Below are 57671 nucleotides of genomic sequence, written 5' to 3'. Positions count from 1 at the left end.
GCCGGTGGCGGAAAGTGGAGTAGGTCGCCCATAGCGGTGTCAGCCGCTCGGCCGAGACATTCCAGGCGTCACGCAGAGCCCCCTCCGCGGTGAGCCAGCGGTAGGCCGCCGAGTCGACTCCGGCATTGAAGTCGCCGGTCACCACGATCGCCGCGTCGGGTTCGGCAGCCCGCGCCGCGTGCACCAGGTTCATGACGAACTTCGCCGACTCGATCCTGGAGCGCCAGGACAGGTGGTCGAAGTGGGTGTTGAAGGCGCGCAGCCGTGCCCTCGTCGCCAGATCGGTGAAGTCGGCCGTGACGACAACCCGGTGAGCGAGGTTGCCCCACGACCGGGACCCCGGCTCGTGCGGCGTCGCCGACAACGCCCACTGCTTCCAGTCGGTCAGTTCCAGCCTTCGCGTGTCGTAGAAGACAGCGCACCGCTCGTCCTCTCCAGACGGATTGCGGCCGTTGCCCACCCACAGGTAGTCGGGGCCGAGCGCGTCTGCGACGAAGTCGACCTGATCCGCCAGGGCCTCCTGCACGCCGAGCAGGGTCGGTTGCTCGGCGGTGAGAAGCCGGCGGACGAGACTGCTGCGTGCGTCCGAATGGTCGGCGCCCCATGGCCGGTGGTGTGGGAAACGACGGCGGATGTTGTAGGTCATGACGTGCAGATCCGGGGTGGTTACCGGACCAATCAGCGCGTCATCGGCCATCCTTGAACCGTACGCTCGCCACGTGCCAGCCGTTAGGGGTGGCGCTGGGCGGGAAACAACCGCATGGCGCACGCCGCGAGCGGCAGCGATGGTGCAGGATGGGTCGCATGTGTGGTCGTTTCGTTGTCGCGGGGGAGCACCGTGACCTGCTCGGACTGTTCGAGATCGAGATCGAGGGCGACAACCTGCCCGGCCCGTCCTGGAACATCCGCCCCACTGACGCCGTGTCGGTCGTGATCGACTCGGTCAGGGGCGACGAGCTTCCCGTGCGCAGGCTCGCCGCGGCGCGCTGGTCGCTCACCCCGTCGTTCTCGCCGACTCTCGCGACCAAGTTCCCCACGTTCAACGCCCGGTCGGAGACCGCCGCAGAGAAGCCGTTCTTCGCCGCCTCTGTGCGCTCCAAGCGCGCGATCATCCCCGCGAGCGGCTACTACGAGTGGAAGACCGTCGGCGACGTGAAGACGCCGTACTACATCCATGCGCCGGAGGGCATGCTCGCCCTCGCCGGACTTTACTCGTGGTGGAAGGATCCCTCCCTCGCGAACGACGACCCGGCGCGCTGGGTGCTGACGACCACGATCCTCACGCGCGAGGCGGTCGGCGGCCTGCGCGACATTCACGAACGCACCCCCGTCGCGCTGCCTCAGGACTGGTGGGACGACTGGCTCGACCCGACCATCGAGGCCGACCAGTCGTTCGTCGACGCGGCGGTCGAGGCGTCCGTGGCCGTCGGCGAGGCACTCGAGGTGCACGAGGTTGCGCCGATCCGGGGCGAGGACAGGGCCGAGCTGATCAACCCCGTTTAGTCTGGGGAGGCGTGACACGAGACGCTGACGACATGTGAGGACGGTGCAGGATGGCACGAAAGAAGAAGTCGGACAAGCTGAGCCTCGGGGGCCTGATCTCGGCGATCATGAAGAACCGGTCGCAGCACAAGGCGATGGCCAAGGCCCGCGAGGTCAAGGGAATCGACCCCGAGCCCGAGCCGAAGAAGCCCCGCGACATCCGCACCCCCGAGCAGATCAGGGACGACGTGGATGTGACGAGGGCCCGCCTCGTCGAGACCGTCGCAGCCCTGCGCTATGACCTCGACGTGCCCGCCCGGGCACGGGACCTGCGCGACCGTGTCGCGGCAAAGCTGCCCGAGGAGCTCAAGGCGCAGCCCGTCGCGATCGCTGTCACGGCGTCCGTACTCGTCGCGGGCGTCAGCGCGATCCTGCTCGCCGCGCGTCACCGCGGCAACTAGGGCGGAGAGCCCCTTCCGCATGCGTCGCTCCGAGGCGTTCGGCACCACCTCCGGCGCCATCGGGCTCGTCATCGCTTCCGTGCTCTGGGGGACGACCGGCACTGCCGCGAGTTTCTTGCCCGATGGAGTGAGTCCACTCGCGACGGGGGCCGCCACCATGGCGACCGGTGGCATGCTGCTGCTGCTCGTCTCGGCGCGCGGCGCACTTAGCGCCCTCCGCGATCCGAGCGCACGTGGCTGGATCGCGCTCGGTGCGGTCGGTGTGGTCGTCTACCCGCTCGCCTTCTACTCGGCCATGGATCTGGCCGGCGTCGCGATCGGCAACGTGGTCGCGCTGGGGTCCGGGCCGCTCTTCGCCGCGATCCTCGAGTGGGCGATCGAGCGCCGACGCCCGACCCGACGGTGGGGCGCCGCGACCGCCGTCGCCCTCGCGGGCATCGTGATTCTCCCTTTCGGGGCGGATGATGCGGATGCCGGGCGTGGCGACCTGACCCTGGGCGTGCTGCTCGGCCTGCTCGCGGGGGCCGCCTACGCGCAGTACACCTACGCCTCGTCGCGCGCGATCGCGACCGGCCACCGCGGGCGCTCCATCATGGGGGCAATGTTCGGCCTTGGGGCGGTGCTGCTCACGCCGGTGCTGCTGGCGACCGGCGCCCCGCTGCTGCAATCGGGCGGAACCATCGCGATCACCGCCTACCTGGCCCTGGGTCCGATGTTCGTCGCCTACCTGTTCTTCGGTGCCGCCCTCCGGGTGCTGCGCAGCAGCACCGCGACCACCATCACGCTGCTCGAACCGGTCGTCGCGACCGTTCTCGCGGTGGCCGTCGTGGGGGAGCGGCTCACCTCGCTCGGCTGGTCCGGCATCGCCCTGATCCTGGCCGGCGTGGCGATCATCGCTACGGCGAACCGGGGGACTGGCACCCGGACCGGCCCGAGTGCCACGTCGGTAGACTGGCAGACGTGACAGCAACCATCGCCGAAGTAGGGTCCGTCGTCGAAGCACTGTGGCCGCTGTCGGGGGCATCGGGCTGGGACGCCCCCGGGCTGGTGACGGGCGATCCAGCGGCCCTGGTGACGCGCATTCACCTCGCAGTCGACGCCGTCGCCGAATCCGTCGACGAGGCCATCGCGCTCGGCGCGGGGCTCATGCTCGTGCACCACCCGTTGCTGCTGCGCGGCGTCACCTCGGTCGCCGAGGACCGCTACAAGGGCGCCCTCATCGCGCGCCTCATCCGCGCGAATTGCGGGCTGCTCTCCGCCCACACCAACGCCGATGTCGTGGAGACCGGAACGTCCGCAGTCTTCGCCGAGCGGCTCGGACTCACCGGCATCCGGCCAATCGCCACCGGCACCGCCACCAACGGCGACCGCGGCATCGGACGCGTCGGCGAACTCGCGCACCCAACGACCCTCGGCCGGCTCGCCCGAGTCGTCGGTGAGATCCTGCCCGCAACGGCATCCGGCATCCGCGTCGCAGGCGACTACGACGCCGACGTCAGAACGGTCGCGCTGTGCGGCGGCGCCGGAGACTCGCTGCTCAGCGAACCCGCGGTGCTCGGCGCCGACGTGTACATCACCTCCGACCTGCGCCACCATCCCGCCTCGGAGTCGCGCGAGAGTGCCCGGCACAGTGGGGGCCCAGCCCTCATCGATGTCGCCCACTGGGCCAGCGAATGGCTCTGGCTCGACGTCGCGGCGAGCGAGCTGCGCGCCGCCCTGCCGGGCGTCACCGTGACCGTGAGCGAACTGCGCACCGACCCGTGGGATTTCGTCGTCGTGCAGTGACTGCTACCTCTGACCAACCTTCCCCTCGACTACCGAATGAGGCATCATGGCGCTGAAAGCCAGCCCCGAAGAACAAGCACGACTTCTCGATCTGCAGGCGCTCGACACGAAGCTGCAGCAGCTCGACCACCGCGCGAAGAATCTGCCGGAGGTTGCGCAGCTCGTGAGCCTCGCTGCCGAGGCGGAGAGGCTGCGGGTACAGCGGACGAGAGAGACCGGCACGGTCGAGGATGCGCGTACCGAGCTGAAACGGGTCGAGTCCGACGTCGCCGTGATCGAGGCGCGCATCGCGCGGGACGAGGCCCGGCTGCAGGCGTCGTCGTCGGTGAAGGATGTCGCGGGACTCGAGCACGAGCTCGCCGGCCTGCGCCGCCGGCACGACGAGCTCGAGGATATCGAGCTCGTCGTCATGGAGAAGCTCGAGACGCTCGAAAACGGGGTGCGGGTGACCGCGGCCGAACACGCGCAGGCCCTCGAGGCGATGACGGCGACAGCGGAGGCCCGCGACGCCGCTCTCACGACGATTGACGAGGAGCGCGCCGTCAACGCCGCGAACCGGCAGGCCATCGCGGGCGCTGTCTCGCGCGAGCTGCTCGCGCTGTATGAGCGCCAGCGTGCGCGTTACGGTCTCGGAGCCTCACACCTGCGCGGCGGTGTTTCGAGCGCGAGCGGCGTCAAACTCCTTGAGAACGAGATGGCCATCATTCGCTCTGCGGCACCCGACGACGTGCTGATGTGCCCGGACAGCCAGGCTGTCCTCGTGCGTACGGGCGAGTCCGGCCTGCACGGTGGTGCGGGCTCCGACTCGCCGTAGGGCCGGTCCCCGGTTAGGATTGAGCACGCGAATGGGTCGGCAAGACGGTCGCGTCATCTGCGGCTCCGCAAGGAACGCCACAGATGCCGAGGAACGTCCGGGCTCCACAGGGCAGGGCGGTGGGTAACACCCACCCGGAGCAATCCGCGAGACAGTGCAACAGAAAGTAAACCGCCCGGGGTCCGCCCCGGGTAAGGGTGAAACGGTGGTGTAAGAGACCACCAGCGATTCGGGTGACCGATCGGCTAGGTAAACCTCGCCCGGAGCAAGGTCAGACAGGGAACGCTCGAGGCTGCCCGCCAAGTTCCCGGGTAGACCGCTGGAGGGCTGCGGCAACGTAGTCCCGAGATAGATGGCCGTCACCCGCGACCGGCCGCGAGGCTGGGAACGGGGACAGAACCCGGCGTACCAGCCGGCCCATTCGCATAATCTCACTACATGCTCGCCCACGACAATCGCCTCCGGCTCCTCGAGGCAGCGCAGCGCGTCGAGTCGCGCACGGGGATCGATCCGCTCGAGGTGAGCAGGTCGATGGCGGTCACGACCGACTCCCGGCTGGAGCTTCTGCCGAAGTCAATCGGCGTCGGCCTCGCCGCTCTCGCGGGCGCCGTCGCTCTGGTCTGCCTGCGGTTCCTGCTCGAGCCGGCGTCCAGCCCCGGGTTCGCCGCCACCGCGGCGTTCGTCCTCGTCGACGTGCTGCTCTGGCTCAGTGTCGTCGCCTGTGTGGCCGTGGCGAGAGCCGCGAGAAGCAGGCGGCCCCAGAACGAGCTCTACGACGACGCCTGGGCCCAGTTCGCCGTCGAGATCTGGCCGGCCCCGCGCTACCAGCCCTGGAATGGCGCCCGCTCGCAGGGATCGGGCTACTCGCGCACCGAATTCCTCATCGCGGTGCGCGACGGGGTGCCGCTCGACGCCTACCTGCGCCGCGCCCCGTTCACCCGGATGCCGTAGCCGAGGCTCTCTCGAAAAACCGGATGCTACCCGCTGGGGCCGAGCGCCGCACCATCGAAGTCATCCGCCGCAACCGGACGTCACAGGGAGTCAACTTTGTTGTGCCGTCGCGGCGGGGCGGCCATCGTGGCCTGAGCAGCCATCGCGGCCCAGACGGAAGGCAACACCATGTCAGCATCCAGCACCGACCTCACGACCGCCACCGACTACGAGAGAATCGCCGCGCGCTTCCGGCCGATCTTCGAACGCATCGCCGCCGGTGCCTCCGATCGGGAACGCGACCACCAGCTGCCGTACGCGGAGATTGCCGAACTCACGGCTGCCGGATTCGGGGCCGTGCGCGTGCCGGTCGCCGACGGGGGAGCCGGCGCATCCTTGCCGCAGCTCTTCCGGCTGCTCACCGAACTCGCCGCCGCGGACTCGAATATCCCGCAGGCGCTCCGCGGCCACTTCGCCTTCGTCGAGGACCGCCTCGTTGCACCGGCGCAGCGCGATGTCTGGCTCGCGCGGTTCGTCGCCGGGGAGATCGCCGGCAACTCGTGGACCGAGGTCGGGGCGGTGAGGATCGGCGACGTCGGCACGCAGGTCGGGCCGGTCGCCGGCGCACCGGCGGGCGAGTTCCGCATCAACGGCACCAAGTATTACTCGACCGGCAGCATCTTCGCCGACTGGATCGACACCTTCGCGCAGCGCACCGACAACCAGGTGAAGGTCATCGCGGTCGTGAACGCCCACCAGAGCGGTGTCACCCATCGCGACGACTGGGACGGATTCGGCCAGCAGACGACCGGGTCGGGCACGAGCACCTTCGTCGATGCCGTCGTCGAGGAGCAGAACGTGTTCGACTTCGACACCAGGTTCAAGTACCAGACGGCGTTCTACCAAGCGGTGCTGCTCGCCGTCCTCGCCGGGACCATCGCCGCCGCGGAGCGTGACGTCGCGACCGAGGTGCGAGGCCGCACCCGCGTCTTCTCCCACGGCAACGCCGACTCCTTCGCTGCCGACCCGCAGATCCTGCAGGTCGTCGGCGAGGTGTCCTCGCAGGCCTACGCCGCGCGGGCGACGGTGGAGTTCGCCGCTCGCGCGCTGCAGGATGCCTACGAGGGCGCATTCCTGGGCGACGTTGTCGAGGAGGAGCGCCGCAACGACGTCGCCGAGCTCGAGACCGCGCAGGCGCAGGTCGTTCTCAGCGATCTGGCCACGAGGGCGACCTCGAACATCTTCAACGCCCTGTCGGCAAGCGGGGTGAGCCAGGCGAAGAACCTCGACCGGCACTGGCGCAACGCCCGCACCGCGGCGAACCACAACCCGTGGGTGTTCAAGGCGCGCATCGTCGGCGACCACTCCGTGAACGGCCAGCTGCCGCCACGCGTCTGGGCCATCGGCCAAGGACCGACCGCGAAGATCTAGGCGGTGTGGCCGCCCACGCCGGCGCCGTGACGGCGGGTGGTCACTCTCCGGATGCGAGCGCGGCGGCACCCATGATGCCCGCGTTGTTGCGCAACTCGGCCGCGACGATCGGGGTGCGCAGGTTCAGCAGCGGCAGGTACTCGGAGGCGTGCTTGGACACCCCGCCGCCGACGACGAACAGCTCCGGATAGAGGTAGGCCTCGAGGCGCTCGTAGTAGCGCTGGAGCCGGCCCGCCCACTCCGCCCAGCTCAGGTTCTCGCGCTCCTTCGAGGAGAACGCCGCCAGGGTCTCCCAGTCGACGCCATCGATCTCGAGGTGGCCGAGTTCGGCGTTGGGAATGAGGCGTCCGCGATGGATGAGAGCCGTTCCGATTCCCGTGCCGAGGGTCGTCATGATCGCGAGACCCTTGACCTTGCGCGCCGCGCCGAACCGCTGCTCGGCCACTCCGGCGGCATCCGCGTCGTTGATGAAGTGGATCTCGCGCCCCAGCGCCTTCTCGAACAGCTTTTCAGCCTGGAGCCCGATCCACTCGTCCGAGACGTTCGCGGCCGACATTGTCACCCCGCCGACGATCGCGGCGGGAAAGCAGACGCCGACGGGTGTCTTCTTATCGACGCCGCCCATCTTGGCGATGAGTTCGATTACCGTCTCGACGATGGCGGACGGCGAGCCGCCAGCCGGTGTCGGCAGCTTGCTGCGGCTCGTGAGGAGCTCGCCAGAGTCGACGTCGACGAGCGCCCCTTTGATGCCCGTGCCGCCGATGTCGATCCCCACAGCTTTAGTCGTCATGAGGCCAATCTAGTTCTTCCGGCGGTTTTCCCTCGCCCCGCCCGCCCGCTGCGCCTAGGTTGGGCGCGAAGCCTGGAAGGACTGTCGATGAACAAGGTCTCCCTCACCGCCCTCGCCCACGCGGAGCTCGAACACGCACAAAGCGCATCGAATGGGCGGAGCACCAAATCGGTGCACGGCGGCTCCGACCACCTGCTTCGCCAGAGTGTCATCGCCCTCTGTGCCGGCCAGTCCCTCGCCGAGCATGACAACCCGGGCGAGGCCACCGTGCAGGTGCTTCTCGGGCGGGTGCTGCTCACCTCGGGCGAGGAATCGTGGGCCGGCTGGATCGGCGACCTGCTGGTCGTGCCGAACGCGCCGCATTCTCTCGAGGCCGTCGAGGATGCCGTGGTGCTGCTCACGGCTGTCAGGCGCCCGTAGGGATCACCGCTCCGACCACGACTTCCCCCTGGCTACGGGAGAGTGAGGATCTCGGCGCCGCGCTCGGTGACGACGAGGGTGTGCTCGAACTGCGCCGTGATGCTCTTGTCCTTGGTCGTGATGGTCCAGCCATCGTCCCACTGGTCCCAGTTGGCCGTGCCGAGGGTGAGCATGGGTTCGATCGTGAACACCATGCCCACCTCACAGACCTCGGTGAACCGGTCGGTGTCGTAGTGAGGAATGATGAGCCCGGAGTGGAAGGCCCCGCCGACGCCGTGTCCGGTGAAGTCGCGCACCACGCCGTAACCGAAGCGCTTCGCGTAGGACTCGATCGCGCGGCCGATCACGTTCACCTGCCGGCCTGGGGCGATCGACTTGATGCCGCGGCGCAGGGCCTCCTCAGTGCGATCGACGAGGTCAACGACCTCCTGGCGCACATCGCCGACGAGGAAGGTGCGGTTGCTGTCACCGTGCACCTGGTTTTTGTAGGCGGTGATGTCGATGTTGACGATGTCACCGCTCTCGAGCACTGTGTCGTCGGGAATCCCGTGGCAGATGACCTCGTTGACAGAGCTGCACAGCGACTTCGGAAACCCGCGGTAGCCGAGCGTCGAGGGGTAGGCGTCGTGGGCGACCATGAAGTCGTGTGCGATCTGGTCGAGTTCCTCCGTGGTGACGCCCGGGCGGATATTCTCGCCCACGAGGGCGACCGCCTGCGCCGCGATTCTGCCGGACTCGCGGATGAGCTCGATCGTTTCCGGCGGGTAGACATCGGAGCCGGTGAACGGCGACGGTTCGCTCTTGCCGACGTACTCTGGCCGCCGAATGTGCTTCGGCACGCTGCGAAGCGGGGAAATGACCCCGGGGACGAGGTGACCGTGTGAATCCCGAGGCATAGGCTCAATTGTAAGTTGACCAAGGGAGGCAGCCATGACGCAGTGGTACTACAACCGCAGAACGGGCGAGGTCGAGGAGGGTGCTCAGTCGCTCGGCAGCGACCGGGACGGCCCATTCGACTCGAAGGAGGATGCCGCGCGCGCCCCGCAGATCATCGCCGAGCGCGCCCGCAAATGGGCAGAGGAGGATGCGCGCGACGGCAGGTAGCGGCCGCGAGGGTTACTCCTCGTATTCGTGTTCCGTGGCGGGGTAGCTGCCGGAGCCGACGTCGGCGATGTAGGCCTTCGCGGCATCCGTCAGCACCCCGTTGAGGTTCGCGTACTGCTTGACGAACTTGGGGATGCGTCCGGTCGTCAGGCCGGCCCAATCGGTCCAGACAAGGAGTTGTCCGTCGACGTGGGGGCCCGCGCCGACGCCGATCGTCGGGATGCTGATCGTCTCGGTCACGCGCTTCGCCGCGGCAGACGGCACCATCTCGAGCACGACCGCGAAAGCCCCGGCATCCTGCACCGCGATGGCGTCGGCAAGCAGCGCATCGGCGCCCGCCCCTCGGCCCTGGATCATGTGGCCGCCGAGCCCGTGCTCGCTTTGAGGGGTGAATCCGATGTGGGCCATGACCGGGATTCCGGCCTCGACGATGCGGCGGATCTGCTCCGCGCTGCGCACCCCGCCCTCGAGCTTGACGGCGTGCGCGCCGGTCTCCTTCATGAATCGGAAGGCGGTGTGCAGGGCCTGCTCCGGGCTCGATTCGTAGGAGCCGAACGGCATGTCGGCGATCACGAACGCGCGGGAGACTGCTCCGGCGACGGCCCGGGTGAGCGGGATGAGCTCGTCAACGGTGACCGGGAGGGTCGTGTCGAAGCCGAGCACGTTGTTGCCCGCGGAGTCGCCGACGAGGAGGAAGTCGATCCCCGCCTTGTCGAAGATCGCCGCGGTGAGCATGTCGTAGCTCGTGAGCCCGGTGATCGTGATTCCGCTGTTCTTCGCGCCTTGAAAGTGGCGCGTGCGCACCTTTCGAAGGCCGGCCTGGGTCGCCGCCGCGGTGGAATCGGTCATGGAGGTCTCCCTTGATTCAGTGGCTGGGGCGGTACGTGATCGGCAGGCGCCGGTCGCGGCCGAACGCCATGCCCGAGATTTTCGGGCCGATGGCGCCCTGGCGGCGCTTCCACTCCGAGCGGTCGACGAGCTTCACGACGGCATCGACCGTCTCTTCATCGAAGCCCAGGCCGATCACGTCCTCCCGGCCGAGCGCGTTCGTGATATACGCGTCGAGGATGCCGTCCAGCACCTCGTACGGCGGGAGGGAGTCCTGGTCGGTCTGGCCCGGCCGGAGCTCCGCCGACGGCGGTTTCGCGATCGAGCTCTCCGGGATCGGCGGGGTTTCGCCGAGAGCCGTCGCGTGCTGGTTGCGCCAGCGGGCGAGCTCCCAGACCAGCAGCTTCGGAACGTCCTTGAGCGGGGCGAAGCCGCCGACCGAATCGCCGTACATCGTCGAGTAGCCCACCGAGAGTTCGGTCTTGTTGCCCGTCGTGAGCACGAGGTGCCCGTTCGCGTTCGACAGGGACATGAGGATGATGCCGCGCACGCGCGCCTGCACGTTCTCGGCCGCGACACCGGTGAGGCTGAGCTGGTGCTCGATCGGGAGCACCAGGTCGGCGATGGGCTCGACGGAGTAGTGCAGCCCGATACGCTCGGCGGTGTCGTCGGCATCCGACCGGGAATGGTCGGAGCTCCACCGGCTCGGCATCGACACGCCGAAGACCCGGTCCGCGCCGATCGCGTCGGCGGCGAGCGAAGCGCAGACGGCGGAGTCGATTCCGCCGGAGAGGCCCAGCGCCACGGAGGGGAAGCCGTTCTTGCCCACATAGTCGCGGAGCCCGAGAACAAGGGCGTTCCACAGCTGTTCGCGATCATCCGGCAGCGTCGCAACATCCCGGTCGAGGGAGGTGCCGCGGTGCTCCGGCACGGTCAGGTTCACCCGGCGCACGTTGTCGGGGAGCTCGGCCCCCAGGTTCGCCGGCTCGAGGTCGACGTCCACGACGAGAACATGCTCGACGAACTGCGGCGCCCGGGCGAGGATGTCTCCTGTTCCGTCGACGACGACGCTGTCGCCGTCGAAGACGAGATCGTCCTGACCGCCCACCAGGTTCACGTAGGCGACGGTCGTGTTGGTCTCGACGGCCCGACGAGTGACGAGGGGGAGTCGCACCTCATCCTTGTCCCGCTCGAACGGCGAGGCGTTGAGGACGACGAGCAGGCCGGCATCCGCCTCGAGCACCCGGCCGAGGGGGCCCCCGTCGCGCCAGAGGTCCTCGCAGACGATGACGGCGACGTCGACACCCCGCATCCGCAGCACGAGGAGCTCGTCGCCGGGGATGAATACCCGGTACTCGTCGAACACGGAGTAGTTGGGCAGGTGGTGCTTGGCATACCTCGCCTTGGTGTGGCCGTGCTGCAGCACGCTGGCGCAGTTCTGGGCGATCGCGGTGGGCGCACTGCTCGTGCCGAGCAGCCGAGGTTCGAACGGTCCGTCGGGGTGGCCCACGATGACAACAAGGTCGCCGAGTCCGGCATCCTGGAGCTTCTTCGCGAGAGCGGGCACGGCGTCGCGGCATCTCGCCAGGAACGCGGGCCGGGAGGCGAGGTCCTCAATCGGGTACCCGGCCAGGGCCATCTCGCCGGTCACGAGGATGTCGGCGCCTGACGCTGCGGCGGCCCGGGCGGCAGCGACAACCTGCTCAGCGTTTCCCGCCAGATCGCCGACGATGGGGTTGGTCTGGGCGAGTGCCAAGCGGAGTCGGGGCATAGCCAGTAGCCTAATAGCGGTGGGCACTTCGCCCCGTACGCGACGATGAGGGGCCAATGGACAAGCAACGTGACTTCGTTCTTCGCACGATCGAAGAGCGGGGAGTCAAGTTCATCCGGCTCTGGTTCACCGACGTGGTCGGCACCCTCAAATCGGTCGCCATCGCGCCTGCCGAGGTGGAGGGCGCCTTCGCCGAGGGTCTCGGATTCGACGGCTCCGCGATCGAGGGGCTGACACGCGCCTACGAGGCCGACGTGCTCGCCCACCCCGACCCCACGACCTTCCAGATCCTGCCCTGGCGCGGCGAGGTCGACCCGACCGCGCGCATGTTCTGCGACATCACGACCCCGGACGGTCAGCCCGCCGTCGCCGACCCGCGCAACGTGCTCAAGCGCACGCTCGCGAAGGCGGCCGACCGCGGCTTCACCTTCTACACGCATCCCGAGGTCGAGTTCTACCTTCTCAAGAGCTCCCAATACGGCCCGAAAGGGCCCCAGCCGGTCGACAAGGCAGGCTACTTCGACAACGTGCCCGGGGGCACGGCGCACGACTTCCGTCGCCGCTCGGTGCGGATGCTCGAGGACCTCGGCATCTCGGTCGAGTTCTCCCACCACGAGGCCGGTCCGGGTCAAAACGAGATCGACCTGCGCTACGCCGACGCCCTGACCACCGCCGACAACATCATGACCTTCCGCACCGTCATCAAAGAGGTGGCGATCGAGCAGGGCGTCTACGCGACCTTCATGCCGAAGCCACTCGCCGACGCGCCGGGATCGGGCATGCACACCCACATGTCGCTCTTCGAGGGCGATACCAACGCGTTCTTCGAGGCCGGTGCCCAGTACCAGCTGTCGAAGATCGGCCGCCAGTTCATCGCCGGCCTGCTCACGCACGCGCCGGAGATCACCGCGGTGACGAACCAGTTCGTGAACTCCTACAAGCGGCTCTGGGGCGGCGACGAGGCACCGAGCTTCGTCACCTGGGGCCACAACAACCGCTCCGCTCTCGTGCGAGTTCCGCTGTACAAGCCCAACAAGGGACAGAGCGCCCGCGTCGAGTACCGCGCGATCGACTCCGCCGCAAATCCCTACCTCGCCTACTCGCTCATGCTCGCGGCCGGGCTCAAGGGTATTGAGAACGGGTACGAGCTGCCCCCGGAGGCGGAGAACAATGTGTGGAGTCTCTCGGATGCCGAACGCAAGGCGCTCGGCTACAAGCAGCTTCCCGCGAGCCTCGACCGTGCCGTGTCGCTCATGGAGGAGTCGGAGCTTGTCGCCGAGACCCTCGGCGAGCACGTCTTCAATTACGTGCTGCTGAACAAGCGGCAGGAATGGCGCGACTACCGCGCCCAGGTGACCCCGTACGAGCTCAAGAGCAATCTGGAGATGCTCTAGCCCCAGGGTCGCCCGAGAAGAAAGTGCAGGCGAGGATGCCGAGGCACCCCAGTACGCTCACCGAATTAGCGAAGCTCGGCTTCGCCGAACTCACGGCGGCAAACACGCTGCTCGGCGAACTCGCGACGGAACACGGTCTCGACGAGATCGCGGCGCACTTCGCCGCGGCCGCCGATCCTGATCTGGCACTGCGCTCGCTCGCCCAGCTGCTGAGGACCACGCCAGTCGAGGCGATGCCCCTGCTGGCCGCGGACGAGAGCGCCGAGCGGCTGATCCGGGTGCTCGGCGCATCAACCGGCTTGGGGGAGTTCCTGCAGCGTCGACCCGCCGAGCTGCACAGCCTGATCGGGCCGTTGCCGCGGCCGCCGTCGGCCGAGGAGTACGTCGTCGACCTACTGGCCTCCGTCGAGGCCGTCGACGGTGTCGCGGGGTTGGCCGAGCCCGCCGCATCCACCGCCCTCCGTATTCGCTACCGCCGCCACCTCGTTCAGCTCACCGCCTGGGACCTGTCGAGGCCCGACCCGCTCGCCGCCGTCGACACCGTGGCCGCCGCTCTCGCCGACCTCGCCGGCGCGGCGCTCGAGGCCGCGATCGCCGTGGCCCGCTCCGTCTCGACCTACCCGCCCGACGAGGTCGCGGCGAGTCGCCTCGCGATCATCGGGATGGGCAAGGCTGGCGCGCGCGAGCTCAACTACATCAGCGATGTCGATGTGATCTTCGTGGCCGAGGGCTCTGGAGTGCTCGACACCGGCAGGGCGGTCGAGATCGCGACGAAGCTCGCGATGGCCGCGACCCGCGCCGTGCACGATTACGGCAATGAGCCGGAACTGTGGGAGGTCGACGCCAATCTGCGCCCGGAGGGCAAGGACGGCGCGCTCGTCCGCACGCTCGAGTCGCACGTGGCCTATTACGACAGGTGGGCCAAGAGCTGGGAGTTTCAGGCCCTGCTCAAGGCGCGGTGCCTCGCCGGCGACGCCGACCTCGGCAGGCGCTACGTCGACGCGGTGGCGCCGAAGGTGTGGAGCAGCGCAGCGCGGGAGAACTTCGTCGAGTCGGTGCAGCGGATGCGAGAGCGGGTGACCGCGAACATCCCCTCGGCCGAGCTCGATCGGCAGCTCAAGCTCGGCCCGGGCGGCCTGCGCGACATCGAGTTCACCATCCAGCTGCTGCAGCTCGTGCACGGGCAGACCGACCCCGAGGTGCGGCAGCCCGGCACCCTGCCCGCCCTCGTCTCGCTCGCCGAACAGGGCTACATCGGGCGGGCCGAATCGGCCGAGTTCGCCCGCGACTACCGGTTTCTGCGGCTGCTCGAGCACCGGGTTCAGCTCACCAAGCTGCGCCGCACCCACCTCATGCCGACCGATCGGGAGGGCCTGCGTGTGTTGGCGCGGGGCACCGGGCTCGCGTCGAGCGCCGACGACCTCAGCGCCCAGTGGAACCGCACGAAGCTGACCGTGCGGTCGCTGCACGAGCGGCTGTTCTACCGCCCGCTGCTCAGCGCCGTGGCTGCCCTCAAAGACGACGGCATCTCCCTCACGAGCGACCAGGCCGCGGCTCGGCTCTCGGCGATCGGGTTCCAAGATCCGAAGGGCGCGCTCTCGCACATCCGGGCGCTCACCTCCGGGGTGTCGCGCCGAGCCGCCATCCAACGACACCTGCTGCCGGTGATGCTGCAGTGGTTTGCGGCCGGCGCCGACCCCGACTACGGGCTACTCGCTTTCCGCCGCCTGAGCGAGGACCTGGGGGAGTCCTACTGGTTCCTCCGGATGCTCCGCGACTCGTCCGGCGCCGCGAACCGGCTCACGAACGCGCTCTCGGCCGCCCGCTACATCGGCGTGCTTCTCGAGCGAATCCCCGAAGGCGCGGCCTGGTTCGAAAACGAGGAGGAGCTGAGCCCCCGGCCGCTCGATGCCCTCCTCGACGAGGCGGCAGCCACGATCTCCCGCCACGACGACCCGGCGACCGCCGCCCTCGCGCTGCGCACCGCGCGTCGGCGGGAGGTGCTGCGCCTGGCAATCGCCGCCATTCTCGGGCTCATCGACGTCGAGCACCTCGGCCGCGCCCTCGCGGATGTCACGACGACGCTGCTGACCGGCATGCTCAACCTCGCTCGCCGGGGCATCGACGGGATCGAGTTCGGGATCATCGCGATGGGCCGCTACGGCGGCCGGGAGCTCGGCTTCGGATCGGACGCCGACGTCATTTACGTCTACCGCACGACAACGGCATCCGGCGCCGAGGCCCAGTCCCGGGCGGAGACGATCGTGTCGCGGCTGACCGCCTCGACGGAGGACCTCCGCCTGCCGCTCGACCTCGACATCAACCTTCGCCCCGAGGGGAAGAACGGTCCGGTGGTGCGGTCACTCGATTCGTACCGCGCCTATTACCAGCGCTGGTCGCTCACGTGGGAGGCGCAGGCGCTCCTGCGCGCCACGGCCGCTGTTGGTGACGAAGCACTGCTACGCGATTTCGAGGCCCTCGCCGACGAGGTGCGCTACCCCAAGGACATCCCCGAGCAGGATGTGCGCGAGGTCAAGCGCATCAAGGCGAGAGTGGAGTCGGAGCGCCTGCCGCAAGCGGCCGACCCGGCCAGGCATCTCAAGCTCGGACGCGGTTCGCTCAGCGACGTCGAGTGGCTCGTGCAGCTCATCCAGCTCCAGCACGGTGCGCGCCTGCCGTCGCTGCGCACGACATCGACCCTCGCGGCCCTCGCCGCGGTCTGCGAGGAGGGGTTCATCACCGAGGCGGAGGCGGCGAAGCTGCGCGCAGCCTGGATCTTCGCCTCCCGCGTGCGGTCGGCGATGACCCTGTGGATGGTGCGGACGACCGACGTGTTGCCGATCGACCGTCCGCAGCTGGAGGGCATCGCCCGGCTCATGGAGTACCCGCCGGGGTCGGCGAACCAGCTCGAGGACGACTACCTGCGGGTGACCCGGCTCGCCAGGCAGGTGTTCGAGAAGCGCTTCTACGGCTAGCAGAGCTTCGCCGGCACCGCCGTAGCCGCGTGCTCGCATGGTGGCGGCCACGCCCGCGCATGCCCGGCCACGCGCGCGCGTTCACACGGGTGCGGACCACCGACTCCACCGACTCCACCAAGTCCACCGAGTCCACCAAGTCCACCGAGCGTGCCTGTTGGCGCCGTGGGTGCTTGCAATAACGGGCACACTCGGCGCGAGGGGGCACACTCGGCGCTCGGCTGCTGAGCGGAGCAGCCAGCCAGCCAGCCAGCCAGCGTCAGCCTCCGCAACACGGGGAAGGGCCGCCCCTCTCGCGAGGCGCGGCCCTTCGTGTCGTGCGAGCGGAGTCTAGACCCCGAAGTACAGCTCGAACTCGAACGGGTGCGGGCGCTGCGCGGCCGGGATGATCTCCTTCTCGCGCTTGTACGCGATCCAGTTCTCGATCAGGTCGGGCGTGAACACGTTTCCGGCGATCAGGAAGTCGTGGTCGGCCTCCAGGGCGTCGAGGGCCTCGGCGAGGCTGCCGGGAACCTGCGGGATGTTCTTGGCCTCCTCGGGCGGGAGCTCGTAGAGGTCCTTGTCGACCGGCTCGTGCGGCTCGATGCGGTTCTTGATCCCGTCGATGCCCGCCATGAGCTGGGCGGCGAAGGCGAGGTACGGGTTGCCGGATGCGTCGGGCGCGCGGAACTCGATGCGCTTGGCCTTCGGGTTCGTCCCCGTGATCGGGATGCGGATCGACGCGGACCGGTTGCCGGCAGAGTAGACCAGGTTGACCGGGGCCTCGAAGCCCGGGATCAGGCGGCGGTACGAGTTGAGCGTCGGGTTGGTGAACGCGAGGACGGCCGGAGCGTGCTTGAGCAGGCCACCGATGTACCAGCGGGCCAGGTCGCTCAGGCCGCCGTATCCGCTTTCGTCGTAGAACAGCGGCTTGCCGTCGTTCCAGAGCGACTGGTGGGTGTGCATGCCCGAGCCGTTGTCGCCGAAGAGCGGCTTCGGCATGAACGTCGCCGTCTTGCCCCACTGCTCGGCCGTGTTCTTGACGATGTACTTGAACTTGAGCAGGTCGTCTGCCGCGTGCACCATGGTGTCGAAGCGGTAGTTGATCTCCGCCTGGCCGCCGGTGCCGACCTCGTGGTGGGCGCGCTCGAGGATCAGGCCCGCCTCGATGAGCTTGAGGCTCATGTCGTCGCGCAGGTCGGCCTGCTTGTCGACGGGGCTCACCGGGAAGTAGCCGCCCTTGAAGGGGGTCTTGTTGGCGAGGTTGCCGCCCTCTTCGACGCGGCCCGAGTTCCAGGCACCCTCGTCGGAGTCGACGGAGTAGAAGCTGGAGTTCTGCTTCACATCGAAGCGAACGTCGTCGAAGATGTAGAACTCGGCTTCGGGAGCGAAGAACGCGGTGTCGGCGATGCCTGTCGAGGCGAGATACTTCTCGGCCTTCTTGGCGACCTGGCGCGGGTCGCGGTGGTAGATCTCACCGTTACGCGGGTTGTAGATGTCGAAGATCATGATGAGCGTGCGCTCGTTGCGGAAGGGGTCGATGTACGCGGTCGTCACATCGGGGATGAGCTGCATGTCGGACTCGTGAATCGAGGCGAAGCCGCGAATGGAGGAGCCGTCGAACATCTGCCCGACGGAGAAGAACTCCTCGTCCACGGTCGATGCGGGAATGTTGAAGTGCTGCTGCACACCGGGGAGGTCGGTGAAGCGGATATCAAGAAACTTGACGTCGGTGTCCTTGATAAAGGCGAGCACCTCGGAAGAATCACGGAACATGTGAAGGACTCCAATGGGTGTGAATAGGGAAGCGGCCACGGTTCGTAACCACCTCGAGGCTACGGGGGGGCGATTTCCCCACGGTGTCGCAAATGTTTCCGGCATGTTACGCCTGGTTGCCGGCCGTAGACTCGAGCCATGCCCGGTTCGAATCCTTCATCGTCGCGCGCGGACAGCGCCGGGCAGGAGTGGCCGGGCAAACGCCTCGGGCTTCCCTCGACCGGCCCGCGTTCGATCGCTCGGCTCGGGCGACGAATCGCCGCCCTCTGCATCGACTGGGCCGTCGCCTACACCCTCGCCTGGTTGCTTTTCCGAGGCGATGACGGCAGTGTCGAGGCGATCTACATCACGGGCGCCTTCGTCGTGCTGCAGATTGTGCTGATCGCACTGGTCTCCGGCGGCATCGGACATCTCCTGCTCGGGATGCGCGTTGTGCCCACTGCCGGCGGCGGTGTTGGCATCTGGCGTCCTGCCGTGCGCACTGTTCTGCTGGCGCTCGTCATCCCGGCCGTCGTGTTCGACCGCGACCAGCGGGGCCTTCATGACCAGCTGGCCGGTACCGTCCTGGTTCGCATCTAGCGGGTCGAGCCGGTCCGCCGGTCACGTCGGTCCGCGCATCAGCGGGGACGGCCGGCGCGCACCTTCGTCGGGTCGACGCCCTTGGGGATCGGCAGCCCGTTCTTGCCGAGCGAGCTGATGCGGTTGTTGACAGCGTAGATCTCGGCCTTGTTGAGCGCGCGCTTGTACTTTCCCATCGACGACGGAATCTTGTGCAGCGGCACCGAGTCGGCGTCGGGGCCGACGAAGAGGAAGTGCACGGGCACGTTGGGGAGCACTCGGCTCACCTTGCGACGCTCGTCCTCGAGCATCCGCGTCGTGCGTGACTTCGGCCCCTCGCCGATCAGCACGACGCCACCGCGCCCGACGGCGCGGTAGACGGCATCCTGCGTCTTCGGGCTCACGGCAACCGGCATCTCGCTCGAGACCCATCCGCGCCGGAGCGAGCTCTTGAGTACCGCGCCGACCGCACCGGGCTGGCCGGCAATCTGTCCGTACGCCGCTCGCTCGGCGCGACGCCCCAACACGATGAGGAAGGCGAGGAGGCCTCCGAGGATTCCGGAGATCAGGTAGAGGATCAGGCCAATGATGCTGCCGGGCGCGATCAGGAGCGCGAGAACGACACTCGCGGCGACGGGCAGCAGGAACGCCGCCAACATGTACCAGACGGCCTTCTTGTCGTAGCGGGTGGTCATCTTGAAGACCTGGTACATCTGCTTCAGACGGCCGGGTTCCTTGGGGGTTTTTGGAGCCTTCGGCTCTTTGGTGCGTGCCATGTGTCTAGGATACGGCCCCGGAGGTCCACCGTCACCCGCGCTCCCGTTCCCTCTCCGACCCGCCCTCCCCACCCCGTCGATCCGGCCTGTCCTCACCGGCGGCGCGGCCCGTTCTCTGCGGCGGTCCCGCGGGGCACATCATGACGGGGTGGATGACATCGGGAGCGTGGACTCGGCCGCGGGCTACCGGCTCGTGCGCCGGCTTGGGTCGGGTCGCCGGGCCGACGTCTTTCTCGGCCACGGTTCTCTCGGCAACGACCTGAGAGGCGATCTGACCACCGGCGAAGTCGCGTCGGCCTCGGGCGGCCGGGGAATCGCGCCGGCGACGACCGCCGCGATCAAGGTGTTCCGACCCGGCACGGACCGCTCGGGCATCGATGTTGAGATCGGCGCCCTCGCGCGCGCATCCTCACCGCACCTGGTGCGGCTCGACGACCTCGCGACCGCGCGGGACGGCCTGCCGGTGCTCGTGCTTGGCCTCCTTCGCCCCCGGTCGCTCGCCCAGTTGCTGGCATCCCGAGGCCAGATCCGATCCGGCGAGGCCGTCACGATCCTCGCTCCCATCGCCGCGGCGGTCGCCGAACTCCATCGTGTGGGCGTAGCGCACTGCGCGGTGACGGCGGGTTCGGTGTTGTTCGACGAGCTCGGTACGCCCGTGCTCGCCTCGTTCGGTCGCGCCCGGATCATCGGCACGGAGCCGGTGGGCACGTCGGCGTCGAGCCTCTCCCCGGCCGAACTCGCGGCATCGGCGCCCGCACTGCGCGACCTTGCCGACCTCGTCTCCCTCGCGGGCGCGGTGCTCGAGTCGACGCCGGAGTCCGCGGGCCGCACGCTCGCACTGTCCTTCCTCCGCTCGGCGGACCCCTCGCGGGCGCCTGAGCGGTTCGCGGCCGAGATCGCCAGCGTGTTGTTCGACTCGGCGCCGGCCACCCCGGTAGTGCTCGACGTCCGGCCGCGCGCCGCGTCGAGTCCGCCTGCGCTGGTGGGCTCGCGCGGGTCGTCGAGGAGACCCGCGGCCGCCGCCGCTCCCGTCGCAGCGGTTCGCGGGCGCCGGCGGGCGCGCCCGATCTGGCTCGACGCCATCCACCTTCCTGCGTGGCTTGAGCAGGTCATCCGCGCGTCAATGCCCTCCGGCACAGCCGCGGCCGGCAACGCTCGGGTACTCGCTTCGGTGCGTCGACCGGTCTGGGTTGCGGCGGCGGTCGCGGCATTGCTCACCGTGGCTCTGCTGCTCGTACCGGATGGCGACCCGTCCTCCGGGACCCCCGATGCTGGGCCAGCCCCGCTCACCGTGACAGGTGAACCGGAGCCAGAAGAACCGGAGCCTCCGCCGAGCGATGCCCCGGCCGAGCCGGCTCCGCAGCAGCCCGCGACCGGCGGCGACGATCCCGTCGCCGCGGCTCTCGCGCTGCTCGAGCTGCGCGACGGCTGCCTCGCCTCGCTCTCCGTGCTCTGCCTCGACGACGTCGACCAGGCGGGCTCCGCCGCGTGGGAGGCTGACGGCTACGCGATCCGGCAGGCGCAGGAGGGCGGCGGAGCGGGGGCCCGGCCGTCCCCTACCGCAGGGGCGCGGGAGGGCCGTTCGGCGAATCTCGTCGAGAGGATCGGCAACTCCGCCCTCGTCGCCGTCGCCCCGCCGGCGGGGACCGCGGGCGAGGTCCCGATGAGTGTGCTCCTGATCAAGACAATCGAGGGCTGGCGCATCCGGGACCGCTTTGTCGGCTGAGCGACCGCTACGAGAGCGCGGTTACGACAGCGCGGTTACGACAGCGCGGTTATGACACCGCGGTTATGACACCGCGGTTATGACACCGCGGTTATGACACCGCGGTTATGACACCGCTTGGGCGAAGCCGAGGCTCGGGTCGGCGAGGTGGCTGAGCCCCTCCGGCAGTTCGCGGCCCTTGCGCGCCATCGACTGCGCCCACAGGCGTCCGGCACGGTAGCTCGAGCGCACCAGCGGTCCGGCGAGCACGCCGAGGAAGCCGATCTCCTCTGCCTCGACCTTGATCTCGGTGAACTCCTCGGGGCGCACCCAACGAGCGACCGGAAGGTGGCGCGGGGTCGGTCGCAGGTACTGGGTGACCGTAATGATGTCAGTGCCGGCATCATGCAGGTCGCGCAGGGCCTGAGTGATCTCCGCGCGCTCCTCGCCCATGCCCAGGATCAGGTTCGACTTGGTGATGAGCCCGTAATTCCTCGCCTGCGTGATCACGTCGAGGGATCGTTCGTACCGGAACGCCGGGCGGATGCGCTTGAAGATGCGGGGGACCGTCTCGACGTTGTGGGCGAACACCTCCGGCCGGGACGAGAACACCTCCTCGAGCAGCGCGGGGTTGCCGGAGAAATCGGTCGCCAGGATCTCGACCCCGGTTCCCGGGTTCTTCGCGTGGATCTGCCGCACGGTCTCCGCGTGAAGCCACGCACCCTCGTCGGGGAGGTCATCGCGGGCGACGCCGGTGACGGTGGCGTAGCGCAGCTTCATCGCCGCGACCGAGTCGGCGACCCGCCGGGGCTCGTCGGTGTCGTAGTCGGCGGGCTTGCCGGTGTCGATCTGGCAGAAGTCGCACCGGCGGGTGCACTGTGAGCCGCCGATGAGGAAGGTCGCCTCCCGGTCCTCCCAGCACTCGAAGATATTGGGACAGCCGGCCTCCTGGCACACGGTGTGGAGGCCCTCTCCCTTGACGAGCTCCTGCAGCTGCAGGTACTCGGGGCCCATCTTCGCCTTGGTCTTGATCCACGGCGGCTTCCGCTCGATGGGGGTCTCAGCGTTGCGGATTTCGAGACGCAGCATTTTGCGCCCCTCGGGGGGATGACTCATGCTGCTACCTCTGTCAGTCGGGCGAATCGTGCGGAGATGAGGGGAACGACGTCAGCAGGGGTGACGAGGCGTCCGAGTTCCCTCGAGATGCTCGTGACGCCGGCGTCGGCGATGCCGCACGCGACGATCTGGTCGTAGGCCTCGAAGCTGTTCGAACAGTTGAGGGCGAACCCGTGCATGGTGACGCCCTGGGCGACGCGGATGCCGATCGCGGCGATCTTGTCGGTGCCGCGCAGCCACACCCCGGAACGGCCGGCGACCCGTTCACCGGTAACGCCGAACTCGGCCAGCACATCGATGATGATGCCCTCCAGCCTGCGAACGTAGCCGACGACATCAATCGGTTCGGCGAGTCTGAGGATCGGGTACCCGACCAGTTGGCCGGGCCCGTGCCAGGTGATCTTGCCGCCCCGGTCCACGTCGAGCACCTGGGTGCCGTCCGTCGGTCGCTCGGCTGCCTCGGTACGTCTGCCTGCGGTGTAGACCGAGGGGTGCTCGAGGAGGAGAAGGGTGTCCGGCGCCCGCCCTGCGACCACAGCGGCATGGACTGCCCGCTGATGGTCCAGAGCGACGAGATACGGCACGGAGTTGGCGCTTAGCCCCGTGACGACAATGTCGACCATCCGGTCAGTCTACGTGGCGCCGCCATCCCGAAAAACACGATGGCCCGCAGCCGCCGGAGCGGTTGCGGGCCATCTCGGTGCGGCGCTGACTCAGATGCCCAGGTTGCCCTGGAAATCTCCCGACTCGAGTCGGTTCTTCATCGTCACGAGGAACTTCGCGGCGTCGGCTCCGTCCACGATGCGGTGGTCATAGGAGAGCGCGAGGTAGACCATTGAACGGATCGCGATCGCGTCACTGTCGTCCTGGCTCACGACGACGGGCCGCTTCACGACGATTCCGGTTCCGAGGATCGCGGACTGCGGAAGGAACACGACGGGTGTGTCGAACAGGGCACCGCGTGAGCCAGTGTTCGTCAGCGTAAACGTGCCCCCGGCGAGCTCGTCGGGCTTGAGCTTGTTATCGCGGGTGCGCGCTGCGAGGTCGGCGATCTGCTGCGCCAGCTCGGCGAGCGTGAGCTCACCGGCCTCGCGGATGACCGGAGTGAGAAGCCCGCGTTCGGTCTCGACCGCGATGCTCAGGTTCTCCTGCGCCGGGTAGACAATTGCGTCGCCATCGATCGTCGCGTTGACGATCGGCACGGCCTTGAGCGCCTCGGTGGCCGCAAGGGCGAAGAACGGCAGGAAAGAGAGCTTCACGCCGGTCTTCTCGTGGAAGGTGCCCTTGGTCGCGTCGCGGAAGCGTGCGACGCGGGTCACGTCGACCTCGACGACCGACGTGAGCTGTGCCGACGACTGCATCGACGCGACCGCCCGTTCGGCGATGACCTTGCGGAGGCGCGACATCGGCACGGTGGTCCCACGCAGCGGTGACACCTCGACGGTAGCGGAGGCCTCGGCAGGGACTGCGGCCTCGGTCGACGACGCGGCGACGACGTCCTCCTTACGGATTCGCCCTCCGACTCCGGTTCCGGTGAGGGAGGCGAGATCGACGCCGCGCTCGTTGGCGAGCTTGCGCACGAGCGGGGTGACGTACCCGGCGTTCGACGCGGACTCCGGAGCTTCCGCGGGTGCGGCCGGAGCCGCAGCGGGAGCAGCGGCAGCGGGTGCCGGAGAGGCCGGAGCGGCCGGAGCAGCGGGTGCCGGAGCGGCCGGAGCGGCAGGCGCCGCGGCGGGAGCGGGGATGGCCGACACGGGAGGCGCGGCTGCGGGAGCGGGGGCCGCCTCGGCGGGCACCTCATCGACCTCCTTCGCCGGCTCCGGTGCGTGCTCGGGTGCGGCCGGCGCCTCCTCGGGGGCAGGTGCCTCGCTGGACGGCACCTCGGCGGGAGCGGCCTCCTCTGCAGGAGCGGGCTCCGCCGGCGCCGTCTCGGCGGGAGCGGCGGCCTCAGCGGGAGCGGCCTCCCCTTCCGCCGGGGCCGTCTCCGCCTCGGGTGCTGCGGGGGCATCGCCGCCGCCGGACCCATCGCCGATGCGCACGAGGGCGGTTCCGACCTCGACGGTCTCGTCCTCGGCGACAAGGATCTCTTCGATGATGCCAGCCACCGGCGACGGGATCTCGGTATCGACCTTGTCAGTCGACACCTCGAGCAGCGGCTCGTCCACCTCCACCCGGTCGCCGACGTTCTTCAGCCAGCGGGTGACCGTACCCTCGGTGACACTCTCACCGAGTGCCGGAAGGTTGACGGATTCGCTCATCAGTAATGCTCCTTTATGAAGTGACGTGCTTTTAGCTTAGTTCTCGGCCGGGCCGCGACCGGGTCAGGCGTGAAGTGGTTTGCCCGCCAAGGCGAGGAATGCTTCGCCGAGTGCCTCGTTCTGGGTGGGGTGCGCGTGCAGCAGCGGGGTGATGTCCTCGGGGTACGCCTCCCAGTTCACAATGAGCTGGGCCTCACCGATGAGTTCTCCGACACGGTCGCCGATCATGTGCACGCCGACGACGGGGCCGTCGTTCAGGCGGACGACCTTGATCGACCCGGCCGTGCCGAGGATGTGGCTCTTGCCGTTGCCGGCAAGGTTGTAGTCGTAGCTCGAGACCTTGTCGGTGCCGTACTCTTCGCGGGCGCTGGCCTCACTGAGCCCGACCGAGGCGACCTCGGGGTGCGAGTAGGTGACCTTCGGAACGTTGATGTCGTCGATGACCTGGGGCTTCAGCCCCGCGATCTCCTCCGCGACGAAGATTCCGTGCTGGAAGCCGCGGTGCGCCAGCTGCAGTCCGGGAACGATGTCGCCGACGGCGTAGACCCCGGGAATGCTCGTCGCGAGACGCTCGTTGGTGATGACGAACCCGCGGTCCATCGTGACGCCGACCTCCTCATAGCCCAGGCCTGCGGTCGACGGTCCGCGGCCGACCGCGACGAGCAGGAGCTCGGCCTCGATCGTGCGACCGTCCTCGAGGGTGACGACGACGCCCTGGTCGTTCTCGGCGACGCTCTGGAACCTCGTGCCGAGGATGAAGTTGATGCCGCGCTTGCGGAACGCCCGCTCGAACTGCTTGCTGATGCTCTCGTCTTCGTTGGGCACGAGGTGGGGGAGCGCCTCGACGATCGTGACGTCGGTGCCGAACGACTTCCACACGCTCGAGAACTCCACACCGATGACGCCGCCACCGAGCACGACCACGGTCTTCGGGATGAAGTCGAGTTCGAGGGCCTGCTCGGAGGTGATGACGCGCCCGCCGATCTCGAGGCCCGGCAGTGAACGGGAGTAGGACCCGGAGGCCAGCACGATGTTCTTCCCGCTGATGACCTGGTCGCCGACCTGGACGGTCGTCGGCGACGTGAGCCTGCCCTCGCCCTCGATGACGGTGATGCCGCGTTTCTTGATCAGCCCGGTGAGTCCCTTGAACTTGCTCGAGACGACCTCTTCGCGGTACGCGGTGACGGCCGCGATGTCGACACCGTGGAAGTCGGCGTTGACGCCGTACTTGGCGGATTCACGCGTGACGTCGGCAACCTCCGCCGAGTGCAGCAACGCCTTAGTCGGGATACAACCGACGTGCAGGCAGGTGCCGCCAAGCTTGCCCTTCTCGATCAGGCCCACAGTGAAGCCCAACTGGGAGGCTCGCAGCGCGGCGGCGTAGCCGCCGCTACCCGCTCCGAGAATGACGATGTCGAAATTTTGTTCGGACACTCAACAGCTCCTTGCACATCAGGATTCTTGTCACTGGAACTGCCGACAGGCTCGGCAGCAGGACGGGTTTGCGGGACTCGGAAGCCCCGCGAAAACCCTACTACCCCCGCGAAAATTCTTCGGCCACCTCGAGCAGCGTTCTGACCGCGACACCCGTCGGGCCCTTGGCCGTCGAGCCGTAGCCGCCTCCGCCGTTGTTCGCCGCGCCGGCGATGTCGAGGTGCGCCCAAGGGATCTGGGCGGAATCGTCGTCGGCGGTCTTGCCGACGAACTCCCGCAGGAACACCGCGGCAATCAGCATCCCGCCCGCAGTGTTTCCCATCTTCACGTTGGCGAGGTCGGCGATATCGGAGTCGAGCAGCGAGCGCAGTTCCGAGGGCAGCGGCATCGGCCAGAGGGTCTCTCCCGTGCGGTCTCCCGCCGCGACGACGCGCCGCACGAAATCGTCGTCGCCCATCGTGGCGACGTAGCGGCTTCCCATCGCGACGATCGCCGCTCCCGTGAGCGTCGCGACGTCGATGATCGCGTCGGGGAACTCCTCACTCGCCGCGACCAGGCCGTCGGCGAGAACGAGTCGGCCCTCGGCATCCGTGTTGAGCACTTCGACGGTCTTGCCTCCGCGCAGGCGCAGCACGTCGTTCGGGCGCGTCGCCGAACCGGAGGGCATGTTCTCGGCGAGGCACAGCCATGCCGTGAGACGCACTGGCAGTTCGAGCTTCGCCGCGGCGATGACGACGGCAAGGGCCGTCGCGGCGCCCGCCATGTCGTACTTCATGCCGACCATGGATGCCGCGGGCTTGAGTGACAGGCCGCCCGTGTCGAAGGTGATTCCCTTTCCGACGATCGCGAGGTGCCGTGCGGCCCCGGTCGGCGAGTAGCTCACCTTGACCATGCGCGGTCCGCGGTCGGACCCCTTGCCGACGCCGACGAGGCCGCCGTATCCGCCGTCGACAAGCTCCTGGTCGGCGATCACGGTGACTTCGATGGGCAAGCCGCTCGCCAGCTCGTGCGCCGCTGAGGCGAACGACTCCGGGTACAGGTCGGACGGGGGAGCGTTGACGAGGTCACGGACGGTGTGAATTGCAGTGCCGACTGCGGTCGCGCGCTCGACGAGGCCTTCTCCGGGCGTGTGTGTGGCGACGACGACGAACTCGGCCGGGAGCCGCGACTGCGGCTCCCGCTCCGCCGACCGGTAGTCGAGGTAGCTGTAGCCGCCGATCGCAAGGCCCTCGAGGATCGCGAGGAGGTCGGAGTCGTTTGCGGCGGGCAGCGCCACCGCGACGCGTTTGGCACCGCGGATGATGCGCGCCGCCGCGCCCGCGGCGTACCTCAGCGCGTGTCCGTCGAGGGGACCGGAGCCGAGCCCGACGAGGGCGAGCGATCCGGCGGCAACGCCGACGCCGGGAACGCGCCGCAGGTCATCCCTCGCGCCGGTGAATCCGATCGCCGAAAGGGACTGCTGGAGGGCGGCGAAGTCATCTCCGACTCCGACAATCGTGCCGCCGTCCTTGCCGGATGCGACTCCGATCACGAGGACGTCGGCGGCGACGTCGGCGGCGGATTCGGTGGTCAGGCGCAGCGAGGACACAGTCATTCGGCCATGCTATCCGTGCGCCTCGGCTCGTCCCGTGCGGGCCTCGCCTGTTCGCTCTCGGCACCTGCTACGAGCGCCATCCCCCCGGCTCACCGATTACGAGGCGCGTAGAATTGGGGCATGCGCGACCCAGCCGGACTCTACGACCTCACCCCGGAGGAGACGTCCGTTCCGGAGGGCCTCCACCTCGTCGCGGGCCTCACCGGATTCGCGGACGCCGGATCTGCGGTGACCCAGTTGAGCGAGTACCTCCTTGACACCCTCGACCACCAGGTGATCGCCACTTTCGATGCGGACGTGCTCCTCGACTACCGGGCCCGACGCCCCGTCGTGTACTTCGACCAGGACCACCTCACCGACTACCAGCCCCCCTCCCTCGCGCTCTACCTCGCCACCGACGAGGCAGGGCAGCAGTTTCTGCACCTCACCGGCTTCGAGCCCGACTTCCAGTGGGAGCGTTTCAGCGCCGCCGTGCTCGAGCTCCTCGCCCGGTTCAAAGTGAGGACGACAACGTGGGTGCACGCGATTCCGATGCCCGTGCCGCACACCCGGCCGATTGGCGTGACCGTGAGCGGCAATCGCACCGAGCTCATCGATGCGATGTCGGTCTGGCGACCACGGACGCAGGTGCCCGCGAACGCGCTGCACCTCGTCGAGTACCGGCTTCAACAGCTCAACCACGCGACCGCCGGCTTCGTTCTGCTCGTTCCGCATTACCTCGCCGAGACCGAGCATCCGGATGCCGCGGTCAAGGCACTCGAGAGCATCAGTGCCGCGACCGGGCTGATCTTCCCAACCGAACGGCTTCGTGTGGCCGGCCGCGAGTTTCTCGCGAAGATCGACGCCCAGGTACAGACGAACCATGAGCTCGCGCGGCTGGTCGGCACGCTCGAGGAGCGCCACGACTCCTACATGGAGGGGAACCCCCTGCGCTCCCCGCTCACCGACGAGGCGGGTGAACTGCCCTCGGCGGATGAGATCGCGGCGGAGCTCGAGAACTTCCTCGCGACTCGCCGCAGCGGCGACGAGGATCAGCTCCGCACCTAGAGTGGGCGAGTGAATTCCGCCCGGTCCTGGCTCATCTGGGCAATCGCCATCGTCGCGTACGTCGTGGCGGTCATGCAGCGCACCTCCCTGGGGGTGTCGAGCGTGGAGGCGGCCGATCGGTTCGCGGTATCCGCCTCGGTGCTTTCGAGCCTCGCCGTGGTGCAGCTCATCGTCTATGCGGCCCTCCAGATTCCCGTCGGGGTGATCCTCGACCGGCTCGGGCCGAGGGTGCTCATCGCCGCCGGCGCGATCCTGATGGGCCTCGGGCAGCTCACTCTCGCGCTCGCCCCGTCGATCGGCGTCGCGATCGCCGGTCGGGTGCTGGTCGGCGCCGGAGACGCACTCACCTTCATCTCGGTGATCCGGCTGCTGTCGGCGTGGTTCGGTGGTCGCGTCCTGCCCCAGGTCTCACAGTGGACCGGGAATATAGGCCAACTCGGCCAGGTGCTCTCGGCGATCCCGCTCTCGCTCGTGCTGCACGAATTCGGGTGGTCGACCGCCTTCGTCGCGGCCGCCGCCGGATCGGTGCTCGCGGCGGTGCTCGTGCTCGTGTTCATCTCGGATGGCCCCGTCGTGCGAGTCGTCGAGGACCGCACGAGGACCTGGAGGGAGTCGATGGGACTGCTGCGCCAGAGCCTCGCCCGCCCCGGAACCCAACTCGGATTCTGGTCACACTTCGTGACCCAATCGCCCGGCACAGTTCTCTCGCTGCTCTGGGGGTTTCCCCTCCTGACCGCCGGTCTCGGCTACACGAACACCGTTGCGTCCCTGTTGTTGACGCTCATCGTGGCCGCCGGAATGATCGCGGGCCCGATCATCGGCATCCTGAGCGCCCGGTTCCCGACCAGGCGGTCGAACCTGGTGCTCGGCATCGTCACGGCCATGGCGGTGTGCTGGACGGCGGTGCTGGCCTGGCCGGTCGAGCCCCCGTTTTGGCTCATCGTCGTGCTGATCCTGGTTGTCGGCGTCGGCGGTCCCGGCTCGCTCGTCGGGTTCGACTTTGCGCGAACGTTCAATCCTCTTCGGAGCCTCGGCTCGGCGAACGGTGTCGTCAACGTGGGCGGCTTCCTCGCGAGCTTCGTGATGATGTTCGCGATCGGGGTCGCGCTCGACCTGCTGGATCGGATGCGCATCGCCGGGGGGTTGCCCTCGGACATCTTCACCTGGGACTCGTTCCGGATCGCCCTGCTCATCCCGTATGTCGTCGTCGGAACCGGCGTTGTCTTCCTGCTGCACGCCAGGCGCCGCACCCGCAGGAAGCTCGACGAGGACGAGGGAATACAGGTCGCCCCGCTGTGGGTTGCTCTTGCCAGAGCATGGCGCCGCAAAACTGACTAGACGCAAGCCGCAATTGTCAAGTGTTGGCGCGAAAGCGTGCAATAATCGGTGATAAGACCCGGTCATTCTGAACCGATGTCGCGCAGGTTGCCCTCCGCGTCACGCCAAGACTTGACATGGGTCTTAGTACTGCCCGAAATTCGGCCAAGCCCGTGTGGTGGGCCCCTCCAACGCCCCGCCAGACGCCGAAGCTCGAGAGCTACGAATCAAACTGAAAGGTATCCGAATGGCTGCCCGAACCAAGACCGCGGAACCCACCGCCGCCGCGAAGAAAACTGCCGCCGAAGCGGCCGCATCAGACGGAGCCTCGGCCGAGAGCCCGGCACCCAAGACCGCCGCCAAGGCAGCGGCCAAGACTCCTGCCAAGACCCCCGCCAAGACCCCTGCGAAGCGGGCCGTGAAGGCACCGGCGAAGACGCCGGCCGCTAAGGCCGCAGCTGAGAAGGTCGCAGCTGAGAAGGTCCCTGCGGAAACTGCCCCATCCAAGACGCCCGCCAAGCGCGGTCCGAAGGCCAAGGGATCCGCTGAGGAGTCGGCCGACGACGCAAACGTCGACCACTCTGACGACGGCGATGACGACGAGAAGAAGACGAAGGCGGGCGACCTCGCCGAGGACCTGCCCGCCGGCGCCCTCGTGCTGTCGCTCGTCGATGACGACGACGAGGTGCCGGTCTACTCGTCCGCCATCACGGGCGCCACGGCCGACCCCGTCAAGGACTACCTGAAGCAGATCGGTAAGGTCGCCCTGTTGAACGCGGCCGAAGAGGTCGAGCTCGCGATGCGCATCGAGGCCGGCCTGTTCGCCGAGGACAAGCTGTCGCAGATGAGCGAGACAGAACAGCGTTCGGCCAAGGGCAGGGAGCTGCACTGGGTCGCTCGCGACGGCCAGCGCGCCAAGAGCCACCTGCTGGGCGCCAACCTGCGACTCGTCGTCTCCCTCGCGAAGCGCTACACCGGCCGGGGCATGCAGTTCCTCGACCTGATCCAGGAGGGCAACCTCGGGCTCATCCGCGCCGTCGAGAAGTTCGACTACACCAAGGGCTTCAAATTCTCGACCTACGCGACGTGGTGGATCCGCCAGGCGATCACCCGCGCCATGGCCGACCAGGCGCGAACCATCCGTATCCCGGTGCACATGGTGGAAGTGATCAACAAGCTCGCCCGCGTGCAGCGCCAGATGCTTCAGGACCTCGGGCGCGAGCCCACCCCGGAGGAGCTGAGCCGCGAGCTCGACATGACCCCGGAGAAGGTCATCGAGGTGCAGAAGTACGGTCGCGAGCCAATCTCCCTGCACACGCCGCTCGGTGAAGACGGCGACAGCGAGTTCGGCGACCTCATCGAAGACACCGAGGCGGTCGTCCCCGCCGACGCCGTCGGTTTCACCATGCTGCAGAAGCAGTTGGAGTCACTTCTCGATTCGCTCTCCGAGCGTGAGGCCGGCGTAATCCGCATGCGCTTCGGGCTCGGCGACGGAATGCCGAAGACCCTCGACCAGATCGGCGACACGTTCGGGGTAACGCGCGAGCGCATCCGTCAGATCGAGTCGAAGACGATGGCCAAGCTCCGCCATCCGTCCCGGTCGCAGTCCCTCCGCGACTACCTTGAGTGAGCGCAACGAATGCGAACGGTCGCGAGAGGGGTGAGTCTCTATGTCCGGTGAGGCGAACGAGGGCAAGCAGCTGGAGACGGTGATCGATGGTGTGCGCTACCTGCGGATCCCGATCAAGACGAAGCTGGTCATGAGCGAGGATGACATCACGGATATTGTGAGAACGTTCGCCGCCGACCGCCTGCGCGATGGTGATGTGCTCTTCGTAACGGAGAAGATCGTCGCAATCACGCAGGGTCGTTCGTATCCGACGGAGTCGATCGCGCCGCGCAAGCTCGCCACCTGGCTGTCGAACCACGTGATCAAGACGCCGAACGGTATCGGACTCGGCCTTCCGCAGACCATGGAGATGGCGTTGCGCGAGTGCGGAACCCCTCGCATCCTTCTCGCTGCAGGGGTGGCAGCCGTGACGAAGCTGTTCGGACGCAAGGGTGATTTCTACCGGGTGGCGGGGCCGAGGGCACGCGGTATCGACGGCCCCACCAGCGGAACCATTCCTCCGTACAACTCTCATGTCGTGCTCGCCCCCGAGCGTCCCCACGACGTCGCGCGCGAGCTTCGCGCAGCACTGGGCATGGACATCGGGGTGCTCATTACCGACATCAATGACATCGGCGGCAACGTGCTGGGATCGACCATGAGCAAGGCTCGCACGCGCACCATGGAGAGGGTCCTGCTCGACAACCCGCTCGGTCAGGGACATCAGTCGACGCCCATGGGCATCATCCGCGAGCCGTGAGGCGGCAAGCCCGCACATCGAGCCGATTCCCCTCGGTCGAAGCTCAGCGAAAGGCGAAGCGGTGACTCTGGGCAGAGCGAGTGCGGTGATCGCGGCAGGGACGCTCGCCTCCCGGGTCACCGGTTTGCTTCGCACGATCGTCCTCGTCGCCGCGATCGGGGCCATCGGCCGGGCGAGTGACGCGTTCGCCACGGCTAATCAGCTTCCGAACAGCATCTATGCGCTGATCTCAGCAGGCGTGCTGACCGGCGTGATCGTCCCACAGGTTGTCCGGGTGAGCGCCCAGCGCGACGAAGGGCACGACTTCCTCGCGAAGCTTCTCACCCTGGGAACGGTGCTAATGGCAGCCGCCACGGTGACTGCCGTCGTATCCGCGCCCGCACTCATCCGCCTTTTCGCCCCCCAGTACACGCCCGACCAACACGAGCTCGCGACATTTTTCGCGTACTGGTGTATCCCACAGCTGTTCTTCTACGGAATGTTTGCGCTGATCGGCGAGATTCTCAACGCGAAGCGCATCTTCGCGCCCTATGCGTGGGCACCCATAGTGAACAACATGGTGTCGATCATCGGCTTCCTGGTGTTCATCCGACTGTTCGGTGCGGATGTCAATGACGTCGACCAATGGACACCAGTGATGGTCGCTGTCCTCGCCGGCACAGCGACATTCGGCATCATCGCTCAAACGGGCGTCCTGCTGCTGTTGTGGCGGCGCACCGGCATTCCCCTGCGGTTCGATTTCCGCTGGCGGGGGATGGGGCTCCGACAGATGCAGAAACTTGCACTCTGGACATTCCTCATCACGCTCATCGGCCAGCTGGTCGGGATTCTGCAGCAGCGGACCATCTCCGGTGCATCGGGAACCGGCGCATCGGTGTTCGTGTGGCAAAATGCCTGGCTCGTGTACATGGTTCCGTACTCGGTGATCGTCCTCGCAATCGGAACGCCCTATTTCACCCGTCTCAGCGAGCACGCCGCCGCAGGGAAAAATGCCGAGGTGAAGCGCGACATCGCCCAGTCCATTCGCATGCTTGGGCTGTTCGTTTTCGTGGCGTTGGCGGCCGTGGCGGCGGCGGCCCTCCCGGCGTCCCGTATCTTCTCGAACAACACTGCGGATGCGGTCGCGGTAGCCCCGGTGCTGATCTCGTATCTGATAAGCCTGCTCCCGATGGCTGTGCTCTTCATCATCCAACGCGCCTTCTACGCCTACGGAGATGCGCGGACACCGTTTCTCTTCACCGCGATCCAAGCCGTCATCATCGTCGCGCTCACCCTTCTGGTGCGCTACACGGTTCCCGTCGAGCAGCTCACGGCCGCGGTGGCTCTTGCGCAGTCGTTGGGGGGGATCGTTCAGGTCATTGTCGCTACGGCGCTGCTCCAGCGGAAGCTGGGCCCTCTTGATTTGGGATCGACGTGGCGCGCGCTCGGTCGCTTCGCACTCATGGCAATTCCAGCCGGGGCCGCCGGAGTCTGGCTGTTCTTCCTACTCGGAGGCACATCCAGCTGGATGATGCAGGACAAAATCTGGGGTGCACTGGGCTCGTTGGTGATCGCTGCGACGTGCGCGATTGTCTATCTGCTGCTGCTCGCGCTCTTCCGAGCACCGGAACTCCAGATCGCCCGCGACATGCTGCGCCGGCGAAAGCCCTGACCGAAGGTGGCAGGTGAGTGCGTCGAGGGCCCCAGCGGCCTCACCGACGGTCGAGAACGCCGGGGCCGATCGCTGCGCGATACCGCTCGAGAAGGCCCGTGCGGACCCCGGTCACCGAGGGCTTGAGCTGAAATACGCTTGAATTGTGGTTCGCCTCGATCAGCGCGGGTCCGTCGGCCGTCACCGCGACATCCCATCCGACATACGGCACAGTCGGCAGTCGTCGCGCTGCTTCGGCGACCATATCGACGATTTCGTGGTAACTCGGCACCGTGAAACCCGCGATTTGCACGCCGGTTGCCGGATGCGTCTCGTAGACGTTCGACTGCTTATCCACACCGGGATACTGGGCCACCCCATCATCGTCAAGCATGGCGTACATCCCGCCGCTCGCGAAGTTGTCGATGACATCCCCATTGCCAATGCGAAGCACCGACGCGATAACGTGCAGCTTGTCGCTCGTATCGAGGTAGGTGATCATGCGAACGGTGTTCACGCTGCCCGGGTAGAGCTTGGCGAGAGCCTCGTGCTGTTCGATCACCTGCTCAAGCAGTGTTTGGTCGCGCGTGATGAGGGCGGCGCGCCATTGTGTGAAGTCCCGGATCTCCGCGGCCTCATAAATGGAAATTCCAGCTCCGCCCTCGCCGTGCGCGGGCTTGGCGATGATGCGCGGATGGCGTGCTGCGAACTCCGCCAGCTCGGCAACCGTCGCCTGCGAGGCATCAATCCACTCGCGGTGGGTGAGGTCTGCGAAGTCGTGGTGGAACCGAATCTTGTCACCCAAAATCGCTCGCGAGTCGGGCCCATTGAGCGTGCTGTTCAGTCGAAACGCTTTGGGGTGGGTCATCCACGTCCCGCGTTCCTGCCTGGTGAGCAGACGAATATCCCAGACGACGTAGTCGCGGAAGCCCATCTCATAGCGGACCGAGCACCAGAGCATGTCGGCGATGATCACTAACTTCGGGGCCCTGGATACCCTCTTCACCTGGCCCGCCAGCTCTAAGAGCTGGGAGGGATTCAACCGCCGTGCGCGCTCGATCAGGTACTGAATGCGCAGCCGTTGTTGATTCACTAGACAACGCTAACATGGCGCGCTTCGCGCCGATCGAAGGCCAGCCGACGGTTGCAGGGACAGCGGCGGTGGCCGCCATCGGTATATCAAAGTCTAGGATGAGAAGGTTCTGAGGCACGTCGTCCTCGTTGCATTTGTCCGCGACCCCGATGGAAGGTTTTCCCGTTGCCCAGTGATGCCGCGCCGAAGGCGCGTTGGACGTATTTCCTGGAGCGCGCGACTGCGTTCGACCCGAGCCGGGTCTGGTCCTTCGCGACACAGATCGCCAAGGAGCAGGGCAAGTGGGCGCCGCGGACGTTCGTGGACATGCTAATTTGGGCGGCCTTCCACGACACCGGGTACATCGACTACTACGAGTCGGACTTCGCGCTCCTCAGCCGTAAGGAACGTAAGACCTTTATGACCGGGCTGCTGCAGCACCACCTCGCGGATGCGCTCAACGACCCTCAGGACGTGCTCCTGTTCGAGAACAAGATCGCCTTCAACCGACTGTTCGCGCTGTACCTGAAGCGCGAGTGGATCGATCTGGAAGAGGTGGATGCCGACCAGTTCCGGGCGTTCGCGGAGCGTTATCCGGCGATCATCGCGAAAGTCCCGGTCAGCCGCGAGGGCAAGGGTGTCTTCCGCTACGTGACGGCGGATGTCGATGACTGGGCGCAGTTCCGTGCCGACCTCCTGGATCGTGGTCAGCGGCTGATCGAAGAGCCGATCGCTCAGCATCCCTATCTTTCCGATTACTGCGCTGGCACGGTCAACACAACCCGCGTTTCCACCTTCTTCGACGGCGAGAGCGTGCACGTGCTCATGGCCGCCCAAAAGTTCGGCAGAGGCGCGGTGAGCGACCAGTTCACGTGGGGAGGATTCTTCACCATGCTCGACGATGAAGGGCGGTCGGTGGGCCCCGGCCATACCGGCAAGCACAAGAGTCGCTACGATACGCACCCCGACTCGGGTGCATCAATCACCGAGTTTCGGGTACCGTTGTGGGGAGAGGTTCTGACGCTCATCGACGAAGCAGCGCGAGTTGTTCCCACGGTGCCCTATGTCGGATGGGACGTTGCAGTCGGGCCGAACGGCCCCGTTCTGATTGAGGGGAATTGGACTCCCGGACTCTACGAGACCCGGGTGAGCGCCACCGGCATCCGCACGGGAAGTAGAGCCCGTCACCAGCCCGCGATCGTGGCCAGCCGCCGATAGCCTCCACAGGCGAGCTTCGTCGAGAACGAGCACTCCAGCTGTAGAGTGAAAGGGACTATGCAGAGCAGGAGGGACGGGGTGACGATGAGCGTTGTCGCCCGTTCGCTCCAGTTGTCGGCTCGCCAGATTGAGCTGCTCAGACCTCCAACTGACGACCTCGCGGTCGAGCAGGTGCTGCAGTCGATGACAACGAATCCGCCACGGCTGACTGCCGAGGTTCTGGCTATCAAGCACGTCGGGGCCGGCGCTGGGGTGTCGTACGGCCACACCTTCCGAACGAGTTCGGCGACCACTCTCCTGCTGGTTGCAATCGGCTACGGCCACGGGTTGCCGCGCAAGGCGGGGAACCGCGCGTCCGTCACCTGGGGTGACCACGCTGTGCAGATGCGGATCGTCGGGCGTGTGGCCATGGATGTGCTCGTCGTCGACGCCGGCGATGCTCCGGTCACGCTGGGGGATACTGTCGTGATTTTCGGGGATCCTCGGACCGGGGAGCTTTCGCTGGAGGAGTGGTGCCGATCGATTGCTGAGCACCCGTTCAGTGTTCTCGCATGCCTTGCCGTTCGGCTGACCACGGAGTCAGCGGGTGAATAGCGTCGACGCGACCGTGCTCATCTCAACCGCTGCACTGCGCCACAATGTGCGGCTTGTGCGAGAACGGGTAGCACCGGCTGAACTCATGGCGGTCGTCAAGGACGACGCCTATGGCCATGGGCTCGAGAGCGTTTTGCCTGTGCTGATGGATGAGGGAGTGACCCGCTTCGGTGCGCTCGACCTCCCGGGCGCACTGAGGGTGCGACGGCAGGCACCGGGCTCGAGAGTGTTCGCCTGGGTATTCGACCGTGGCGACGACCTGAGCCAGGCGTTACGTCAGCAGATCGATATCGGGGTCACCGATGTGCCAGTGCTCGAAAGGGTCGCCGCCGCGGCGGCGGTCGCGGGAACACCCCCAGCGCGCATTCACTTGAAGCTGGACACCGGACTGCACCGGGCGGGAGTGCTCGCCGGCGACTGGGAACACTTTGTCAACCTCGCTGCTGAACTGCAGCGCTCAGGGCTGGTGATCGTTTCCGGGCTCTGGACCCATCTCGCGGAAGAGTCACACGACGACGACAGCCGTTCCATCGCCGAGTACAGGGAGGGCCTCGCGATCGCTGAAGCGCACGGCCTTCGCGCGGCGACGCGCCACATCGCGGCGAGTGCCGCCTCCTATGACCGTGAGGATGCCCGATTTGATATGGTGCGGGTCGGCGCGTTCCTCTATGGAATCGCCCCCGGCGGCGGAATCGGTCCGGACGACCTTGGGCTCCGTCCCGTGATGACCCTGCGCGCGCCTGTTCGTCAGATTCGGCAGGCCGGCGAGCGGACGCTGGCAGAAGTCGGCATTGGCGGGGCGTCCGGCATTCTGGCAGATGCTGCAGGCGCCGTGTCTGTGGCTCTCGCGGGCAGCCGATATCTTGTCGTCGCCGTCGAACCAACCGTCCTCCTGGTTGATGTCACCGGTGCCGATGCCGCAGTGGGCGACACCGTGACGCTCTTCGGGGACAGCTCCGCGGGAGAGCCGACGCTCCAGGATTGGGCTGACGGTATCGGGACCATCGGCGAAGAAGTCGTCACCCGCCTGTCAAGCCTGATACCGCGGATCCGTATCGACTAGCCGGCGAAACCTTGCGCCAGACCTGCTGACGCGGCCGATCGGGCCTTTAACGCCACAACGCCCGGACCAGCAGGTCTCGGGCGTTGTCGACGTCGATGCGGATGGGAGTGCGGGTCAGGCGCGGTCGTTCTCGATCAGTCGAGACGACTCGTCGTGCCATTCCAAGGCACTGGCCGACAGCTTGTCCTTGAACTTCGCGCCGTGGTGGCCGCAGAACAGGAGCTGACCGGAGGCCATGGTGACGCGCACATAGGCCTGCGCACCGCAACTGTCACACCTGTCGTGCGAGGTGAGTTCGTGGCGCGGCTCGAGCTCTACTGTGGAACGAGGGGCATTTTGTGACATTTCGGGTTCCTCCAAACTCGACACGAGAGGTGGTGCATGACTATCAAAACACGTCCGTGTCACAACCACGTTTCATTCGGCACCTATTTCGCTCAACGCGTAGAGGCCCCGGGTCGAGTGTTGATGCAGGATCGGCGTGCCGCGAGTCATTAGTGTTGATCGCGGCCGGTCGGCGGGGGCTCCCGGCGCAGCGTCAGCACCAGAAGGAGAACCCGTGCCCGATTCGAACTATTCCGCGAGACACCTCTCGGTACTCGAGGGGCTCGAGGCGGTGCGCAAGCGGCCGGGCATGTACATCGGTTCGACCGACTCCCGCGGCCTCATGCACTGCCTGTGGGAGATCATCGACAATTCCGTCGACGAGGCGCTCGGCGGGCACGGCTCCTCCATCGAGGTCATCCTGCACGCCGATGAGAGCGTCGAGGTTCGCGACAGTGCGCGCGGAATCCCGGTCGACATCGAGCCGAAGACGGGCCTGAGCGGCGTCGAGGTCGTCTTCACCAAGCTCCACGCCGGTGGCAAGTTCGGCAGTGGCTCGTACGCGGCATCCGGCGGACTGCACGGTGTGGGAGCATCCGTCGTCAATGCCCTCTCGGAGCGTCTCGACGTCGAGGTCGACCGCAATGGCAAGACCTGGGCGATGTCCTTCCACCGGGGCGAACCTGGCGTCTTCGCCGATTCCGGGGAGAAGACCCCGGATGCGCCGTTCTCGCCGTTCGTCTCCGGCAGTGAGCTGAAGGTCGTCGGCAAAGTCGCCCGCGGCGTCACGGGCACCCGGATCCGCTATTGGGCCGACCGCCAGATCTTCACGAAGGGCTCCGCGTTTCAGACCGACGAGCTGCTGTCCCGAGCGCGCCAGACCGCCTTCTTAGTGCCAGGGCTCGGCATCGATATCTCCGACGAGCGCGGCACCGAGCCCACCCGGGAAACGTTCCGGTTCGACGGCGGCATCTCCGAGTTCGTCGACCACCTGTCGGTCGATGACCCCGTCACGCAGACCTGGCGTCTGCAGGGCAGCGGCACCTTCTCGGAGACGGTGCCGGTGCTGCAGGACTCCGGCGCGATGGTCGCCACCGAACTCGAACGCGAGTGCGCCGTCGACATCGCCCTCCGTTGGGGGACCGGCTACGACACCGTCTTCAAGAGCTTCGTCAACATCATCGCCACGCCGAAGGGCGGAACGCACCAGGCCGGCTTCGAGGCGGGCCTGATGAAGTTCCTGCGCGCCCAAGTCGAGCAGAACGCCCGCCGGCTCAAGGTCGGCAGCGACAAGCTGGAGAAGGACGACATCCTCGCCGGCCTGACCGCAGTGCTCACCGTGCGCCTGCCGGAGCCGCAGTTCGAGGGGCAAACCAAGGAGGTCCTCGGCACCCCCGCCGTTCGAGCGATCGTCGCGTCAGTCGTGGCGAAGACGCTGTCGGAGCGCTTCGCGTCCGCGAAGCGGGATGACAAGACGCAGAGCGCCCTCGTGCTCGACAAGATCGTCGCCGAGATGAAATCGCGCATCTCCGCCCGCGCCCACAAGGACACCCAGCGTCGCAAGAACGCGCTCGAGAGTTCCTCGCTGCCGGCGAAGCTCGTCGACTGCCGCTCGAGCGACGTCGGCAACAGCGAGCTGTTCATCGTCGAGGGCGACTCCGCACTCGGCACGGCGAAGCTCGCCAGGGACAGCGAGTACCAGGCCCTGCTGCCCATCCGGGGGAAGATCCTCAACGTGCAGAAGGCATCCGTGTCGGACATGCTCTCGAACACCGAGTGCGCGTCGATCATCCAGGTGATCGGCGCGGGGTCCGGCCGCAGCTTCGACCTCTCGGTCGCGCGCTACGGCAAGGTCATCATCATGAGCGACGCCGACGTCGACGGCGCACACATCCGCACCCTCCTGCTCACCCTGTTCTTCCGCTACATGCCCGACATGATCCTCGACGGCCGCGTCTATGCTGCAGTGCCGCCACTGCACCGGGTGATCGTCGTGAACCCCGGCAGCAAGCCGAATGAGACGATCTACACCTACTCCGAGGCCGAGCTGAACGGCGTGCTCACGGCGTTGAAGAAGTCGAACAAGCGCTACCAGGATCCGATCCAGCGGTATAAGGGACTCGGCGAGATGGATGCCGACCAGCTCGCGTCGACGACGATGGACCGCCGGCACCGCACCCTGCGCCGCGTGAACGTTTCTGATGCCGCGATGGCGGCTGGCGTCTTCGAGTTGCTCATGGGCAATGACGTCGCCCCGCGCAAGGAGTTCATCATCGACGGGGCCGGCCTGAGCCGCGATCGCATCGATGTCTGATCGGGACCTCCCGCCCGCCGCGTTCGAGATCACCGCGTACCGGCGGGCGCTCGAGTCCGCCGCGAACTCGAGCCGCGTCGTGCCAGTCGGCGTGACCGCGTTCGCCATCGCGACCGCCGCGCTCGTGGCCACCCTCGCGTTCGTCAGCCAGGGCGGGGCTCTCAGCGGCGAGTCGCTCGCGGCCGTCGTCGCCGTCGGCGTCGCGGGAACCGGGGTGCTGGGTGCCCTGTTCGTCGTACTGCCGCTGCAGCTCGTCACGCGCCAACGCCGGCGTCAGGCGGCCGAAGCGGCCACTCGACAGAGTGCCGCCGCCGGGGCACTGCGACGCCATCTGGCCTCGATCGGCTACAGCATTCCCATCGAGGTGGCAGGGGCCTGGCTCAGGTCCCCGGAGCCCGAAGCGACCGTGCCGCTCGTTCACGACTCGGTGATCGCCGCCCGGTGGTGGCAGCCGGCCGAGGACGACGAGCGGGTCTTCGTCGAGCCCTACCTGCGCGAGGGCGAGAACCGCTCGACCCTGCCGGTGCTGCCGCCGCTCACACCCCGCCAGTAGCGCGCGGTACCGGCGCTGAGGGTCAGCCCGGCTGGATCGCCCGGCCGATCGAGGTGATCGGGGAGTCGAGCGGCAGCCCGGAGCCGTCACGTTTCATACCCGACTCGGGCAACTGCCTGGCCCCGCCGTCCTGCGCGACGGCGAGGGCGGGAGAGGGGCCGGCCCAGGCAACGGCGAGGGAGTCCTCACCCTTGAGGAACGCGTGCGCCCTGACCCCGCCGGTCGCCCGACCCTTGCCGGGGAACTCGGAGAAGCCGGAGACCTTCGCGCGACCGGCGTCGGTCCCGGCCAGCGTCGTCGAGTTCGTCGCCACGGTCGCCACGACGGATGCGGCAGGGTCGAGCGAGGTGAAAAAGATCACCGCATCCTTCGCCCCGAGATTCATGCCGGCCACGCCGCCGGCCGCGGTTCCCTGCGGCCGCACGAGCGCCGCGGGGAAGTGCAGCAGCTGGGCGAGAGAACTCACGAAGACGAGCTCCTCGCTCTCCGGACCCTGCGCCACACCGATGACCTCGTCGCCCGGCTTGAGGCTGATGACCTCGAAGTCGGGGCGGTTCGGCCAGGCGCCGACGCCAAGCCGTTTGACGATGCCCTGCCGCGTGCCGATCGCGATCGAGTCGGGCGAGTCGAGCGCCACGAGGGCCAGCACCCGCTCCTTGCGGTTCGTGAGGGCAATGTACTCGTCGACCTTGCGGCCAGCACCCAATTGGATTGAGTTCTCCGGCGCGACAGGCAGGTCGACGGGGGAGAAACGGATGAGACGCCCCAGATTGGTGATCGCGCCGATCTCGGTGCGGCTCGTGGTGCGGATGTCGGAGCGGATGGCGTCGTGGCGGGTGCGCCGCGCGGCGCGAGGCGCGCCGTCGGGGCCGGACTCGGCCAGGTCGACGCGGAGAATGCGACCGGTCGTCGACAGGAGCACCCGGCACGGCACATCCGCCACCTCGAGCACGGGGCCCGCCTTCCGCGAGGAGGCCGTCGCGATGCTCGGCTTCGCCTCGGTGAGCAGCGTGCGGCGCGGGGTGCCGAACTTCTCGGCGACCTCGTCGAGTTCGCTCGACACGAGGGCACGGATCCGGACCGGGCTCGCGAGGAGCTCCTGCAGCTCGGCGATCTCCGCGCGCAGCTGGTCGCGTTCGGCTTCGAGCTCGATACGGGAGAACCGGGTGAGGCGCCGCAGACGCAGCTCCAGAATGTACTCCGCCTGGAGGGTGCTGAGATCGAACACCTCGATGAGCTTCGTGCGCGCCTGTTCGCTGTCATCGCTCGCGCGAATGACCTGGATCACCTCGTCGATGTCGACGATCGCGATCAGCAGCCCCTCCACGAGGTGGAGCCGCTCAAGGCGGCGCGCCAGACGATATTGGCTACGACGGGTGACCACGGAGATGCGATGGTCGAGGTAGACCTGCAGCAGCTCACGCAGCCCGAGAGTGCGGGGACCGCCGTTGACGAGCGCAACGGCGTTGATGTTGAACTGGTCCTCGAGCGGCGTGTACCGGTACAGCTGCTCGAGAACGGCCTCCGGGCTGAACCCGGTCTTGATTCCGATGACGAGCCGCAGGCCGTGCCGGCGGTCAGTGAGGTCGGTGACGTCGGAGATTCCGCTGAGCTTCTTCGACCCGACGCCGTCCTTGATTTTCTCAATCACCTTTTCGGCGCCGACCATGTAGGGCAGCTCGGTCACGACGAGCCCGGTCTTGCGTGCCGTGATCGATTCGATCGACACGCGCGCCCGCGTCTTGAAGCTGCCACGCCCGGTTTCGTAGGCGTCCCGGATGCCGGCGAGGCCGATGATCGTACCGCCGGTCGGAAGGTCGGGGCCGGGAACGTACGACATGAGCTCGTCGAGGGTCGCCGCCGGGTTGTCGAGCAGGAACCTGGCCGCACCGACGACCTCGATGAGGTTGTGCGGGGCCATGTTGGTGGCCATGCCGACGGCAATTCCGCTCGCGCCGTTGACGAGGAGGTTCGGGAACGCGGCCGGGAGAACCTCGGGCTGCGTCAGCTGGTTGTCGTAGTTCGGAACAAAGTTGACGACATCCTCGTCGAGGTCGGCCGTCATTGCGCTGGCGGCGGGCGCGAGCCGCGCCTCGGTGTACCGTGCCGCGGCCGGGCCGTCGTCGAGCGAGCCGAAGTTGCCGTGCCCGTCGATGAGCGGAACGCGCATGATGAACGACTGCGTCATACGCACCATCGCGTCGTAGATCGACGAGTCGCCGTGCGGGTGGAGCTTGCCCATGACCTCGCCGGTGACGCGGGCGGACTTCACGTGGCCGCGCTCCGGTCGCAGGCCCATCTCGGTCATCTGGTACAGGATGCGGCGCTGGACGGGCTTGAGCCCGTCGCGGGCGTCCGGGAGCGCACGGGAGTAGATGACCGAGTATGCGTACTCGAGGAATGAGCCCTGCATCTCGTCGGCGACGTCGACGTCTTCGATCCGTTCGCCGGGGCCGTCGGAGCCGGACCCGCCGGATGCAGTCGTGTTGAGGGGAGTAGTCATAGGATTGCGACCATGCTACCGGCCACGAAAACGCACCGGTTCAGCCTCGCCGACGTTCTGCCGAGTTGCCTTGAATCCGTGCTGGGCCGTTCCGGATCGCTGGGCCTTCCCACCGTCGACAAGGCCGTCGTGATCCTCGTCGACGGGATGGGGGCGCGTGCCCTCGCTGACCGTGCCGGCCACGCGAGGACTCTCGCCCCGCTGCTCAACCGCGGGTCGACCATCGGCGCCGGCTTCCCGACGACCACCGCCGCGGCACTCGCGACCTTCACGACCGGAACGCAGCCCGGCGAGCACGGGCTGGTGGGGTACACGGCGCTGGATACGGCGAACAACCGGGTGATCAACCAGCTGAGCGGCTGGGACGGCCGCCTCGATCCGGCCTCCTGGCAGCGGATGCCCACCGTGTTCGAGCGGGCCCGATCCGAGTCCATCCCGAGCTACGTCATTGCGACCGAGAAGCACCGCCGGTCCGGGTTCACGAAGGCCGTGCTGCGCGGTGCGGAGTACCGGGGCGCCGAGGGAATCCCGGAACGGATGGCGGCGGCGAGGGAGATCCTCGACGGCGCGGACCGCGCCATCGTCTACGTCTACATCGCCGAACTCGACAAGGTCGGCCACTCCCACGGCTGCGAGTCGCCCGAGTGGACGACCCAGCTCGAGGAGGTCGATGCGGCCGTGCGCGACTTTGCCGCGAGCCTGCGCTCCCGCGAGGGACTGTTGGTAACCGCCGACCACGGCGTCCTCGACATTCCCGAGCGCTCCCATGTGCTGTTCGGCGAGGACGCGGCACTCATCGACGGGGTGCGTTTCGTCGCGGGAGAGCCCCGCTGCCTGCAGCTGCACCTGCAGCCGGATGCATCGCCGGAGCAGCGCGCGACGGTGCTCCAGGCCTGGCGCGAGGCAGAGGGCGGTCGGTCCTGGGTGGTCTCGCGCGACGAGGCGATCGCGGCCGGATGGTTCGGCCCCACCGTCGCCCCGGACGTCGCGCCGCGCATCGGCGACATCGTCATCGCGGCGCGCAAGAACATCGCCTACTACGACACCAGGTCGCCGAACCACAGCGGGCGCTCGATGGTGGGGCAGCACGGATCGCTCTCCGCTGCCGAGACCGCGATCCCGCTGCTCGGCTTCGGCGCCTACGCGCCCTAGGCCGGGTCGTCGTCCGAGCGGGCGCCGAAGACGATCTCATCCCAGCTGGGCATCGAGGCACGCCCCTTCTTCGTCGATGCCTTCGCCGGGGTCGCGAAGGGTTGGGGTGCCGTGTCGGCGTGGCCGGGCGACCGGTCATCGTCATTGGGCGCGTCGAAGGGGTCGAACGGGATGTCGACGAGGCGCACGTTGCTCGTCGACGGATGGGCCGCCCTCGTGTCGTCGTCGGTCCACAACGCGGCGCTCTCCCGCTCACCGCGGCGCCGGCGGAGCGCGTCGAGGAGGTCGGACGTCTGGCTGGGCGACGAGTCGTTCGTCGGCGCACGATTGATTGCGGCAGCCGACACCTCGGGGGAGGATCCGGTGGCGCGGCCGAACGGGACTGGCTCGAAGCTGGAGCCGGACTCACGGCCGGCGTCGCCCGTTCGCACGTCGAAGGCACCGCTGTCGAACCTCGAGGAATCCGGTGCGCGTTCGTCGCCGCCGACGGCGCGCAGGCGCGGGATGAGGCCGCCGGGCATCTCCCCCTGCTGGGACAGCGTGTTGGCCTCGTTGTTCATCGGGGCCAGCGCGGCCCGCTTGGGTTCGTAGTTCCAGCGGGCGTCGTGATCGATCTGGTCCGCCGTGAAGGCGAGCTTCACGACCCAGGCGCCATCGGGCTGCTTCCAGCTCGCCCAGCGCTCGCCCGTGGCACCGAGGTCGTGCAGTCGCCCGCGGATCACCGAGCCGAAGGTGGACCCCTGTTGCATGGGATCGGTGTCAATCGCGGTGTGAACCGCGATGTTCAGTGCCGACTCGATCACGAACTCGCGTTCGGCAAGCACCGGGCCCTCGAACTTGCGGATGTAGTCGAGGTGCACACCGGTGACGGCCGCGACCTCCTCGGCGGACAGGCCGGACCGAATTTGGGCCTGAATCTCCCGCGGTGCGGGCTTGCGCGCATTGCCGGGCGGCGGGGTCGCTTCCCTGAGCTTCGAATGAAGCGTCTCGTTGATGGCGATTCTGAAGCGGGTGCCGTCGATCGACGACACGAGAAGCGCACCGTTCTCGACACCGATGACTGTGAGGTCCTGCATGCGATTGACCTTTCGGGGTGTATCGAATTAGGGCAAGGTTTGCACGCGAATGCCCCGTATCGCGGGAATACGCCGGGCGTGCCGCAAGTTGACCCGAGGGCACTCGTGAGGCGGTGCGGTGACGGTTTGCTATTCCCTACCAATTCATGCAAACTATGCCCGCCCATTTGAATTCACGTGGCTGAACAGAACTGGAAAAGGCATGGCAACGGACTACGACGCGCCCCGCAAGACCGACGACGACTCGGAGTCGATCGAGGCGCTGAAGGAGCGCGTGCCGGACAAGATGTCCGGCCAGGTCGACGTCGACGATTCGGACAACCCCGGAGGCTTCGAGCTTCCCGGCGCCGACCTGTCAGACCTCGACCTCGACGTGGTGGTGCTCCCTCCCCAGGCTGACGAGTTCACCTGCATCAGCTGCTTCCTTGTGAAGCACCGCTCCCAGATCGACCACACCGAGAAGCTCGGCGCCGTCTGTGCGGAGTGCGCCTCATAGGGCGACGCACGCCGAGCACGAGCGCGCCGACCACCTGGTCGGCGCGCGCCCCGACGGGCGGTCGCATGAATCACGCCGCACCGCTCCTCGCCCGCTCGATCGCGTCGGCGAGCAGTGCCGGCCGTCTCGTGGAGACCAGCCAATATGGTGCGGGGTCGACCGGGTCGGTCACCGGGATCTTCACGACCGGCGACACCCACCCCCTGATGACAAGCCAGGCTCTCGCGTCGAGGCGCTGGCCGCGCTCGAGCGTCGCCTCCTGCTTCACGAAGGCCTCAGGCGGTCCGGCCAGGGCGACCGGCAGTCGCGCCCGTCCCGCGATTATCTGCGCGTCGGTCACCTCGATCACCGGGGACGTCGCGACGAGAGCCACGACGCATCCTGCATAGAGGACGACCGCCGTCCACACCCCCGCCGTGGGATTGATGGGCAGGAAGACCAGCAGACTCGCGGGAATCACGAGTGCGGTCGAGACGAAGACCCACACGGAGGGCCACAGACGTTCACGATAGAGCTGCATCTGCCTATTCGATCAGATATTCTGCACTACCCTCGTCACGTGCCCGAATACGTTGAAGTCCTGCTGAGCGCCGGCACACCGGATGTGCCGGCCCCGTCGTACGCCCATCCGGGAGACGCGGGTGCTGATCTCACCGCCGCCGAGTCGCTCACCCTCGAGCCGGGGGAGCGCGCCACGGTCGGTACCGGGGTGGCCATCGCGCTGCCAGACGGCTTCGTAGGCCTGGTCGTCCCGCGCAGCGGTCTTGCGGCCCGGCACGGCATCACGATCGTGAACAGCCCGGGCACCGTTGATGCGGGGTATCGCGGCGAGATCCGGGTGACGCTCCTCAACACCGACCGTTCACAGGCGTATCCTGTCGAGGTTGGCGACCGGATCGCACAGCTCATCGTCATGCCAGTGACGAGGGCCCAGTTCGTGCCGGTCGACACCCTTCCCGGCAGTGCGAGGGGCGACCACGGCTTCGGATCGACCGGATACCGACGAAACGAACCAGGAGAACAGGCGTGAGCGATAACACCGCCATCGAAGGCATCGGAAAAAACGACGAGCGCGATATCGCCGCCGTGGGCGACGCAGACAACGCTCGCGACCACGCCAAGTCGGCACCAGAGGACCGCGGGGTGAATGGACCGCTCGATGAGAGCGAAGCCAACGCCGTGCGTCCCTATGTCGACCTGGGTGGGGTAAAGGTTCTCCCGCGCGAGGGACTCCACCTCCGCCTCGAGGTCGAGGAGGGCAGCAAGCGGGTGGTCGCAGTGGCGCTCGACTATGCCGGTTCGACGCTGCAGGTGCAGCCATTCGCCGCGCCCAGGACGACGGGCCTCTGGAACGAGATCCGGAGCCAGATCACCGAGCAGATCCAGAAGCAGGGCGGATCGACCAAGGAGCTCGACGGCCCGTTCGGGCCGGAGCTCCTCGCCGAGATCCCGACGGTGCAGGCGGGTGGAGACGGCTCGATGCGCATTGCACGGTTCATCGGCGTCGACGGCCCGCGCTGGTTCCTGCGCGGCGTCGTCGCGGGCAAGGGCGCCGTCGACGCGGAGGCCGCCGAGCAGATCGAGGACCTCTTTCGCAGCGTCGTCGTGGTGCGCGGTTCCACGCCGATGCCCCCGCGCGACCTCATCCCGCTGCACATCCCCAAGTCCGCGGCCGGCCAGACCGCACCGCCCCGCGAACCGGCGGAGTAAACGTGACGGACCGCCAGGACGGACCCGAGTCGATCGGACCCGAGATCGGGCCCGATGCGACCGGGCCGTCGTCCGCGCCCGCGAGCGAGCCGTCCCTGCGCGAGGCCCTCGGCTTCGCCGTGAGGAACGCGGGGATCGGGCAGGTTGCCCCCGGGGAGATGCCGACCGCCGCGTCGCTGCTCAAGGCCGTCGGGGGCGTGCGGGGAATCGTCGAGGCGATTCTCCCTGCGCTCGGCTTCCTGGTGATCTACGCCGCCACCGAGAACCTCGCCGCCTCGGTTCTCGTCCCCGTCGCGATCGCGATCGGGTTCGTGCTGGTGAGGCTCATCACCCGCTCGTCCGTCAATCAGGCCGTCGCCGGCGTCGGCGGCGTCGCCATCTCGGCCGGTCTCGCACTGTTCACCGGCAAGCCGGAGGACAACTTCGTTCCGGGGCTCATCATCAACGCGGTCTCACTGCTCGTACTGGTCGTGAGCATCCTCTCGCGACACCCCCTCATCGGACTCATCGTCGGCGTTCTCAGCAACGATGGCCTCGAGTGGCGGCACAGTCCGGCGAAGTTGCGCGTGCTGACGCTCGCGACTGTGCTCTGGTGCGGTCTCTTCCTGCTGCGGCTCGTCGCCGAGCTGCCCCTCTACCTCGCTGGCGAAGTCGAGCTGCTCGGCACCGTCAAGCTCGTGCTCGGCGTACCGCTCTACGCGGTCATGCTCTGGGTCACCTGGATGCTGGTGCGAAGCGTGTACCGGCGGGAAAACGCCGCCGCATAGCGACAGCCGACAGCTCGCCTGTGCCTATAATGATTTATCTTGACGTCGAGATACTTTCGATGGCCCGCCCCGTGTGGGCGAACACCCGCGACACTTAGGCTTGCCTTGGTGGCACGCCCGCAGGTCGGCGGTCAGGATTGGCAGACGTCAGCAAGGGAGACTCGACATGTCCGCAATCAACAGCTTCGGTTCGAAGGACACACTCACCGTCGGTGCGACCGAGTACGAGGTGTTCCGGCTCGACAGCGTCGCCGGATCCGAGAAGCTCCCGTTCAGCCTGAAGGTGCTGCTCGAGAACCTCCTCCGCACCGAGGACGGCGCCAACGTGACCCGCGCGCAGATCGAGGCCCTCGGCAGCTGGGTTCCCACCGCCGAGCCCGACACCGAGATCCAGTTCACCCCCGCCCGCGTGGTGATGCAGGACTTCACCGGTGTTCCGTGCATCGTCGACCTCGCGACCATGCGCGAGGCTGTCGCCGAACTGGGTGGCGACCCCACCAAGATCAACCCGCTGGCGCCCGCCGAGCTGGTCATCGACCACTCGGTCATCGCCGACCTGTTCGGCACCGCCGACGCCCTCGAGCGCAACGTCGAGATCGAGTACCAGCGCAACGGGGAGCGCTACCAGTTCCTCCGCTGGGGCCAGACCGCCTTCGACGACTTCAAGGTCGTGCCGCCGGGAACCGGAATCGTGCACCAGGTCAACATCGAGTACCTCGCGAGGGTGACCTACACGCGCACCGTGAACGGCGTGCTGCAGGCCTACCCCGACACCTGCGTCGGCACCGACTCGCACACCACCATGGTGAACGGGCTCGGCGTGCTCGGCTGGGGTGTCGGCGGCATCGAGGCGGAGGCGGCCATGCTCGGCCAGCCCGTCTCGATGCTCATCCCGAAGGTCGTCGGCTTCAAGCTGGCCGGACAGATCCCCGCGGGGGTCACCGCGACCGATGTCGTTCTCACCATCACCCAGATGCTGCGGTGGCACGGTGTCGTCGGCAAGTTCGTCGAGTTCTACGGACCCGGCGTTGCCTCGGTGCCCCTCGCCAACCGCGCCACCATCGGAAACATGAGCCCCGAGTTCGGCTCCACCGCCGCAATGTTCCCGATCGACGACGTCACCCTCGACTACCTGCGCCTCACCGGCCGCGACGAGGAGCAGGTGCGCCTCGTCGAGGCGTACGCCAAGCTGCAGAAGCTCTGGCACGACCCCTCCACAGAGGCGACCTACAGCGAGTACATCGAGCTCGACCTGTCGACCGTCGTGCCGTCCATCGCCGGACCGAAACGCCCGCAGGACCGCGTCGAGCTCAGCCGCGCGAAGGACCAGTTCGAGATCGACCTCAACGACTACGCCGGAGTCACCCGCTCGCAGGTCGATGCGGCGATCGAAGGCACCTTCCCGGCATCCGATCCGATCGGGTTCACCCCACAGGACGAGTCGTCCGCGCACGCCCCGGCCCAGAACCACCACTCGAGCCATGCCCCGTCGACGGCGTCGACCCCCACCCGCGTCACCCTCGAGGACGGCACGGGGTTCACCCTCGACCACGGCGCCGTCGCGATCGCCGCGATCACGTCGTGCACGAACACGTCCAACCCCTCCGTCATGCTCGCGGCAGGTCTCCTGGCCCGCAACGCCAGCATGAAGGGCCTCAAGGTCAAGCCGTGGGTAAAGACCACGCTCGCGCCCGGGTCCAAGGTCGTCACCGACTACTACGAGAAGGCCGGCCTGACCAGCTACCTCGAGGACCTCGGCTTCTTCACCGTCGGCTACGGCTGCACGACCTGCATCGGAAACTCCGGCCCGCTGCTCGACGAGATCTCCGCCGCGGTCAACGACAACGACCTCGCGGTCACCGCGGTGCTCTCCGGAAACCGCAACTTCGAGGGCCGCATCAACCCCGACGTGAAGATGAACTACCTGGCGAGCCCGCCGCTTGTCATCGCCTACGCCCTCGCCGGGTCGATGAACTTCGACTTCGTGACCGATTCCCTCGGCACCGCGACCGACGGCACCGAGGTCTTCCTCAAGGACATCTGGCCCGACGCCGCCGAGGTGCAGCAGACGATCGACTCCGCGATCGACACCGACATGTTCACGCACGAGTACGCGGGCGTCTTCGACGGCGACGAGCGTTGGCGTTCGCTGCCGACCCCGACCGGCCCGACGTTCGAGTGGGACGAGAAGTCCACCTACGTGCGCAAGCCCCCGTACTTCGACGGTATGACGATCGAAACGACCCCGGTCGCCGACATCAGCGGCGCACGCGTGCTCGCGAAGCTCGGCGACTCGGTCACCACCGACCACATCAGCCCCGCCGGCAGCATCAAGGCGGACAGCCCGGCCGGGCACTACCTCAACGAGCACGGCGTCGACCGGGCGGACTACAACTCCTACGGCTCCCGGCGCGGCAACCACGAGGTGATGATCCGCGGCACCTTCGCGAACATCCGCCTCAAGAACCAGCTGCTCGATGGCGTCGAGGGCGGCTACACGCGCGACTTCACGCAGCCCGACGCCCCTCAGGCCTTCATCTACGACGCCTCGGCGAACTATCAGGCGGCCGAGATCCCCCTCGTCATCCTGGGCGGCAAGGAGTACGGTTCCGGATCGTCGCGTGACTGGGCGGCGAAAGGCACGAGCCTCCTCGGAGTCAAGGCCGTCATCACCGAGAGTTTCGAGCGGATCCACCGCTCCAACCTCATCGGGATGGGGGTCGTGCCGCTGCAGTTCCCGGCCGGAGAGACCTGGGCATCGCTCGGGCTCGACGGCACGGAGACGATCAGCATCACGGGCATCGCCGAGCTCAACAACGGCACGACGCCGCGCACCGTGCGCGTCGTCGCCGAGCCGAGCGCGCAGTCTCCGGCGGGAAAGAAGACGGTCGAGTTCGACGCGATCGTCCGCATCGACACACCCGGTGAGGCCGATTACTACCGCAACGGCGGGATCCTGCAGTACGTGCTGCGGTCCCTCGTGTCCTGAAAGCTCCGAGCAAGCCGGAAGTAGACTCGACGCCATGACGATCCTCGAGAAAATCCGCGGTCCTCGCGACCTCGATTCGCTATCGCCGGAGCAGCTCGTCGAGCTCGCCGCCGAGATCCGAACTTTCCTAGTCGGGGAGGTGTCGAAGACGGGCGGTCACCTCGGCCCGAACCTCGGTGTCGTCGAGCTGACGATAGCGATCCACCGGGTATTCGAGTCGCCGAAGGACCCGATCGTCTTCGACACCGGGCACCAGTCGTACGTGCACAAGCTGCTCACGGGCCGGCAGGACTTCAGCCGGCTGCGTGAGCGTGGGGGGCTCGCCGGGTACCCGCAGCGCTCCGAATCGGTGCACGACGTTGTGGAGAGCTCTCACGCATCGAGCTCTCTGTCGTGGGCGGACGGGATTTCCCGCTCGTTCACGATGACGGGGCAGAACGACCGGCACGTGGTCGCGATCGTCGGGGATGGCGCCCTCACCGGCGGGATGACGTGGGAGGCGCTCAACAACATCAGCGACGACAACAAGCGCAACCTCGTGATCGTCGTCAACGACAACGGCCGCTCGTACGCGCCCACCATCGGCGGAATGGCCCGGTTCCTGAACACCGTGCGCACCAGGCGGTCGTACCGCAGCCTGTACCTCTCGAGCCGCAGTCTGTTCGACCGGTTCGGCGCGCCCGGGCAAGCGCTCTACCGCGGCATGCGCGGAGGGCTTCACGGCTTCCTCTCGCGATTCAGCAACAACGAGGCGCTGTACTCCAACCTCGACATCAAGTACATCGGGCCGATTCACGGCCACGACATCGCCGCGCTGCGGGAGGCTCTCGAGCAGGCGAAGAACTATGACGGGCCGGTGATCGTGCATGCCATCACCCAGAAGGGGCACGGCTACCAGCCCGCACGCCAGGACGACGCCGACCAGTTCCACGCTGTCGGCCAGATCGACCCGGAGACGGGCGAGCCGATCGGCGCCCCCGGGAAGGCATCCTGGACCTCCGTCTTCTCGGACGAGATCGTGAGGCTCGCCGACAAAGACGACACGATCGTGGGGATTACGGCCGCCATGCTGCGACCGACCGGCCTGCACAAGTTCGCCCAGAAGTACCCGGACCGCGTGCTCGATGTCGGCATCGCCGAACAGCACGCGGTGACCTCGGCGGCCGGGATGGCCTTCGGCGGGCTGCACCCCGTTGTCGCCCTCTACGCGACGTTCATCAACCGCGCGTTCGACCAGGTGCTCATGGATGTCGCCCTGCACAAGGCCGGAGTCACGTTCGTGCTCGACCGGGCGGGCGTCACAGGTCCCGACGGTCCCAGCCACCACGGCATGTGGGACCTCGCGATCCTGCAGGTGATCCCCGGTATTCGCCTGAGCGCCCCGCGGGACGCGGCACGTCTGCGCGAAGAGCTCGGCGAGGCCGTCGCCGTGAGCGACGGTCCCACCGTCGTGCGGTTCTCCAAGGGCGACGTCGGCACCGAGTTCGACGCGGTCCGGCGCCTCGACGATGGCGTCGACGTGCTTCGCGATGCGCCCCACAAGGATGTGCTGATCGTCACTGTCGGCCCGATGGCCGGCCTGGGGCTTCAGGTCGCCGAACGCCTCGCCGCGCAGGGTATCGGTGCCACCGTCGTCGATCCGCGCTGGGTGGTTCCGGTTCCGAAGAGCATCATCGCCCTCGCCGCAGAGCACCGCATCGTCATCTCGATCGAGGATGGCATCCGGGTCGGAGGCGTCGGCACCCGTATCCGCCAGGACCTGCGCGCGGCCGGCGTCGACACGGCGGTGACCGAGCTCGGCCTACCCGACCAGTTCATCGATCACGCCTCGCGCTCCCAGATCCTCGAACAGTTCGGCCTGACCCCGCAGAAGATCGCGCGCGATGTCGTCGCGCAGGTGCTCGGGAGCAAGATCCCCGTCGCCCGGCCGCTGCCGGAGGACGCCGAGGATGCCAGGCGACTGAACCCGTCCTCGCTGCACAACGACTGAGCAGTACCTCGTCGCGCTGCGGCGCTGGTGTGGACAACGCGAGAAGAGCCCCGCCCACCCCGCCTGACGGCGGGGTGGGCGGGGCTCTTCTGAGTTTCCGGGCTACTCCATGCCACGGATCGGCGGCGTGTGGAAGGTGCCGCCGAAGACACGTTCCGACGCGCCGACGCGGTCGAGGTACGGGGTCGCGCCGCCCATCTGGAACGGCCAGCCTGCTCCGAGAATGAGGCAGAGGTCGATGTCCTCCGGCGCCTCGACAACACCGTCCTCGAGCATCCGGTGGATCTCATCGGCGAGGCCGTCCTCGACCCGGCGGAGGATCTCCTCGCCCGTCATCGGCGACTTCCCGCCCTTCACGATCGAGACAGCCTTCTTGTCGAAGCCCTTGATCTTGCCCTTGCCGTCGCGCTCGAAGATCTGCCCGTGCTCGGCGAGGGCGTGCAGGTTCGTACTCTCGAAGAACCGGTCGGGGAATGCGGCGTGGTGGGTGTCGAGCACGTGCGCGCCGACCTTGAGCCCGACGAGCTCGAGGAGCTCGAACGGCGTCATTGGCAAGCCGAACGGCGCGATCGCCGTGTCCACGACCTCGAAGTGCGTACCAGTGTCGACCGCGTGCATTGCCTCGCCGAGGAGCTTGGCGAGGATGCGGTTGACGACGAAACCGGGGGTGTCGGTGGTGATGACGGCGTTCTTGTAGAGCTTCGCGGCGGTGACCATCGCCGTGCTGAGGGTCGTGTCGTCCGTCGACGGGGCCCGGACGACCTCGACGAGCGGCATGACCGCCACGGGGTTGAAGAAGTGGAAGCCGACGAGGCGTTCCGGGTGGGCGAGCTTCGCGCCGATCTGCTCGACCGACAGCGACGAGGTATTCGTGGCGAGCACCGCCGTGTCGGACACGTGCTTCTCGATCTCCGCGAACACGTCCTGCTTGACGCCGAGCTCCTCGAAAACGGCCTCGATGACCCAGTCGGCGTCGGCGAAGTCGGCCTTGTCGGTGGTGCCGGTCACGAGTGCCTTGAGCCGGTTCGACTCGTCACGGTTGATCTTGCCCTTGCTCTCAAGGGCGTCGATCTCACCGCGAATGTAGTCGACACCCTTGTCCACGCGGGCCTGGTCGAGGTCGGTGATGACCACGGGCACCTTGAGCCGGCGCACGAACAGCAGCGCGAACTGGCTGGCCATCAGTCCGGCGCCGATTACGCCGACCTTGGTGACCGGCTTCGCGAGCGCCTTGTCGGGGGCACCTGCCGGCCGCTTCGCGCGCTTCTGCACGAGATTGAAGGCATAGATGCTCGCCCGGAACTGATCGCCGGAGATCAGCGCGGCCAACGCCTCATCCTCGGCGGCGAAGCCGGTGGCCCTGTCGGTGTTCTTGGCGGCCTTGATGAGGTCGAGCGCCGTGTACGGCGACTGGGCGACCGTGCCGATACGGCTCTCCAGCATCTTGCGGGCAATGCCGACCGCGGCGTCCCACTTGACGGCGCGTTCGAGCTTGCCGGGCACGTTCGGGCGCTTCACGACGACCGTGCCCGAGATCACGCCATCCGCGAATCTCAGGGAGTCCTCAAGGAAGTTCGCCGAGTCGAAGATCGCGTCGGCGATGCCGAGATCGAAGGCCTCCTGGCCCTTGAGCATGCGGTTGTTCTTGAGAGGGTTCTCGATGATGACCTTGAGGGCGTTCTCAATGCCGATGAGATTCGGCAGGATCCATGCTCCTCCCCAGCCGGGGATGATGCCGAGGAACACCTCGGGGAGGGCGACGGCGGGGACCCCGCGGTCGATCGTGCGGTAATTCGCGTTGAGCGCGACCTCGAGGCCGCCGCCGAGCGCGAGCCCGTTGATGAAGACGAATGTGGGTACGCCGAGATCGTCGAGCTTGCCGAGTACCTCGTGGCCGAGCTGTGCGAGCTGCTTGGCGACCGCCGTGCTCGGGATCTCGCTGACCTTGCTGAGGTCGGCGCCTGCGGCGAGAATGAACGGCTTGCCGGTAATGGCGAGGCCGGCGATCTCGCCGTTCGCGGCGCGACGCCGCTGGGTATCGAGCACGGACCCGAGCTCCATGAGCGTCACGGGGCCGAGCGTGCTCGGCCTCGTGTGGTCGCGGTCGTTGTCCAGTGTGACAAGAGCGATGGTGGCGCCGCTGGCGAGCTGAACGTCGCGCACATAGGAGTGCGTGACGACCTCGTCGCCGGACAGGGCGGTGAGGTCTCCGTATGCGGTGGCGATGGTCATCTACTTTGCCTTCCGTGCGTTGCGCTTGCCGGTGTAATGCGGGTTCTCCCAGATGACGGATCCACCCTGGCCGAGGCCGATGCACATGGCGGTGAGCCCGTAGCGCACCTCGGGGTGCTCGGCGAACTGTGCCGCGAGCTGAATCATCAGCCGCACGCCAGACGACGCGAGCGGGTGCCCGACGGCGATCGCACCGCCCCACTGGTTGACCCGGGGGTCCTCATCGTCGATGCCGAAGTGGTCGAGTAGCGACAGCACCTGAATCGCGAATGCCTCATTGAGTTCGAACAGTCCGATGTCGTCGATCGTGAGTCCCGCCTTGCGGAGGGCCTTCTCGGTCGAGGGGACCGGTCCGATGCCCATGATCTCGGGCTCGACACCGGCGAAGGCGAAGCTCACGAGCCGCATCTTCGGGGTCAGGCCGAGTTCCTTCGCCGCGTCGGCACTCGAGAGCAGGCTCGCGGTCGCTCCGTCGTTGAGACCGGACGAGTTGCCGGCCGTCACGCGTCCGTGCGGGCGGAACGGCGTGCGCAGGGCGGCGAGCCCCTCGAGCGTCGTCTCGGGGCGCGGTGCCTCGTCGACCGTGGCCAGCCCCCAGCCGCTCGCGCTACGGGTCGCGACGGGGATGAGGTCAGGCTGGATTTTTCCGTCGGAGTATGCCTTGGCGGTCTTCTGCTGGCTCCCAAGGGCGAACCGGTCGGCGCGCTCCTTCGTCAGGTGGGGGAAGCGGTCGTGGATGCGCTCGGCCGTATTGCCCATGTTGAGCGCCTCGGCATTCACGAGCTTCTCCGACTGGAACCGCGGGTTCGGGTCGACGCCAGAGCCCATCGGGTGCCGGCCCATGTGCTCGACTCCACCGGCAATGACGAGGTCATAGGCGCCGAAGGCGATGCCGCCGGCGGTCGCGGTCACGGCAGTCATGGCGCCGGCGCACATACGGTCGATGGCGTAGCCGGGCACCGAGCGGGGCAGGCCCGCGAGGATGGATGCCGTGCGGCCGAGGGTGAGGCCCTGGTCGCCGGTTTGGGTGGTCGCAGCGATCGCGACCTCGTCGATCCGGTCTTTCGGAACGTTCGGGTTGCGCTCGAGCAGCCCGATGATGGCCTTGACGACGAGGTCGTCGGCCCTCGTCTGCCAGTACATTCCCTTTTCGCCAGCTCGACCGAACGGGGTTCGCACCCCGTCGACAAACACGACTTCAGCTCTCTCGGCCACAATGCCTCCAACTCAGGTACGGATGTCTACGAGCGTAGGCGGGGCGAAATGGGCAGAGGAATCCTTTGACTGTTCCTACGACTCGCCGTGCTCCGGTTCGACGCTGATTTGGACAGCATCCACAAAGGCATTGAGGATTACCTGTGCAGTTGCGTCAATCTGCCACTGCCGTACACCGAGTTCGCGCATGGCCTCCTGCAGCGCGGCGAGCTCGAGCGGAGCGGGCGGCGACCACGCGAGTCGGCGCAGAGCCTCGGGCAGGAGCAGATTCTCGACGGGGACGTCGAGCAGCACCGACACCTCGGCGATCGCGGCCTTGGATATCTTCAGGCGCTTGTCGGCCGGGGGATTGCGATCCGACCACACCCGGGCGGCCGGCACGGCGTCGCTGGCAACGTGGAGAGGCGGCAGGTCGGTGGACGCCTTGCCTGCCTCGATCGCCTCCCACCACCGGCCGAGTTCGGAGCGGCTCGCCCGTCCGTTGAACTCGCGCAGAGCGGCGAGGTCACGCTTGGAGTCCGGCAGGGTGCGGGCCGCGGCGACGAGGGAGGAATCCGGCACGAGCCGCCCCGGCGAGGTGTCGATCTCGCGCGCGAAGGCGTCACGCGCAAGCCAGAGCTCCCGGGCGACGGCGAGGTTGCGCGCGCCGCGCACGGTGC

The 57671-nt window shown here is 67.5% G+C and carries 49 protein-coding genes, 1 other RNA gene and 1 pseudogene (2 of these 51 running past the window's edge); 31 read left to right on the top strand and 20 right to left on the bottom strand.

Annotation, left to right across the window (positions count from 1 at the left end):
• Nucleotides 1–646: pseudogene (locus tag ABIB15_RS04280) on the bottom strand (endonuclease/exonuclease/phosphatase family protein) (its annotated part extends 53 nt beyond the left edge of the window); the annotation flags it as partial.
• Nucleotides 647–804: 158 nt separating this feature from the next.
• On the opposite strand from ABIB15_RS04280, the gene ABIB15_RS04275 reads away from it, so the two are divergent.
• The 8 genes from ABIB15_RS04275 to ABIB15_RS04240 all read left to right on the top strand — a co-directional run bounded on the left by ABIB15_RS04275 (nt 805) and on the right by ABIB15_RS04240 (nt 6903).
• Nucleotides 805–1503 (top strand): SOS response-associated peptidase, encoded by a 699-nt coding sequence (locus ABIB15_RS04275; RefSeq protein ID WP_354475516.1) that lies wholly within the window; start codon nt 805–807, stop codon nt 1501–1503.
• Between the two features lie 50 nt (nt 1504–1553).
• The gene (locus tag ABIB15_RS04270) at nt 1554–1943 is read left to right on the top strand and encodes a DUF3618 domain-containing protein (RefSeq protein ID WP_354475515.1); all 390 of its coding nucleotides are present in this window, start codon (nt 1554–1556) and stop codon (nt 1941–1943) included.
• A gap of 19 nt (nt 1944–1962) precedes the next feature.
• Nucleotides 1963–2907, top strand: coding sequence for a DMT family transporter (locus ABIB15_RS04265; RefSeq protein WP_354475514.1), 945 nt, complete (start codon nt 1963–1965; stop codon nt 2905–2907).
• On the top strand, nt 2904–3728 hold the full coding sequence (locus ABIB15_RS04260; RefSeq protein ID WP_354475512.1) for a Nif3-like dinuclear metal center hexameric protein: 825 nt from the start codon (nt 2904–2906) through the stop codon (nt 3726–3728). Before ABIB15_RS04265 ends, ABIB15_RS04260 begins: the two co-directional genes overlap by 4 nt.
• Before the next feature lie 46 nt (nt 3729–3774).
• On the top strand, nt 3775–4542 hold the full coding sequence (locus tag ABIB15_RS04255; RefSeq protein WP_354475510.1) for a zinc ribbon domain-containing protein: 768 nt from the start codon (nt 3775–3777) through the stop codon (nt 4540–4542).
• A gap of 32 nt (nt 4543–4574) precedes the next feature.
• Nucleotides 4575–4966: RNase P RNA component class A (rnpB, locus tag ABIB15_RS04250), an RNA gene on the top strand.
• A 14-nt stretch (nt 4967–4980) separates the two neighbouring features.
• Nucleotides 4981–5493 (top strand): hypothetical protein, encoded by a 513-nt coding sequence (locus tag ABIB15_RS04245; RefSeq protein ID WP_354475508.1) that lies wholly within the window; start codon nt 4981–4983, stop codon nt 5491–5493.
• A gap of 168 nt (nt 5494–5661) precedes the next feature.
• Nucleotides 5662–6903 (top strand): acyl-CoA dehydrogenase family protein, encoded by a 1242-nt coding sequence (locus ABIB15_RS04240; protein WP_354475506.1) that lies wholly within the window; start codon nt 5662–5664, stop codon nt 6901–6903.
• Between the two features lie 40 nt (nt 6904–6943).
• On the opposite strand, the gene ppgK is transcribed toward ABIB15_RS04240, so the two are convergent.
• The gene (ppgK, locus tag ABIB15_RS04235) at nt 6944–7693 is read right to left on the bottom strand and encodes a polyphosphate--glucose phosphotransferase (protein ID WP_354475504.1); all 750 of its coding nucleotides are present in this window, start codon (nt 7691–7693) and stop codon (nt 6944–6946) included.
• Between the two features lie 87 nt (nt 7694–7780).
• On the opposite strand from ppgK, the gene ABIB15_RS04230 reads away from it, so the two are divergent.
• On the top strand, nt 7781–8113 hold the full coding sequence (locus ABIB15_RS04230; protein WP_354475502.1) for a cupin domain-containing protein: 333 nt from the start codon (nt 7781–7783) through the stop codon (nt 8111–8113).
• A 32-nt stretch (nt 8114–8145) separates the two neighbouring features.
• Here ABIB15_RS04230 and map read toward each other — a convergent pair whose 3' ends face one another.
• Nucleotides 8146–9009, bottom strand: coding sequence for a type I methionyl aminopeptidase (gene map / locus ABIB15_RS04225; RefSeq protein ID WP_354475500.1), 864 nt, complete (start codon nt 9007–9009; stop codon nt 8146–8148).
• A gap of 34 nt (nt 9010–9043) precedes the next feature.
• Between map and ABIB15_RS04220 the strand changes: the two genes are divergently transcribed.
• The gene (locus tag ABIB15_RS04220; protein WP_354475498.1) at nt 9044–9217 is read left to right on the top strand and encodes a methionine aminopeptidase; all 174 of its coding nucleotides are present in this window, start codon (nt 9044–9046) and stop codon (nt 9215–9217) included.
• Between the two features lie 12 nt (nt 9218–9229).
• Here the strand turns inward: ABIB15_RS04220 and panB are convergent, their stop codons facing one another.
• Together panB and ABIB15_RS04210 are read right to left on the bottom strand one after the other, a co-directional pair.
• On the bottom strand, nt 9230–10066 hold the full coding sequence (panB, locus tag ABIB15_RS04215; RefSeq protein ID WP_354475496.1) for a 3-methyl-2-oxobutanoate hydroxymethyltransferase: 837 nt from the start codon (nt 10064–10066) through the stop codon (nt 9230–9232).
• 16 nt (nt 10067–10082) lie between these two features.
• Complete coding sequence (locus ABIB15_RS04210; protein WP_354475494.1) at nt 10083–11816, bottom strand: NAD+ synthase; 1734 nt, start codon at nt 11814–11816, stop codon at nt 10083–10085.
• 56 nt (nt 11817–11872) lie between these two features.
• Between ABIB15_RS04210 and ABIB15_RS04205 the strand changes: the two genes are divergently transcribed.
• Nucleotides 11873–13210 carry a glutamine synthetase family protein gene (locus ABIB15_RS04205; protein ID WP_354475492.1) on the top strand — a complete coding sequence of 446 codons (1338 nt, stop codon included), beginning with the start codon at nt 11873–11875 and terminating at the stop codon, nt 13208–13210.
• Between the two features lie 35 nt (nt 13211–13245).
• Complete coding sequence (locus tag ABIB15_RS04200; protein ID WP_354475490.1) at nt 13246–16185, top strand: bifunctional [glutamine synthetase] adenylyltransferase/[glutamine synthetase]-adenylyl-L-tyrosine phosphorylase; 2940 nt, start codon at nt 13246–13248, stop codon at nt 16183–16185.
• Between the two features lie 330 nt (nt 16186–16515).
• On the opposite strand, the gene glnA is transcribed toward ABIB15_RS04200, so the two are convergent.
• Entirely contained in the window at nt 16516–17940 is a 1425-nt protein-coding gene (gene glnA, locus ABIB15_RS04195) for a type I glutamate--ammonia ligase (protein WP_354475489.1), read from the bottom strand.
• Nucleotides 17941–18078: 138 nt separating this feature from the next.
• On the opposite strand from glnA, the gene ABIB15_RS04190 reads away from it, so the two are divergent.
• Nucleotides 18079–18519, top strand: coding sequence for an RDD family protein (locus tag ABIB15_RS04190; protein ID WP_354475487.1), 441 nt, complete (start codon nt 18079–18081; stop codon nt 18517–18519).
• A gap of 38 nt (nt 18520–18557) precedes the next feature.
• On the opposite strand, the gene ABIB15_RS04185 is transcribed toward ABIB15_RS04190, so the two are convergent.
• Nucleotides 18558–19274 (bottom strand): DUF4191 domain-containing protein, encoded by a 717-nt coding sequence (locus ABIB15_RS04185; protein WP_354475486.1) that lies wholly within the window; start codon nt 19272–19274, stop codon nt 18558–18560.
• Between the two features lie 148 nt (nt 19275–19422).
• Here ABIB15_RS04185 and ABIB15_RS04180 point away from each other — a divergent pair, with 148 nt between their 5' ends.
• Entirely contained in the window at nt 19423–21000 is a 1578-nt protein-coding gene (locus ABIB15_RS04180) for a protein kinase domain-containing protein (protein ID WP_354475484.1), read from the top strand.
• 105 nt (nt 21001–21105) lie between these two features.
• Here the strand turns inward: ABIB15_RS04180 and lipA are convergent, their stop codons facing one another.
• The 5 genes from lipA to ABIB15_RS04155 form a co-directional block, all read right to left on the bottom strand.
• A complete protein-coding gene (gene lipA, locus ABIB15_RS04175; protein WP_354475483.1) occupies nt 21106–22095 on the bottom strand; it encodes a lipoyl synthase in 990 nt (329 codons plus the stop codon).
• The gene (gene lipB / locus ABIB15_RS04170; protein ID WP_354475482.1) at nt 22092–22718 is read right to left on the bottom strand and encodes a lipoyl(octanoyl) transferase LipB; all 627 of its coding nucleotides are present in this window, start codon (nt 22716–22718) and stop codon (nt 22092–22094) included. The genes lipA and lipB overlap by 4 nt, the downstream gene beginning before the upstream one ends.
• A 90-nt stretch (nt 22719–22808) precedes the next feature.
• The gene (locus ABIB15_RS04165) at nt 22809–24353 is read right to left on the bottom strand and encodes a 2-oxo acid dehydrogenase subunit E2 (RefSeq protein WP_354475481.1); all 1545 of its coding nucleotides are present in this window, start codon (nt 24351–24353) and stop codon (nt 22809–22811) included.
• A gap of 63 nt (nt 24354–24416) precedes the next feature.
• Nucleotides 24417–25787, bottom strand: a complete 1371-nt coding sequence (gene lpdA / locus ABIB15_RS04160) for a dihydrolipoyl dehydrogenase (protein WP_354475479.1) — start codon at nt 25785–25787, stop codon at nt 24417–24419.
• 100 nt (nt 25788–25887) lie between these two features.
• A complete protein-coding gene (locus ABIB15_RS04155; RefSeq protein ID WP_354475477.1) occupies nt 25888–27381 on the bottom strand; it encodes a leucyl aminopeptidase in 1494 nt (497 codons plus the stop codon).
• A 120-nt stretch (nt 27382–27501) separates the two neighbouring features.
• Here ABIB15_RS04155 and ABIB15_RS04150 point away from each other — a divergent pair, with 120 nt between their 5' ends.
• The 5 genes from ABIB15_RS04150 to murJ all read left to right on the top strand — a co-directional run bounded on the left by ABIB15_RS04150 (nt 27502) and on the right by murJ (nt 33765).
• A complete protein-coding gene (locus tag ABIB15_RS04150; protein ID WP_354475475.1) occupies nt 27502–28428 on the top strand; it encodes a proteasome assembly chaperone family protein in 927 nt (308 codons plus the stop codon).
• 9 nt (nt 28429–28437) lie between these two features.
• A complete protein-coding gene (locus ABIB15_RS04145; RefSeq protein WP_354475473.1) occupies nt 28438–29766 on the top strand; it encodes an MFS transporter in 1329 nt (442 codons plus the stop codon).
• Nucleotides 29767–29992: 226 nt separating this feature from the next.
• Entirely contained in the window at nt 29993–31375 is a 1383-nt protein-coding gene (locus ABIB15_RS04140; protein ID WP_354475471.1) for an RNA polymerase sigma factor, read from the top strand.
• A 40-nt stretch (nt 31376–31415) separates the two neighbouring features.
• Nucleotides 31416–32114 (top strand): coenzyme F420-0:L-glutamate ligase, encoded by a 699-nt coding sequence (locus tag ABIB15_RS04135; RefSeq protein WP_354475470.1) that lies wholly within the window; start codon nt 31416–31418, stop codon nt 32112–32114.
• Nucleotides 32115–32199: 85 nt separating this feature from the next.
• Entirely contained in the window at nt 32200–33765 is a 1566-nt protein-coding gene (gene murJ / locus ABIB15_RS04130) for a murein biosynthesis integral membrane protein MurJ (RefSeq protein ID WP_354475468.1), read from the top strand.
• Nucleotides 33766–33805: 40 nt separating this feature from the next.
• Here the strand turns inward: murJ and ABIB15_RS04125 are convergent, their stop codons facing one another.
• On the bottom strand, nt 33806–34837 hold the full coding sequence (locus ABIB15_RS04125) for a sugar-transfer associated ATP-grasp domain-containing protein (RefSeq protein WP_354475466.1): 1032 nt from the start codon (nt 34835–34837) through the stop codon (nt 33806–33808).
• A gap of 165 nt (nt 34838–35002) precedes the next feature.
• Here ABIB15_RS04125 and ABIB15_RS04120 point away from each other — a divergent pair, with 165 nt between their 5' ends.
• Genes ABIB15_RS04120 through ABIB15_RS04110 form a run of 3 tightly spaced genes read left to right on the top strand, consistent with a single transcriptional unit; the run spans nt 35003 to nt 37691 of the window.
• The gene (locus tag ABIB15_RS04120) at nt 35003–36034 is read left to right on the top strand and encodes a sugar-transfer associated ATP-grasp domain-containing protein (protein ID WP_354475465.1); all 1032 of its coding nucleotides are present in this window, start codon (nt 35003–35005) and stop codon (nt 36032–36034) included.
• Nucleotides 36035–36091: 57 nt separating this feature from the next.
• Nucleotides 36092–36628 carry an alanine racemase C-terminal domain-containing protein gene (locus tag ABIB15_RS04115; RefSeq protein WP_354475464.1) on the top strand — a complete coding sequence of 179 codons (537 nt, stop codon included), beginning with the start codon at nt 36092–36094 and terminating at the stop codon, nt 36626–36628.
• Nucleotides 36621–37691, top strand: a complete 1071-nt coding sequence (locus tag ABIB15_RS04110; protein WP_354475463.1) for an alanine racemase — start codon at nt 36621–36623, stop codon at nt 37689–37691. Before ABIB15_RS04115 ends, ABIB15_RS04110 begins: the two co-directional genes overlap by 8 nt.
• Before the next feature lie 114 nt (nt 37692–37805).
• Here the strand turns inward: ABIB15_RS04110 and ABIB15_RS04105 are convergent, their stop codons facing one another.
• Complete coding sequence (locus ABIB15_RS04105; protein ID WP_354475462.1) at nt 37806–38036, bottom strand: DUF7455 domain-containing protein; 231 nt, start codon at nt 38034–38036, stop codon at nt 37806–37808.
• A 214-nt stretch (nt 38037–38250) separates the two neighbouring features.
• Between ABIB15_RS04105 and ABIB15_RS04100 the strand changes: the two genes are divergently transcribed.
• Entirely contained in the window at nt 38251–40329 is a 2079-nt protein-coding gene (locus ABIB15_RS04100) for a DNA gyrase/topoisomerase IV subunit B (protein WP_354475460.1), read from the top strand.
• Nucleotides 40322–40882, top strand: a complete 561-nt coding sequence (locus ABIB15_RS04095) for a hypothetical protein (protein WP_354475459.1) — start codon at nt 40322–40324, stop codon at nt 40880–40882. Before ABIB15_RS04100 ends, ABIB15_RS04095 begins: the two co-directional genes overlap by 8 nt.
• 22 nt (nt 40883–40904) lie before the next feature.
• On the opposite strand, the gene ABIB15_RS04090 is transcribed toward ABIB15_RS04095, so the two are convergent.
• Nucleotides 40905–43385, bottom strand: coding sequence for a DNA gyrase/topoisomerase IV subunit A (locus tag ABIB15_RS04090; protein WP_354475457.1), 2481 nt, complete (start codon nt 43383–43385; stop codon nt 40905–40907).
• Nucleotides 43386–43397: 12 nt separating this feature from the next.
• Between ABIB15_RS04090 and ABIB15_RS04085 the strand changes: the two genes are divergently transcribed.
• Nucleotides 43398–44537 (top strand): alkaline phosphatase family protein, encoded by a 1140-nt coding sequence (locus ABIB15_RS04085; RefSeq protein ID WP_354475456.1) that lies wholly within the window; start codon nt 43398–43400, stop codon nt 44535–44537.
• Here the strand turns inward: ABIB15_RS04085 and sepH are convergent.
• Nucleotides 44534–45613: a septation protein SepH gene (gene sepH / locus ABIB15_RS04080; RefSeq protein WP_354475454.1), complete on the bottom strand. Its 1080-nt coding sequence runs from the start codon at nt 45611–45613 to the stop codon at nt 44534–44536. The genes ABIB15_RS04085 and sepH overlap by 4 nt on opposite strands.
• A gap of 202 nt (nt 45614–45815) precedes the next feature.
• Here sepH and ABIB15_RS04075 point away from each other — a divergent pair, with 202 nt between their 5' ends.
• Nucleotides 45816–46109, top strand: a complete 294-nt coding sequence (locus ABIB15_RS04075) for a DUF4193 domain-containing protein (protein ID WP_161886320.1) — start codon at nt 45816–45818, stop codon at nt 46107–46109.
• 70 nt (nt 46110–46179) lie between these two features.
• Here ABIB15_RS04075 and ABIB15_RS04070 read toward each other — a convergent pair whose 3' ends face one another.
• The gene (locus ABIB15_RS04070) at nt 46180–46629 is read right to left on the bottom strand and encodes a DUF3093 domain-containing protein (RefSeq protein ID WP_354475452.1); all 450 of its coding nucleotides are present in this window, start codon (nt 46627–46629) and stop codon (nt 46180–46182) included.
• 39 nt (nt 46630–46668) lie between these two features.
• Here ABIB15_RS04070 and dut point away from each other — a divergent pair, with 39 nt between their 5' ends.
• The 5 genes from dut (at nt 46669) to dxs (ending at nt 53565) form a co-directional block, all read left to right on the top strand.
• A complete protein-coding gene (gene dut / locus ABIB15_RS04065; protein ID WP_502908907.1) occupies nt 46669–47139 on the top strand; it encodes a dUTP diphosphatase in 471 nt (156 codons plus the stop codon).
• A 56-nt stretch (nt 47140–47195) separates the two neighbouring features.
• Nucleotides 47196–47819 (top strand): DUF3710 domain-containing protein, encoded by a 624-nt coding sequence (locus tag ABIB15_RS04060; protein ID WP_354475555.1) that lies wholly within the window; start codon nt 47196–47198, stop codon nt 47817–47819.
• Nucleotides 47820–47821: 2 nt separating this feature from the next.
• Nucleotides 47822–48586, top strand: coding sequence for a DUF3159 domain-containing protein (locus ABIB15_RS04055; RefSeq protein ID WP_354475450.1), 765 nt, complete (start codon nt 47822–47824; stop codon nt 48584–48586).
• Nucleotides 48587–48752: 166 nt separating this feature from the next.
• Nucleotides 48753–51575 carry an aconitate hydratase AcnA gene (acnA, locus tag ABIB15_RS04050; protein ID WP_354475449.1) on the top strand — a complete coding sequence of 941 codons (2823 nt, stop codon included), beginning with the start codon at nt 48753–48755 and terminating at the stop codon, nt 51573–51575.
• Nucleotides 51576–51609: 34 nt separating this feature from the next.
• The gene (gene dxs, locus ABIB15_RS04045; protein ID WP_354475448.1) at nt 51610–53565 is read left to right on the top strand and encodes a 1-deoxy-D-xylulose-5-phosphate synthase; all 1956 of its coding nucleotides are present in this window, start codon (nt 51610–51612) and stop codon (nt 53563–53565) included.
• Nucleotides 53566–53667: 102 nt separating this feature from the next.
• On the opposite strand, the gene ABIB15_RS04040 is transcribed toward dxs, so the two are convergent.
• The 3 genes from ABIB15_RS04040 to ABIB15_RS04030 form a co-directional block, all read right to left on the bottom strand.
• Nucleotides 53668–55797, bottom strand: a complete 2130-nt coding sequence (locus ABIB15_RS04040) for a 3-hydroxyacyl-CoA dehydrogenase NAD-binding domain-containing protein (RefSeq protein WP_354475446.1) — start codon at nt 55795–55797, stop codon at nt 53668–53670.
• Nucleotides 55798–57012 (bottom strand): thiolase family protein, encoded by a 1215-nt coding sequence (locus tag ABIB15_RS04035; protein WP_354475444.1) that lies wholly within the window; start codon nt 57010–57012, stop codon nt 55798–55800. It abuts the gene before it with no gap.
• Between the two features lie 75 nt (nt 57013–57087).
• Nucleotides 57088–57671: the 3' end of an HRDC domain-containing protein gene (locus tag ABIB15_RS04030; protein ID WP_354475442.1), read on the bottom strand. It continues 604 nt past the right edge of the window; the window shows 584 of its 1188 coding nt (coding positions 605–1188); its start codon lies off the right edge, out of view; it ends in the stop codon at nt 57088–57090.

Origin of the sequence: Marisediminicola sp. UYEF4 (assembly GCF_040546025.1) — a bacterium.
Lineage (GTDB): Bacteria > Actinomycetota > Actinomycetes > Actinomycetales > Microbacteriaceae > Marisediminicola.
The sequence above is the reverse complement of the archived record's forward strand: the minus strand, read 5'-3'. Positions and strand labels throughout refer to the sequence as shown.

Excerpts from the sequence above, each read along its gene's own strand:
- ABIB15_RS04085 (WP_354475456.1), top strand. The coding sequence starts at position 43,398 with ATGCTACCGGCCACGAAAACGCACCGGTTCAGCCTCGCCGACGTTCTG.
- ABIB15_RS04185 (WP_354475486.1), bottom strand. The coding sequence starts at position 19,274 with ATGGCACGCACCAAAGAGCCGAAGGCTCCAAAAACCCCCAAGGAACCC.
- ABIB15_RS04270 (WP_354475515.1), top strand. The coding sequence starts at position 1,554 with ATGGCACGAAAGAAGAAGTCGGACAAGCTGAGCCTCGGGGGCCTGATC.
- ABIB15_RS04255 (WP_354475510.1), top strand. The coding sequence starts at position 3,775 with ATGGCGCTGAAAGCCAGCCCCGAAGAACAAGCACGACTTCTCGATCTG.
- ABIB15_RS04205 (WP_354475492.1), top strand. The coding sequence starts at position 11,873 with ATGGACAAGCAACGTGACTTCGTTCTTCGCACGATCGAAGAGCGGGGA.
- acnA (WP_354475449.1), top strand. The coding sequence starts at position 48,753 with ATGTCCGCAATCAACAGCTTCGGTTCGAAGGACACACTCACCGTCGGT.
- ABIB15_RS04075 (WP_161886320.1), top strand. The coding sequence starts at position 45,816 with ATGGCAACGGACTACGACGCGCCCCGCAAGACCGACGACGACTCGGAG.
- ABIB15_RS04220 (WP_354475498.1), top strand. The coding sequence starts at position 9,044 with ATGACGCAGTGGTACTACAACCGCAGAACGGGCGAGGTCGAGGAGGGT.
- dxs (WP_354475448.1), top strand. The coding sequence starts at position 51,610 with ATGACGATCCTCGAGAAAATCCGCGGTCCTCGCGACCTCGATTCGCTA.
- ABIB15_RS04240 (WP_354475506.1), top strand. The coding sequence starts at position 5,662 with ATGTCAGCATCCAGCACCGACCTCACGACCGCCACCGACTACGAGAGA.
- ABIB15_RS04190 (WP_354475487.1), top strand. The coding sequence starts at position 18,079 with ATGCCCGGTTCGAATCCTTCATCGTCGCGCGCGGACAGCGCCGGGCAG.
- ppgK (WP_354475504.1), bottom strand. The coding sequence starts at position 7,693 with ATGACGACTAAAGCTGTGGGGATCGACATCGGCGGCACGGGCATCAAA.
- ABIB15_RS04090 (WP_354475457.1), bottom strand. The coding sequence starts at position 43,385 with ATGACTACTCCCCTCAACACGACTGCATCCGGCGGGTCCGGCTCCGAC.
- map (WP_354475500.1), bottom strand. The coding sequence starts at position 9,009 with ATGCCTCGGGATTCACACGGTCACCTCGTCCCCGGGGTCATTTCCCCG.
- ABIB15_RS04105 (WP_354475462.1), bottom strand. The coding sequence starts at position 38,036 with ATGTCACAAAATGCCCCTCGTTCCACAGTAGAGCTCGAGCCGCGCCAC.
- sepH (WP_354475454.1), bottom strand. The coding sequence starts at position 45,613 with ATGCAGGACCTCACAGTCATCGGTGTCGAGAACGGTGCGCTTCTCGTG.
- ABIB15_RS04115 (WP_354475464.1), top strand. The coding sequence starts at position 36,092 with ATGCAGAGCAGGAGGGACGGGGTGACGATGAGCGTTGTCGCCCGTTCG.
- lipA (WP_354475483.1), bottom strand. The coding sequence starts at position 22,095 with ATGAGTCATCCCCCCGAGGGGCGCAAAATGCTGCGTCTCGAAATCCGC.
- ABIB15_RS04135 (WP_354475470.1), top strand. The coding sequence starts at position 31,416 with ATGTCCGGTGAGGCGAACGAGGGCAAGCAGCTGGAGACGGTGATCGAT.
- lipB (WP_354475482.1), bottom strand. The coding sequence starts at position 22,718 with ATGGTCGACATTGTCGTCACGGGGCTAAGCGCCAACTCCGTGCCGTAT.
- ABIB15_RS04155 (WP_354475477.1), bottom strand. The coding sequence starts at position 27,381 with ATGACTGTGTCCTCGCTGCGCCTGACCACCGAATCCGCCGCCGACGTC.
- ABIB15_RS04210 (WP_354475494.1), bottom strand. The coding sequence starts at position 11,816 with ATGCCCCGACTCCGCTTGGCACTCGCCCAGACCAACCCCATCGTCGGC.
- ABIB15_RS04070 (WP_354475452.1), bottom strand. The coding sequence starts at position 46,629 with ATGCAGCTCTATCGTGAACGTCTGTGGCCCTCCGTGTGGGTCTTCGTC.
- ABIB15_RS04245 (WP_354475508.1), top strand. The coding sequence starts at position 4,981 with ATGCTCGCCCACGACAATCGCCTCCGGCTCCTCGAGGCAGCGCAGCGC.
- ABIB15_RS04040 (WP_354475446.1), bottom strand. The coding sequence starts at position 55,797 with ATGACCATCGCCACCGCATACGGAGACCTCACCGCCCTGTCCGGCGAC.
- ABIB15_RS04165 (WP_354475481.1), bottom strand. The coding sequence starts at position 24,353 with ATGAGCGAATCCGTCAACCTTCCGGCACTCGGTGAGAGTGTCACCGAG.
- ABIB15_RS04275 (WP_354475516.1), top strand. The coding sequence starts at position 805 with ATGTGTGGTCGTTTCGTTGTCGCGGGGGAGCACCGTGACCTGCTCGGA.
- ABIB15_RS04095 (WP_354475459.1), top strand. The coding sequence starts at position 40,322 with ATGTCTGATCGGGACCTCCCGCCCGCCGCGTTCGAGATCACCGCGTAC.
- panB (WP_354475496.1), bottom strand. The coding sequence starts at position 10,066 with ATGACCGATTCCACCGCGGCGGCGACCCAGGCCGGCCTTCGAAAGGTG.
- ABIB15_RS04150 (WP_354475475.1), top strand. The coding sequence starts at position 27,502 with ATGCGCGACCCAGCCGGACTCTACGACCTCACCCCGGAGGAGACGTCC.
- glnA (WP_354475489.1), bottom strand. The coding sequence starts at position 17,940 with ATGTTCCGTGATTCTTCCGAGGTGCTCGCCTTTATCAAGGACACCGAC.
- ABIB15_RS04200 (WP_354475490.1), top strand. The coding sequence starts at position 13,246 with ATGCCGAGGCACCCCAGTACGCTCACCGAATTAGCGAAGCTCGGCTTC.
- ABIB15_RS04140 (WP_354475471.1), top strand. The coding sequence starts at position 29,993 with ATGGCTGCCCGAACCAAGACCGCGGAACCCACCGCCGCCGCGAAGAAA.
- ABIB15_RS04265 (WP_354475514.1), top strand. The coding sequence starts at position 1,963 with ATGCGTCGCTCCGAGGCGTTCGGCACCACCTCCGGCGCCATCGGGCTC.
- ABIB15_RS04230 (WP_354475502.1), top strand. The coding sequence starts at position 7,781 with ATGAACAAGGTCTCCCTCACCGCCCTCGCCCACGCGGAGCTCGAACAC.